The sequence below is a fragment of the Methylopila capsulata genome, assembly GCF_016907975.1.
In the GTDB taxonomy this organism is placed as follows: domain Bacteria; phylum Pseudomonadota; class Alphaproteobacteria; order Rhizobiales; family Methylopilaceae; genus Methylopila; species Methylopila capsulata.
Genome location: NZ_JAFBCY010000003.1, coordinates 276,996 through 332,377 on the forward strand (window position 1 = coordinate 276,996; position 55,382 = coordinate 332,377).

A 55,382-nucleotide genomic window follows, 5' to 3' on the forward strand; every position below is an offset into this window, starting at 1 on the left:
GCCTTGGTCGAGCCGCCGGTGGTCAGCGCGAGCGTCGCGAGGCTGCCGAGGGTGAGCGCCAGCGCGATTCCGACGAGCCACACCAGGGGAATGCCCCGCCAGCGCTCGGGCGCGCGCCAGCCGTGGCCGGCGAAGTGCAGCCATGCCGCGTAGGCCACGAAGGGCGAGAGAAACAGGGCTATCTGGAAAAGAATGCGCGTCATTCCGCGTAAAGCCGATCATAGAGGTTCCGCAGGACGCCCGCGGTGACCCCCCAGATATGGCGTTCCCGCCACGGCATGTGATGAACTTTTCGAAGGCCGCCCGCCCACTCCCGCATTTCGACGCCGTGGTTCTCCTCCTGCATGAGGAATCCAAGCGGAACCTCGAAGGCGTCGGCGACCTCGCCGGGCGACAGCGTGAGCGCGTAGGACGGCGCGATCTCGGCCACCACGCCCACGATCGCGAAGCCGGAGTTCGTGATGTAGAGATCGAGGTAGCCGAGCGGCCGCACCAGCGCGGCGTCGAGGCCGACCTCTTCCTGCGCCTCCCGCAGGGCGGTGGCGAGCGGGGACGCGTCCCCCGGATCGCGCTTGCCGCCGGGGAACGAGATCTGGCCGGCGTGGACGGGAAGGCCCGCGGCGCGCTGGGTGAACAGCAGTTGCGGCTCCTCCCGCGCCACGACGCCCACCAGCACCGCGGCCGCGCGCGGTATGCGGTCCGGCGGCAGCAGGTCGCGCTCGCCGACCACAACGGTCTCCGGGTCGTCGGGATCGGGCGCCGTCGCGTGCAGACGCCGCGCCGCGCGGGCGCGAAAGTCATCGAGGGTGAAGGCTGCGTCGGGAGCCACGTCGCTCGCCGCGGCGGAGGCGACGCCGTCACCCCTCATGCGCCCGCCTCGGCCATGGCGAAGAACGCGCCGCCGGCCCAGACGCCGAGCCGCCCGTCGCGCTCCTCGGCGAGGTCCACGAGATCGTAGACCGCGGAGCGCGCGACCAGCGCCCAGAGGTCGGAGCGCACGTGGACGTAGGGCTTGAAGCCGCCGTCCGGCGCCTCCTCGAAGCGCAGGGCGTGCTCGGGACTGACGTCGACCACCTCGTCCACGTTGGTGCGGAAGCGGATGCGGCGCTGTGGACCCTCGCCGTCGCTCGCCAGCTCCACCGCGAGGAAGGGCGCGTCCTCGACGGTGATGTCGAGCTTCTCGGCCGGCGTCACGAGGACGTAGCCTTCGGGATCCCGCCGCAGAACGGTCGAGAACAGTTTGACGAGCGCCGGGCGCCGGATGGCCGAGCCCTCGTAGATCCAGGAACCGTCCGCGCGGATGACGAGGTCCAGCCTTCCGCAGCGTTCCGGACGCCATTTGTGCACAGGCGCGACGCCGCGGGCGCAGGCCTCGCGCGCCGCCTCCGCCAGCGCGGTCATCCGGTCGGGAGCGGGCTCCTGGGGCGTTGCGCTCGGCGTGTGGTCGGACATCACGTTCAGTTGACGCTCCTGCATCTCCAGGCGGGGCCTTGGTGTCGCCCCTTTCCTGCCCTCTGCCTAAATGTAAGGCGGCGGACCGGCGAGGGTAACCCGCCTCAGCCCCGCGCGCCCGACCTTAGGCCCCGGCGCGAGGCTTGCATTGTGGGCCATACGGTCGTCCGATGCGTAACAGTCCGACGACACAGGATGCGAGGAGCGCTCCATGACGCAAGCGGCGACCGACGGCGCGACCGACCTCGACGCGGCCATCGTCCGCGGCGCGGAAGCGATCGGCGGCCATGTGGCCAGCGCCCGCGCCGCGATCGGCCAAGTCATCTTCGGCCAGGACAAGGTGGTCGACCAGGCGCTGCTGACCGTCCTGTGCGGCGGCCACGCGCTGCTGGTCGGCGTTCCCGGCCTCGCCAAGACGAAGCTCGTCGAGACGCTCGGCACGGTGCTCGGCCTCGACGCGCGACGGGTGCAGTTCACGCCGGACCTGATGCCCTCCGACATCCTCGGCTCCGAGGTGCTGGAGGAGGACGCCCACGGCCGCCGGTCGTTCCGCTTCGTCTCCGGGCCGATCTTCGCGCAGCTGCTGATGGCCGACGAGATCAACCGCGCGAGCCCGCGCACGCAGTCCGCGCTGCTGCAGGCGATGCAGGAGTACCACGTCACCGTCGCCGGCCAGCGCTACGACCTGCCGCGGCCCTTCCACGTGCTCGCGACCCAGAACCCGCTGGAGCAGGAAGGCACCTATCCCCTGCCCGAGGCGCAGCTCGACCGCTTTCTGATGCAGATCGACGTCGACTATCCCGACCGGGACGCCGAGCGTCGCATCCTGCTCGCCACCACGGGCGCGGAGGAAGCGAAACCGAAGGCGGCGATGACCACCGACGACCTGCTTCAGGCGCAGCGTCTCGTCCGCCGCCTGCCGGTGGGCGAATCCGTGGTCGAAGCCATTCTGGATCTCGTGCGCTCCGCCCGTCCGGAGACGGCGGAGAAGACCGTCGCCGACAAGATCGCCTGGGGCCCCGGCCCCCGCGCGAGCCAGTCGCTGATGCTGGGCGTGCGCGCCCGCGCCCTGCTCGACGGCCGCTTCGCGCCCTCGATCGACGACGTGGCGGCGCTGGCCGGGCCGATCCTGAAGCACCGCATGGCGTTGACCTTCTCCGCCCGCGCCGACGGCGACACGCTTCAGGGCGTGATCACGAAGCTCGTCGAGCGGCTCGGCTGACGCGGATGGCGGTGCGGGCCGGGCTGGTCGATCCCTCCGAGACGCGCGTCGCCCAGCGGCACGAGGAGGCGGCGCTCGGCCTCGCCGGCAGCCTGCCTCGGCTGGTCGTCGCGGCGCGCCGAGCCTCGGCGACCGTCGTCCACGGCCTGCACGGCCGCAGGCGGTCGGGCACGGGCGAGAACTTCTGGCAGTTCCGCCGCTTCACCGCAGGCGAACCCGCCGGCCGCATCGACTGGCGCCGCTCCGCCCGCGACGACAACGTCTACATCCGCGAGCAGGAGTGGGAGGCGGCGCACACCGTCTGGATCTGGATCGACCGCTCCCGCAGCATGGCCTTCCGCTCCAGCCTGTCCGAGACCTCCAAGGTCGAGCGCGCCGTCGTCCTCGGGCTCGCGCTGGCGGACGTTCTGGTGCGCGGCGGGGAGCGCGTCGGCCTTCTCGGCCTGACCCGGCCGACCGCGAGCCGCAACGCGATCGAGAACCTGGCGCAGGCCTTGATCGCCGCCGGAGACGACGACGCGCATCTGCCGCCCAAAGCCGCCCCCATCGCGCGGCTGTCGGAGGCGATCGTGATCGGCGACCTGCTCGCCCCGGAAGAGGAGATCGCGGCGACGGTCGCGAGCCTCGCGGCGCGCGGCGGACGCGGGCATCTGGTGGCGATCGTCGATCCCGTCGAGGAGACCTTCCCCTTCACCGGCCGCACCGAGTTTCTCGACCCGGACGTCGCGGGCCTGAAGCTCGTCGCCGGCCGCGCCGAGGAGTGGCGGCAGGGCTACGCCGAGCGGCTCGCCCGCCACCGCGCGGCGCTGGCCGACATCGTGCGTCGGCACGGCTGGGCGCTGCACATCCACCGCACCGACCGTCCCGCGACCGAGCCCCTGCTGGCGCTGCACGCGCGGTTGGCGGAGCCTGCCGCATGAGCGCGCTCCCCCTCGCCTTTCTCAGCCCCTGGCTGCTTGTCGGCCTGATCGCCCTGCCGGCGCTGTGGCTGCTGCTGCGCCTGACCCCGCCGCGTCCGCAGACGGTCGCCTTCCCGCCGATGCGCCTTTTGCTCGACGTGGTGGCCAAGCGCGAGACGCCGTCGCGCACGCCGTGGTGGCTGCTGCTGCTGCGGCTGGGGCTGGCGGCGCTGATCATCTTCGCCCTCGCCCGACCGATCTGGAACCCGCAGGCGGCCGCGACCGCAGGGTCCGGGCCGCTGCTCGTCGTGGTCGACAACGGCTGGGCCGCCGCGCCGGAATGGGACGCGCGAGTCGACGCGGCGAGCGCTGCGATCGCGGCGGCCGGCGACGACGGCCGCGCCGTGGCGCTGGTGGCGACCGCCGACGCCGCCCGCCGCGAGATCGGCCTCGAGACCGCCGACGAGGCCGCGAAACGCCTGAGGGTGCTCGCGCCGGAGCCGTTCTCCCCGGACCGCGCGCTGCTGCTGCCGACGCTCGGCGATTGGCTGAAGGCGAACCCTTCCGCCGACGCGCTCTGGATTTCCGACGGTCTCGCCGGGGGAAACGCCCGCGTTTTCGCGGACGGGCTCAAAGCCGCGCTCGGCTCCCGCGGGCTTGCGATCCGCATCGATCCCGCCCGCTCCGCCCGCGGCCTCGCCGCCGCCGACAATGCGCCGGGCGGCCTGACCGTGAAGGCGCTCCGCGCCGAGGCCGCAGGCCCCGAGACCGTCCGGGTCCGCGCCAGCGACCTGCGCGGCCGCGCGCTCGGCGAGACCGACGCGGCGTTCGGGGTCGGCGCCCGCGAGGCGACGGCGACCTTCGAGATGCCGGTCGAGCTCCGCAACGACATCGCCCGGCTGGAGATCGTCGGCGCCAAGACCGCCGGCGCCGTGCAACTGCTCGACCAGCGCTCTCGGCGCCGCACCGTCGGCGTCGTCACCGGCGCGACCGCCGACACCGCGCAGCCGCTGCTGTCGCCGACCTACTACGTCACCCAGGCGCTCAAGCCCTTCGCGGACGTGCGCGAGGCGCGCGGCCAGGGCGCAAGCGCGGCGGTGGAGAGCTTCGTGGAGCAGAAGCTGCCGGTGATCATGCTGGCCGACGTCGGCGCGCTGACCGAAGAGGCGCGCGCGCGTCTCGGCGCCTGGGTGCGGGACGGCGGCGTGCTGGTGCGCTTCGCCGGACCTCGCCTCGCCGGCGCCGCCGACGACGGGCTGAGCCCCGTGCGGCTGCGACAGGGCGGCCGCACGCTCGGCGGCGCCCTCGCCTGGGAGACGCCGCAGGCGCTCGCGAGCTTCGCCGGCTCCGGGCCCTTCGCGCCGCTTGCCGTTCCCGGCGACGTCACGGTGACGCGCCAGGTCCTGGCGGAGCCCGACGCCGACCTGCCCGACCGGGTGTGGGCGACCCTCGCCGACGGCACGCCGCTCGTCACCGGCGCGCGCGAGGCCAAGGGGATGAGCGTCTTGTTTCACGTCACCGCCGACACTCGCTGGTCGAACCTGCCGCTGTCCGGCGCCTTCGTCGACATGCTCCGGCGGATCGTCGACCTCGCCGGATCCGGCCCCGCTCCGACCGCCGCGGCGCCCGGCGCTCAGGGGGCGGCCGCCGCGCAGCCGCAGGGCGAGCCCGCGCAGGCCGCCGCGCCTCGCGCGACGCTGCCGCCAACCCGCACGCTCGACGGCTTCGGCGCCTTCCGCAGCCCGCCGGCGACGGCGAAGCCCGCGCCGGCCGACGGCCGCCCCGCGGCGACGCCCGACAACCCGCCCGGCTTCTACGGCCCGGTCGACGCCGGGATCGCGGTCAACGCGCTGGGCGCCGACGCGTCGCTGGCGCGGGTCGATCTCGCGGGCCTCGACGCGACGGTGTCCGACGTGGTCGCCGTCGAACCCACGCCGATCGCGCCCTGGCTGTTCACGCTGGCCGCGCTGTTCGCCATTCTCGACAGCCTCGTGGTGTTCCTGCTCGGCGGCGGCATGGCGCTCCTTGCCCGTCGCGGACCGAAGGCGGCGCTCGGGCTGGCCGTCGTCGGCCTCGCGCTCGTGGCCCACGCCACGCCCGGCTTCGCGCAGGCCGCGCCGCCGAAGGCCGCATACGACGAACGCTTCGCGCTGGAGGCGACGCTCGCGACCCGCCTCGCCTATGTCTCGACCGGCGATTTCGAGACCGACCGGATCGCCAAGGCCGGTCTCGAAGGCCTCACGCAGCAGATCGCGCTTCGCACCGCGCTGGAGCCGGGCGCGCCAATGGCGGTCGACCCCGCAAAGGACGAACTCGCGTTCTTCCCGCTGCTCTACTGGCCAGTCATCGAAGGCGCGCCTACGCCGTCCGCCGCCGCGCTCGCCCGCATCGACTCCTACATGAAGCAGGGCGGCACCATCCTGTTCGACACCCGCGACGCCCTGACGGGCGGGCGGGGCCCCGAAGGCGACAGCCTGAAGCGCATCCTGGCCGGCCTCGACGTGCCTTCGCTCGAGCCCGTGCCGCGCGACCACGTGCTGACCAAGGCGTTCTATCTGCTGGACGAGTTCCCCGGCCGCTACGCCGGCAGCCCGCTCTGGGTGGAGACGATCCCCGCCGCCGACGAGGGCGAGGAGCGCCCGGCGCGCGCCGGCGACGGCGTCTCCCCCATCCTCATCACCGGCGCGGACTTCGCGGGCGCCTGGGCGGTCGGCTCCGACGGGCTGCCGCTGTTCCCGACCTCCAGCGACGAACGCCAGCGCGAGATGGCGACGCGCGTCGGCATCAACATCGTGATGTACACGCTGACGGGGAACTACAAGGCGGACCAGGTCCACGTGCCGGCCCTGCTGGAAAGGCTGGGGCAGTGAACGGGCGACAAGCGAGCCAGTCCCCCTCCCCCTTGCGGGGAGGGGTTGGGGGTGGTTCCAAAGGAAGCGCTGCGGCCGTCGCATCTCTTCGGTCGACCGCCCCCCTCGTTCTGCGCCACCCCCAACCCCTCCCCGCAAGGGGGAGGTGGGCAGGCGGCGTCTGTGACAAGGCCTTCGCATGAACCTCGACGTCGCCTTCGCGCCGCTGCTGCCCCTCCCTGCGCTGATCGCCCTTGCGGCGGCGGGCGCGGTCGTGGCGGTGCTGTGCGTATTCGGGCGCACCCGCGGCGCGTGGCTGCGCGCCGGCGCCATCGCCTGCCTGCTGCTCGCGCTCGCGAACCCCTCCTTCACGCGCGAGGACCGCGAGACCCTGACCAACATCCTGCCGGTGGTCGTCGACCGCTCGGGGAGCCAGACGCTGGACGGCCGCAAGGAGCAGACCGACGCCGTGCGGCAGGCGGTCGAGGAGCGGCTGCGCGGCTTGCCGAACACGGAGGTTCGCTGGATCGAGGCGGGGCAGGACGGCACGGCCTCGGACGGCACCGAGCTGTTCTCGGCGCTGCGCAACGCGCTCGCCGACGTGCCGCCGGAACGGGTGGCCGGCGCGCTGTTCGTCACCGACGGCGTCGTCCACGACGTGCCGCCGGACGCGCGCGACCTCGGCTTCGCGGCGCCCCTGCACGCGCTGATCACCGGCCGGCCCGACGAGCGCGACCGCCGGGTGGCGCTGACGTTGTCTCCCCGCTTCGGCATCGTCGGCCAGACGCAGAAGGTCGGATTCCGGATCGATGAGGTCGGTCAGGGGCTCGGCCGACCCGTGCCGGTGGTGGTGCGGCGCGACGGCGAGGAGATCGCGAGGCTCGACGCGCTGCCGGGGCAGGTCACGACGTTCGACGCCCCGATCAGCCATGCGGGCGTAAATTTCATCGAGATCGAGGCGGAGCAGGTTCCGCAGGAGATCACCACGGTCAACAACCGCGTGGTGCTGCCGATCGACGGCGTGCGCGAGAAGCTCCGCGTGCTGCTGGTCTCCGGCGAGCCGCACGCCGGCGAACGCACCTGGCGCAACCTGCTGAAGGCCGACGCCAGCGTCGATCTCGTGCATTTCACCATCCTGCGCCCGCCGGACAAGCAGGACGGCACGCCGATCAACGAACTGTCGCTGATCGCCTTCCCGACGCGCGAGCTGTTCGCCCAGAAGATCGACGAGTTCGACCTCATCATCTTCGACCGCTACGCGCGCCAGGGCATCCTGCCGATCATCTACTTCGACAACATCGCCCGCTACGTGCGCGACGGCGGCGCCGTGCTGGTCGCCTCCGGTCCGGACTACGCCGAGCCCGGCTCGTTGTTCGAAACGCCCCTCGCCCAGGTGCTGCCCGCGGAGCCCATGGGCGGCGTGATCGAGCGCGCCTTCCGGGCGCAACTCTCCGACGTCGGCCGCAAGCACCCGGTCACCCGCGGGCTGCCCGGCTCCGAAACCAACCCGCCGACCTGGGCGCCATGGTTCCGGATGGTCGACAGCCGGCTGCGCGAGGGCGAAGCCGTGCTCAACGGCCCGGACGACCGGCCGCTGCTGGTGCTCGCCCGCGAGAACAAGGGCCGCGTCGCGCTGCTGCTCTCCGACCACGCCTGGCTTTGGGCCCGCGGCTTCGACGGCGGCGGCCCCCACGTGGACCTGCTGCGGCGGCTGTCGCACTGGCTGATGAAGGAGCCCGACCTCGACGAGGAGGCTCTGCGGTCGCGCGCGACGGGCAAGACCGTCACCTTCGAGCGGCAGACGCTGAAGGACGAGGTCCAGCCGGTGACGGTCACGCTGCCGGGCGGCGCCACGCGCGAGGTCACCTTGACCGAGGCGGAGCCCGGCCTGTGGCGTGGAACGCTGGAGACGCCGGAGCTCGGCCTGCACCGGGCGACCGACGGAACCTTCACCACGCTGGTCAACGTCGGCCCGCCGAACCCGCGGGAGTTCACGGAGGTCGCGAGCACGTCGAAACGCCTCGACGCTCTCGCCGGCGCGTCCGGCGGCTCCGTCCGCCGGGTGGTTGCGGAGCCGGGCGCGGACATCGAGGTCCCGCGCATCGTGCCGGTGGCCGCCGGCGCGCGGGCGTCGGGCTCCGACTGGATCGGCGTCCGCCAGGCGGACGTCTCGGTGGTGCGCGGCATCGGCATCCTGCCGGTCTTCGCGGGGATTCTCGGGCTGCTGCTGCTGATCGGCGCCTTCGCGGCGACCTGGGCGCGCGAGGGTCGGTGAGCCGCCCCCGCCGCCTCCGCCCGACCTGAGCTCCCGCGATGTCGTGGGGGCTCGATCTCGTCCAGCACTTCCTGCTCGCCTTTTCGGCGCTGTTCTCGATCGTGAACCCGATGGGCGGGGCGCTGATCTTCAGCCAGGTCACCTCGAACCGCACCCATCTGGAGCGGGTCGCGCTCGCCGGCCGCATCGGCGTCTACGCCGCCATGATCATGTTCGGCGCGCTGTGGGTCGGGGTCTATGTGCTGAACTTCTTTGGCGTGACGATCGAGGCGCTGCGGATCGCAGGCGGCCTGGTGGTGGCCGCCGCCGCCTGGCAGATGCTGAACGCGCCGGAGCACCGCGAGGCCCGCAAGCAGAGCCAGGCCGACGAGGCGATGGAGGGCTCGCCCGCCGACACCGCGTTCTTCCCGCTCACCATGCCGCTGACGACCGGCCCCGGCACCATCTCGGTCGCGATCGCGCTCGGCGCCAACAGACCGGCCGAGGGCGCGGCCTTCGTCACCTTCGCGGTCGGCGCCTCCGCGGGCGCGCTCGCGGTGGCGGGCTCCGTCTGGCTCGCCTACCGCTGGGCGGACGGCATCGTGAACCTGCTCGGGCCCGGGCGCGTGCAGATCGTGGCGCGCCTCGCCGCCTTCCTGCTGCTCTGCGTCGGCGTCCAGATCACGCTCAACGGCGCGATGGAGGCGCTGAAGCAGGTGCGGGCGGCGGAGGCGGCAGCGATCGTCGCCCCAGCGCGGTGATCTCCCGAACTGGATGCCGGCACAACAGGCGTCGTTCCGGGCGACGTCCCGGAACGCATAGCCACGCGGGTTTCGATGGCTCGGAAATGTCCGAGGCGTCGCACTGACTTAGCGGCAGGCTCGGTAACCGCTGAGCTACAAACGTGACACCGCTGAGTTTATGGGTCCCGGCACTTCGGCCGGGACGACGTGGAGCGTGGTCGAGGCCCTGATCAAAACACGGCGAACGTGCTGGAGCTCCGCCTCACAGCGGCTTCAGGCCCGCCTCGATCTCGGCCCGCCGCGGCTCGAGAAACGGCGGCAGCGCCAGCCGTTCGCCCAGCGTCTCCGCCGGCTCGTCGACCGCGAAGCCTGGGCCGTCGGTCGCGATCTCGAACAGCACGCCGCCGGGCTCGCGGAAGTAGAGCGAGCGGAAGTAGTAGCGCTCGACCTCGCCGCTGGAGCGCAGGCCGGCCTCCGTCACCCGCTCGGTCCAGGCGGTGAGGCCCGCCCGGTCGGGCGTACGGAACGCGACATGGTGCGCGCCGCCGGCGCCCTGCCCCGCAAAGCCGAGGCCCGGCTGCACCGCGACGTGCAGCTCCGTCTCCGGGCCGCCCCCCTCGCCCATGGCGAAGACATGGACGCGCCCGACGCCGTCGGGATCGGCGTGCTCGGCCACATGGCGCATGTTCATCACCTCGGTCAGCACCCGCGCGGTGCGTTCGAGCTTCGGCGCGCTGATGGTGATCGGCCCGAGCCCCCGGATCTGCCGTTCGGCCGGCACGGAGCTCGCCTCCCAAGGGCGCGCCTCGCCGACGCCGCCGTCGGCGACGAGCCGAAGCCGCTGGCCTTCCCCGTCCTCCACGTCCAGAGACGGCCGGCCGGCGCGTTCGGCGATGTCCGAGACCGTGACGCCCCTCGCGCTCAGCCGTTCGCGCCACCAGGCCAAGGCCGCCTCGTCGGCGACGCGCAGGCCGGTGCGCACGATGCTGTTCGAGCCCCGACGCTCGCGCGGCGCGGGCCAGTCAAAGAACGTCAGGTCCGTGCCCGGCGAGGCCTGCCCGTCGGCGTAGAACAGGTGGTAGGCGCTGACGTCGTCCTGGTTCACGGTCTTCTTGACCAGACGCAGGCCCATGGTCTCGACATAGAAGCGACGGTTCGCGGCGGCGTCGGCCGTGATCGCGGTGAGATGGTGGACGCCGGTGAGCGCGAGCGACATGGGGAGCGACCTCCTGGTTGACGGGGCTTGGCTCTCCATATCGGCGTGCGACGGTGCAACGTTAAGAGCGGACTTTTTGCGCTGATGCCAATCAATCACGCCATCGACGCAACCAGGAGCAGGCGATGACCGAGTTCGTGATCGTGACGACGACAGTGGACGACGCCGCGACGGCCGAGCGCATCGCCCGAAACGTCGTTGAGCGCCGCCTTGCGGCCTGCGCCGGCGTCGTGGCTCGGCGGAGCGTCTACCGCTGGAAGGGCGCTGTGGAGACGGCGGACGAGTTCGCGGTGGAGCTGAAGACGCTCGCCTCGGTCGCGCCGGCGTTGGAGGCCGCGATCCGCGAGCTGCACCCGTACGAGCTGCCGGAGGTGGTGGTCACGCCGATCGTCGGTGGATCGGCGGCCTATCTGGCGTGGATGCGGGAGGGCGTGGGGTAAACAGCCCAGCGCATGCTTCGAGACGCCTCCCTCCGGGAGGCTCCTCAGCATGAGGGCGTCAGTGATGCGAGACAAAACCTGCTCTCGCTTTCTCCCACCCTCCTCATGGCTCAGGAGCCCGCGTCGGTGGGCGTCTCGGAGCACGCACTCTGGCTCTCTTGCGAAGGGGGCGCTTAGGTCCTTACGCCCGCTCGGCCGCCCCACGGGGATCGAGCGACAGCGTCGGATCGATCGCCGGCGCCGTCTTCGGCTCGGCCTCGGCGCGCACCCGCGACTTCGTCGGGTCGTAGTGCGGGAACGCCACCACCGTCGCCGGGATGCGCTTCTGCTGGCCGTCGAGCTTGCCGATCTCGACCGCCGTGCCGAGCTCGGCGTAGGTCACGTCGAGCCTCGCGAGCGCGATGGTCTTGCCGAGGATCGGCGAGCGGATCGCGCTGGTGACGACGCCGATCTGGGCGCGGCCCACATGCACGCAGTCGCCGTGGCCGATGTGCTCGGCGCCGGTAACGTCCAGGCCGACCAGCTTCTTCGACGGCGTCTCCCGGCGGCGCTTCAGCGCCTCCGCCCCGACGTAGGAGTCGATCTTCTCCTTCGGCACGGCGAAGCCGATGCCGGCCTCGAACGGGTCGGTCTGGTCGCAGAACTCGTAGCCGGCGAAGGCGAGCCCCGCTTCGATACGGAGCATGTCGAGCGCCTTGAGGCCAAGCGGCTTCATCCCGCGCGGCTCGCCCGCAGCCATGATGGCGTCCCATACCTCCGGGGCCTTGTCCGGGTGGCAGAACACCTCATAGCCAAGCTCGCCGGTGTAGCCGGTGCGCGAGACCACGACCGGGATGCCGGTGATCTTGCCGACGGTGAAGCGGAACCACTTCAGCTCGGTCACCGTCGGCTGATGCGCCGGCGTGACGACAAGGGTCTCGAGGATCTCGCGCGACAGAGGGCCCTGGACGCCGACGTTGTGGAGCTGGTCGGTGGAGGTCTTCACCCACGCCTTGAGGCCGTGCTTGGCGGCGAGCTCGCGCAGGTGCACGCCGCAGTAGTCCTCGCCGCAGATCCAGCGGAAGTTGTCCTGGCCGAGACGGAACACCGTGCCGTCGTCGATCATGCCGCCGTGATCGTAGCACATGGCGGTGTAGACGACCTGGCCCACCGCCAGCTTCTTCATGTTACGGGTGACGGCGAGCTGCATCAGCGCCTCGGCGTCCGGGCCCAGCACCTCGAACTTGCGCAGCGGCGAGAGATCCATGATCGCGGCGCGCTCGCGAGCGGCCCAATACTCTGTGATCGGGCCCTCGTCGGAGTAGCAGTCCGCCAGCCAGAAGCCGCGGTACTCCACGAACTTGCGGGTGAGCGCGGAGGTGCGCGGGTGGAATCCGCTTTCGCGCGTCAGGCGCGGCTCGGCGTCGGGCGTCATGCGGTGGGCGATGCCTTTGGAGAAGGTTTCGGCGGCGTCGTAGACGCGCACGTGGATGTCGGTGGGCTCCCAGGCGTTGGCGACGTCGATGTCGTCCGCGCAGGAGGAGGAGGAGCAGACGAGGTCGGTCAGCGCCCGCAGCAGTACGTAGTCGCCCGGCCGGGACCACGGCTCGTCCATGGTGATGCCGTCGTCGGCGCCGACGACCGTGTTGAAGAAGAAGTTGATCGCCGGCCAGCCCGCCCGCGGCTCGATCCCGTAGGGCCGCAGCGCGCGGTTGAAATTGTCGGTGCAGTTGTCGTGGCCGGGGTAGCCCATGTCCTCGTAGTACTTGGCGGAGCACGCCAGCAGGAAGGCGTCGTGCCGGCCGACCGTGTCGCGCACGATCTCGACCAGCGGCGTCATGCGCGCGTCGAAGTACTTCGAGTGCAGGCCGGGTCCGGGGTTGGCGGTGCCCATCAGCGTGCGGGTGACCGTCGGGTCGAGGCCGAACTCCTTGCCGCGCTCCAGCGCCGCGGCGTCGAAGGCGAGGAAGTCGGAGCACTGCTTGCCGTCGACGTCGATGATCTGGATGTAGTCGCCGGCCTTGACGCGGTACGCCTCGGCGGTGGCCGCCTTCACCCGCAGGTCGAGCTTCGGCTCGGCCAACGGCTGAGGCGCCACGCCGCGGTTCGGGGCGTGGCTCGCGATCTCGAGCTTGAGGTCGGTCGGCGGCGTCTGCTCGTCGGGCGCCATGGCGCGACCGATCGGCGCCAGCGCCACGACGGCGTCCGCCGAGGCCTGGAAGGCCGCGACCGCGCCGGGCGCCGTGTCGGTCGACAGCAGCCGGAAGCCGGCGAAGCGCGAGACGTCGACCCCGCGCGCGGCGAGCGCGGCTTTGGCGGCGGCGGCGGCCTCCACGTCCTCGTCCGACACCTCCGCGAAATCGCCCGAGAGCGCGCCTTCGGCTGCGAAGATCAGGCCGGGCTGGCGCCCCTCCGGGTCCAGCACGCGGCAACGGTCGCCGGCCGCGAGATCGAACACCAGCGCCTCGCCGCCGCGGGCGACGAGCGTGGTGAGGCGGAGCGGAGCGGTGTCGGGCAGGGCGTCCATGGATACTTCTCCTCGGCCGTCGGCGAAGCTGCGGCCTTGAAACGAGACGTCATGGTCCGGCTTGACCGGACCATCCACCTCGAACGTCGAGACCGACGTCGAAGGTGGGTCCTCCGGTCAAGCCGGAGGACGACGGCTGAGGGTGGCCCTACGACTGAGGGTTGACCATTGCTGCAGATCATCCCGGCCCTCAGTTCACGCTACGGCCGGGAAGGCGCGCCGGCCGCCGCTTACTCCGCCGCCTGGCTCGCGGGCTGGTTCAGGAACGCCTCCAGCGAGTCGTCCAGCGCCTTCATCCAGGTGGTGTGATGCACCGGCGCGACGTTGCCGGTGATGACCGAGGGGTAGGCGCGGTCGCGGTAGGTGAGGATGCCCTCGACCTTGTGGTGCTCCCACTCCTTGAACAGCCGCGCGACGGTGTCGACGTCGAGACGCGGGTAGTCGGTCGGCTCCAGCAGCTCGCGCACGTAGTCGGTCTGGAAGTCGATCATCTGGTCGGCGTTCTCGAGCGTGCCGAGCCGGGCGACCCACGCCTCGCTGTCCGCGTGCATCGTCGCGTAATCCGGGAGATCGATGCGGCCGAGCACCACGTCGCGGGCGTACCACGCCTGCGCGTCGAACATGTTGAAGGTGTAGAACTGGTCCTGCGCGCCGATGTGCATCAGCTTCGGGTTCTTCTCCCAGAAGATCCCCTTGTAGAGGTTCGCCGGGTAGAGGCTGGTCCGGGTCTCGAGCCGAAGGTCGTCCGGCAGGAAGGGGTAGTGGTTGAGGTAGCCGGTGCAGAAGATGATCGCGTCGACGTCTTCCGCGGTCGAGCCGTCCTTGAAGTGGCAGGTCTTGCCGACGACCTTGGTCAGCAGCGGCTTCTCCGAGAAGCTCTCCGGCCAGTCGAAGCCCATGGGGCGGGTGCGATAGCTGAAGGTGATCTGCTTCGCGCCGTACTTGTGGCACTGGGTCGCGATGTCTTCCGCCGAATAGCTCGAGCCGATCAGCAGCACGTGCTTGCCGGCGAACTCGTCGGCGCAGCGGAAGTCGTGGGCGTGCAGCACGCGGCCCAGGAATTTCTCGACGCCCTCGAAGCTCGGGACGTTCGGGGTGGAGAAGTGGCCGTTGCAGACGAAGACGTAGTCGAACTCCTCCGACACGCGCTTCTTGGCGACGAGATCGGAGACCGTGACGGTGAATTTCTCCGTCGTCTCGTCCCACTCCACGTCGCGCACGGCGTGGTTGAACTTGCAGTACTTGCGGACGCCGCTGCGCTCGACGCGGCCGGCGATGTAGTCGTGCAGGACGGCGCGCGGCGGGTAGGACGGGATCGGCCGGCCGAAGTGCTCCTCGAAGGAGTAGTCGGCGAACTCCAGGCACTCCTTCGGGCCGTTCGACCAGAGGTAGCGGTACATGGAGCCGTGGACCGGCTCGCCGAATTCGTCGAGACCGGTGCGCCAAGTGTAGTTCCAGAGCCCGCCCCAATTGGACTGCTTCTCGTAGCAGACCATCTCGGGAACCTCGACGCCCGCAGCCTTCGCGGACTCGAAGGCGCGGAGCACGGCGAGCCCGCTGGGCCCGGCTCCGATGACGGCGACACGCTTGGGCAATGACCCCTCCTCGAACTCGTTCATGAGCGTCGTTCGCGGCCGGTCGCGTCGTGCGCGCCGGCTTGTTCCCCTGCAATTCGACGGCCGAGACGATCCTTCATGTTTTCGTGACTGTCAACGTTTTTGCTTTTGAGGAATTAGAGCGCGGCAAAGCCGCAAACCTCCGCGGGCCTGCCGGACGTCGAAAAAAGTCGCCTTCGCGGCCCGCCCCTGCTAGAGGCGCGGGCGACCCCGCAACGTGCCCGCCGACGCCAGACCCGATGTCCCCGCTCGCGCCCCTTCCGCCGACCCTGCTCGAACGCTTCGAAGCCGCTGGCTTCGCGCGCGCCGAGCCCCAGATTCTGCAGCCGGCGGAACCGTTCCTCCACGTCATGGGCGAGGAGCTGCGCACCCGCATGTTCCTGACCGCAGACGCGGACGGCCGCGACCTTTGCCTCCGGCCGGACTTTACCATTCCCGTGGCGCTTCAGCACATCGCCGGCGGCGACGCCGGCCGCGCCCAGTCCTATTTCTACGCCGGCCCGATTTTCCGCCAGACGCGCGCGGGGCCGAGCGAGATCGCCCAGGCCGGCGTCGAAAGCTTCGGCCGCTCCGACGCGCTCGCCGCCGAGACCGAGATCCTGGCGCTGGCGCTCGAGGCCGCGGCGGCGCTGGGCGCGCCCGAGCCCTCGATCCAGCTCGGCGACCTCGCCCTGCTCGACGCCGCGGTCGAGGCGCTCGAGGCGCCGTCCGCGCTGCGGCGCCGCCTGAAGCGCGAGATCGCCTATGGCGAGACGCTGGACGCCCTCAACGCGCCGCCGCCGGCCCGCGCGGCGCACGCCGGCCTCTTCGGCGCGCTCGACGCCGCCGGCCCCGACGCCGCCCGCGCCGTGGTGGAGGATCTGCTCTCGCTCGCCGGCATCGCGACCGTCGGCGGACGCACGCCGGGCGAGATCGCCGAGCGTTTCATCGAGCAGAACGCCGCCCGCTCCGCGGCCCGCCTGCCGGCCGCCCAGCGCAAGGCGCTGCAGGACTTCCTCGCGGTGGACGACCTCGCCCGCGCGGCCGAGGCGCGCCTCGGCGCGCTCGCCCGCGAGGGTCTCGCCATCGGGCCCGCCGTCGAGGCGCTGGGCCGGCGGCTCGACGCCTTCGCCGACGCGGGGCTGCCCGTCGACCGCATGCGGTTCTCGACCCGGTTCGGCCGCAGGCTGGACTACTACACCGGCCTCGTGTTCGAGCTCGGCCGCCCCGGCGCGCCCGGCCCGCTCGCGGGCGGCGGCCGCTACGACGGCCTGCTCACCGCGCTGGGCGCCACGCGCCCCGCCCCCGGCGTCGGCTTCGCCCTGTGGCTCGACCGCTTCCCCGGAGCCTGACGTCCATGTCCGGACCGCTGATCCTCGCCGTTCCCTCCAAGGGCCGCCTGCAGGAGAACGCGCACGCCTTCTTCGCGCGGGCGGGCCTCAACTTCGTGCAGCCCGGCGGCGCGCGCGACTACCGCGGCGCCATCGCGGACGTGCCGAACGTCGAGATCGCCTACCTCTCCGCCTCCGACATCGCCGGCCAGCTCGCGAGCGGCGCGGCGCATCTCGGCGTCACCGGCGAGGACCTCGTCCGCGAGGAGATCCCGGACGCGGCGACGCGGGTGAAGCTGCTGCAGCCGCTCGGCTTCGGCTACGCCAATGTGGTCGTGGCCGTCCCGAAGGCGTGGATCGACGTCGCCACCATGGCGGACCTCGACGACGTCGCGGCGGACATGCAGCGCCGCCACGGCCGGCGGCTGCGGGTCGCGACCAAATACGTGAACCTGGTGCGCAACTTCTTCGCCTGGACGGAGCCCGGCGACCGCCGGGGCGCGCGCACCAGCGTCTCGAACTACCGGATCGTGGAAAGCCTCGGCGCGACCGAGGGCGCGCCCGCCGCCGGCGTCGCCGACATCGTGGTCGACATCACCACCACGGGCGCCACGCTGGAGGCCAACGCGCTCAAGGTGCTGGAGGACGGCGTCATGCTGCGCAGCCAGGCGCAGCTGGTCGCGAGCCTCGGCGCGGACTGGAACGACGGCGCGCGCGCCGCGGTGCGCACCATCCTCACGCGGATCGCGGCGGAGGTGCGCGCCCGCGAAGTCCGCGAGATCCGATGCCGCTTCGACGAGGGCGTGGGCCGGACGCTGGTCGATCTCGCCGCCCGCTACGACGCGCGCGCGCCGTTCGGCCCGCCGCCGCCGGGAACGCCTCTGGTGCTGCACGCCCCGAAGAAAGCGGTGTTCGCGCTCGTCGAAGCGCTCGCGGCCGCGGGCGCCGGCACGATCACCGTCGCGACGCTCGAAGACGTGTTCGAACCCAATCCGCGACTGGTGGCGGATCTGTTCGGCGCTCTCGGCTGAAAATATGAAGGGCGGAACCGCTTCGGGGGTAGCGGTTCCGCCCTCTAAAGGCCTGCCGGTCGGGGGAGCCAGCGGCCAGTCGAAAAGCTCGGGGGGAGCTTTCGTGGACATAACGTGGGACTCAGCGGCTGGTTCCACCGTCCGCGAATTTTTTTGATTTGTTGGATCTCCGGCCCTCAAAACATCACCGCGGCGTTCGGCGAGGCCGATCGGCCGGTCGCCGAACGGTCGTGATCAACGGACCGCCGGCGGTTCCGTCACGCGCCGCGGAAAGGGCCGCCGCCAGCCCTCATGTCGGCGGGACGGCCGCCCCAAGATGGCTTTCGAGAAAAGCGATCGTGCGGTCCCAGGCGAGGTTGGCGGCCTTCCGCTCGTAACGCGCGGGGTTGGCGTCGTTGTTGAAGGCGTGGTTCGCGCCCTCGTACATGTAGAGTTCGAACTCTTTTTCGTTCGCCTGCAGCGCCTTCTGGAGCGCGGGCACGCCGGCGTTGATGCGCTCGTCGAGCCCGGCGTAGTGGAGTTGCAGCGCGGCCTTGATCTGCGGCACCCGGTCGTCGGCCAGCGGCTGCCCGTAGTAGGCGACGGCGGCCTTGAGGTCGGGCGCGGCGGCGGCGAGGCGGTTCGCCATGCCCCCGCCCCAGCAGAAGCCGACCGCGCCCACCGCGCCGTTCGAATCCGGCCGCGCCGCAAGGACCGGCAGCGCGGCGGCCAGGGTCGCGGCCGTCTTGTCGAGGTCGAGCTTGCCGATCATCTCGCGCGCGGCGTCCTCGTCCGCGGGCGTGCCGCCGAGCGGCGACAGCAGATCGACGCCGTAGGCGAGGAAGCCCGACACCGCGAGCCGTCGCGTGACGTCCTGGATGTGCGGGTTGAGGCCGCGGTTCTCGTGGATGACGATCACCGTCGGACGCTTGGCCTCGCGCCGTCCCTTGGCGAGGAGGCCGGAGACCGGACCGTCGGGTCCCGGAAAGGACACGGTCTCCGTCACGATCCGCTTGTCGTCCGGCGCGACGATCTGGGCCTGGGCGTAGTCGTTCGACATGGCGCCGAGGAGCGCCTGGGCCGCCGCGGTCGAGCCCGCGAGCAGCGCCAGCCTCTCCATGAAGCCCCGCCGGTCGAGATCGCCATGGGTGTAGCGGTCGTAGAGGGCGATGGCCTTCTGATCGGGGCGCAGGGGCATGGCGTCGCTCACGGCTTGGAGGCCGCGAAGGGCGCGGCGGACGAATCCCGAAGGACTTTAGACGAGAACCGGCGCGGTTCGCGTCTCACGTCGCCGTCACCGCGGAGGCTGGACCGAGCGCGCGACCGCCTCGAACTCGGCGCGGCGGGCGTCGAACGCCGCCTTGTCGGCGACGCAGACCACCGTGGTGCGGCCCTTCGGCGTATCGACCAGTACGAAATAGGAGCGCGCGTCCGGCGCGGGCTGGCCGTCCGTGGCCTTCACGTCGCCGACGACGGCCGAGCCTGCGAGGCCGCCCTGCTCGAACGGCGCCACGCTGACGACGTCGTAATAGAGCGCGAGCGTCGCCTTGATCAGATCGCTCCACTCGGACTTCGCGGTGAAGGCGTTGATCTCGGCCTGCGACAGGCCGGCGTTCTGCGGCGCGGCCTGGAAGCCGACGCGGCAGCCGGGCTCCGCGCCGTCGCCCTTCCGGATCGCGAAGGAGGCGGCGTAGCGGGCGCCGCCGTCGATCTTCTCCGCAACGTAGCCCGCCGGCGCGTCGATCGCGAGACCTGTGGCCTCGTCGCGCACGGGATCGGCCGCGGCCGCGGTCGCCACGAGCAGGCCCGAGATCGCTGTGGCCGTTCCGAGCTTCATGAGAGGCTTCCTGCGACGCATACCCCTGCACATAGCGCGCGTGGCGGCGGGTGAGGAGAAAACGTTCGTTTGACCGCGGTCGAAGGGCCCCCGGCGCGATGGAGCGATGCGACGGCTCGCGCGTTGTCGCTTCGCATCCCTCTGCGAAGGTCGGTTCCATGGGCGTCGTTTCGAAGTGCGCGGCCGTCGCGCTCGGTCTTCTGGTGTCATGGAGCGCCGCGGCGGCGGAGCCGCGTCCCGCGCCCCCTCCCCCCGCGGAACTGACGAGCCAGGCGGTCGACTCCGCCGATTTCGACGGCTGGCGGGCGCGCTCGGACACGCGCGCCAAGGCCGACGCAGAGCGCAAGGCCGCCGAGGAGGCCGTCGCCAAGGCCCGCAAAAAGAAGGACAAGGCCGCCGCCCGTGAGCGCCTCGCCAGGCTGCCGAAGCCGGAGGACGGCCCCGACCCGTTCCTGGTGCGCACGCAGGTGCTGCTCGACCGCGCCCACGCCTCGCCCGGCGTCATCGACGGGCGCGACGGCGACAACTTCAAGAAGGCGGTGCGGGCGTTCCGCGAGATGCGCGGGATGGCGATCGAGGGCGGGCTTGACCCGGAGGTCTGGGCCGCGCTGTCCGCCGACAAGGCCCCGGCGCTGAAGCCCTACGTCATCTATTCTGAGGACGTGAACGGCCGCTATGAGGACAAGCTGCCGGCCGACTACGCCAAGCTCGCGAAGCTCAAGTGGCTGGGATATCGCGACGCGGTCGAGATGCTGTCGGAGCGCTTCCACATGGATCCGCCGCTGCTCCGCGCCCTCAATCCCGGGGTCGACTTCAAGACCGCGGGCGTCACGATCCAGGTAACGGACGTCGGCGGCTTCGCCGAGGGGACGGTGCGACGCATCACCGTCGACAAGAAGCTCGGCGAACTCCGCGCCTACGACGACGCCGGCAAGATCCTGATGATCGCGCCGGCGACGATCGGCTCGCCGGACACGCCCTCGCCGGAGGGCGAGATGACGATCAACGGCGCGTTCCCCGATCCGCACTACATCTACGACCCGAAGAAGAACTTCCAGCAGGGCAAGAACCGGCGAAAGCTGACGCTGCCGCCCGGCCCCAACGGCCCGGTGGGTTCGATGTGGATCGACCTGTCGAAGCCGACCTACGGCATCCATGGCACGCCCGAGCCCTCGCAGATCAGCAAGACCGCGAGCCACGGCTGCGTGCGGCTCACCAATTGGGACGCGGCGGAGCTCGCCCGGATGATCGAGCCGAAGGTCACCGAGGTGGAGTTCGTCGACTAAGCTCAGCGCCTCCCCGGGATATGGCGGCGTTGAACCGCGAGATAACACGCGTCGACATCGCTGTTTGCATTCGTTCGTCGGCGGTCGATCGGTGACGGCCGCGCCGCGCCAAGCGGAAGATCGCGCCGCGCGGCGCCTCGGCGGCGGGCCTCGCTAACCCGAGCGATGACGCGCCGGCGCGCGGCGGGAGACGCGGGCCGATGTCCGCACGCGATCGTGATCATGACGACGCGACGCCGACCGCGAGGCGCGCAAACGCAAAAAACGCTTTTCCGGAAAGCGGTTAACCGGCCGCGGCGCGCGACCATCGAACGTTCGCGACCGACAGCCGGGCCACGCTGTCACGCAGCTTACGCACGCGATGGCGAGGAGCGGCGTCCTGGGCACAATCCGTGCTCTGGCCGGCGTGCGGCGCCCTGCGCCGCGATCGCCCGCGACCTACACGTCCTCACGCCATCGAGCCCGCCATGATCAGACACATCGCCGCCGCCCTTGGCCTCCTCGCCGCCGCGACGGCCGCGCCCGCCGCCGAGATCGACAATTCTTCGATCGGCCAGGCCGAGTTTCGACCGCACAAGACGACCTACGGCCTCGTCTATGTCCTGCCTCAGGACGCCAACGATCTCCTCGACTCCAAGATCCGCGGTCCGTTGAAGGACAAGCTCGTCGCGCTGGACCTGACGGCGGAAGCCGAGCTTCCGAACATCCCGCACATCACAGTCGTGCACATACACAACGCCGACCCCGCGACGCCGGCGGCGATGCTGAAGGCGCTGCCGAAGCCGCCGGCGCCGCTCGAGATCACCATGAAGAAATTCTACACGACCGAGGCCGCGAAGGGCGCGGGCCGGCCGTGGTGGCTCGATCTCGGCGTCGTCAAGGAGGGCAAGGGCTACGACGACATGATGGCCTACAACGTCGTCGCCACGGCGGCCCTCGCCCCCTTGCGCGACGGCCCGCTGCCGCGCGTCACGGGACCGGTCTACGCCGCCATGGGCGACGCCGGGAAGGAGTTGGTGAAGACGGTCGGCGTCAGCGGCGTCAACGTCATGAAGGACGGCAAGGCGACAGCGTCCCACAACCCGCACAACACGCTCGTCTACAGCATGGAGCCCTTCTCCAGGTTCCAGGCGCCGATGGACGCGCTGGCCTCGGAGTTCAACACGGTCCTTCCCGACGGGTTTCCCGTCATGCTGAAGACGGTGTCGATCGTGGAGCTGCAGTTCTCCGGCAACGTCGTCAGGGAGATCTACCGCGTCAGCCTCGAAGACGGGTCGATCACCAACGTCGCCACCGGCAAGGCCGCCTCGGCCCGTTGAGTCTGTGGGTTAGGAGCGTCGCCGCGGCGCCCGCCGTCGATCCCGTCATCCGCTCAAACGAAAAAGGCCCCGGATCACTCCGGGGCCTTTCTCAGTTCAAGCGTTCAGAAGAAGGCGTGGATCAGAAGTCCATGCCGCATGCCAAGTCGGGAACACCCGACTTGGCCACCCTTGATGGATGGGCGGCTTTTATGGACTTCTTCAGAAGTCCATGCCGCCCATGCCGCCGCCCATGCCGCCCGGCATGCCGCCGCCGGCGCTGTCCTTCTTCGGCAGCTCGGCGATCATCGCCTCGGTGGTGATGAGCAGCGCCGCGACCGACGCCGCGTCCTGGAGCGCGGTGCGCACGACCTTGGTCGGGTCGACGATGCCGGCCTGGATCATGTCGACATACTCTTCCGTCTGGGCGTTGAAGCCCGACGTGGCGTTGTCGGTCTCGAGCAGTTTGCCGACGACGATCGAGCCCTCGACGCCCGCGTTGGCGGCGATCTGACGGATCGGAGCCTCGAGCGCCTTCAGAACGATGTTGAAGCCGGCCTGGATGTCCGGGTTGTCGTTCTTGATGTCGCGGATCGAGGTCTTGGCGCGGAGCAGAGCGACGCCGCCGCCCGGCACGATGCCTTCCTCGACGGCAGCGCGCGTCGCGTTGAGCGCGTCGTCGATGCGATCCTTCTTCTCCTTGACTTCGATCTCGGTCGCGCCGCCGACGCGGATGACCGCGACGCCGCCAGCGAGCTTGGCGAGACGCTCCTGGAGCTTCTCACGGTCGTAGTCGGAGGTGGTCTCTTCGATCTGAGCCTTGATCTGGGCCACGCGGCCTTCGATCGCTTCCTTGTCGCCGGCGCCGTCGACGATCGTGGTCTTCTCCTTCTCGAGCGTCACCTTCTTGGCGCGGCCGAGCATGTCGAGGGTCACGTTCTCGAGCTTGATGCCGAGGTCCTCGGAGATGACCTGACCGTTGGTCAGGATCGCGATGTCCTCAAGCATCGCCTTGCGGCGATCGCCGAAGCCCGGAGCCTTGACGGCCGCGACCTTCAGGCCGCCGCGGAGCTTGTTGACGACGAGGGTCGCGAGAGCCTCGCCCTCGATGTCCTCGGCGATGATGACGAGCGGCTTGCCCGACTGCACGACCGACTCGAGCACCGGCAGGATCGCCTGCAGGCCGGAGAGCTTCTTCTCGTGGATGAGGATGTAGGGGTCCTCGAGGTCCGCGATCATCTTCTCGGCGTTGGTGATGAAGTACGGGCTGAGGTAGCCGCGGTCGAACTGCATGCCCTCGACCACTTCGAGCTCGGTCTCGAAGCTCTTGGCTTCCTCGACCGTGATGACGCCCTCGTTGCCGACCTTCTGCATGGCGTGGGCGATCATCTCGCCCACTTCCTTGTCGCCGTTCGCGGAGATCGTGCCGACCTGCGCGACCTCAGCGGAGGTGGCGATCTTCTTGGACGAGGCCTTGAGGTGCTCGATGACCTTGGAGACGGCGAGGTCGACGCCGCGCTTCAGGTCCATCGGGTTCATGCCGGCGGCCACCGACTTGGCGCCCTCGCGGACGATCGCCTGGGCGAGCACGGTCGCGGTCGTGGTGCCGTCGCCGGCGAGGTCGTTGGTCTTCGAGGCCACTTCGCGCACCATCTGGGCGCCCATGTTCTCGAACTTGTCCTCGAGCTCGATCTCCTTGGCGACGGTGACGCCGTCCTTGGTGATGCGCGGCGCGCCGAAGGACTTCTCGATCACGACGTTGCGGCCCTTGGGGCCGAGCGTGACCTTCACCGCGTTGGCGAGGATGTCGACGCCGCGCAGCATCTTGTCGCGAGCGTCAGCAGAAAAACGTACGTCTTTCGCAGCCATGTGAGTGCTCCTTTGAGCAGTGTGTCAGGACAACCCGGCTCGCCGCGGCGCGCGAATGCGCGTCGGGCCTCGCCGGGGAATAGAAAAGCCGGTCAATCTCAGGCGATGACGCCGAGGATGTCCGACTCCTTCATGATCAGCAGGTCTTCGCCGTCGATCTTGACCTCGGTGCCCGACCACTTGCCGAACAGGATCTTGTCGCCGGACTTCACGTCGAGCGTAACGACCTTGCCGGCCTCGTCACGGGCGCCGGGGCCCACGGCGACGACTTCGCCTTCCTGCGGCTTTTCCTTGGCGGTATCCGGGATGATGATGCCGCCCTTGCTCTTCTCTTCGGCGGTCAGGCGGCGGACGACCACGCGGTCGTGCAGCGGACGAAATGCCATGGGTGAATATCCTCTCGAGCGCGTGCGTTGACGCTTCGCGATCCATAAAAACAGACACGGGAAACCGTGAGGCCCCGTTGTTAGCACTCTTAAACCGAGAGTGCCAACGCGATGGCGAGATACGAACGAGCCCGTGGAGTGTCAAGGCCGAGGCGCACGGCGGCTATGCAAAAAAAATGACGCCCGCCTTCCGGAGCGGCGGCCGCGTCACGCCAGAGCCCTCGACGCAGGGCCGGCGACGGGCGGCGACAGCGTCGTCGATCCTCGCCCGCGGCGCTCTCGACGCTTGATTCCCAAGGACTTTCGGACGATCCTCGCGGCATGGCGACACGCGAACAGATCCTCGACATCCACAATCTCTGCGCCTGTTCCCACACGCGCATGGCCGCGCGGGCGGTGACGCGGTTCTACGACGACGCCCTGCGCCCGGCGGGCCTGAAGGGCACGCAGTTCGTGCTGCTCGCCGCGATCGAGGCCGACGAAGCCGGATCGATCACCGATCTCGCCGACCGCCTCGAAATCGAGCGCACCACGCTCGTGCGAAACCTGCAGCTGCTGCGCAAGGACGGTTTCGTGGCCCCGCTGAAGGGCGCGAACGGCCGCCGGAAGCCGACGCTGACGCCGCAGGGGCGCGAGGCGCTCGACGCCGCGTTGCCGCTCTGGCGCGCCGCCCAGGACCAGATGGAGTCCCGGCTCGGCTTCGGCTCCTGGCAGGTGACGCGGCGGCGCCTCGGCGAGCTCCGCCGCGCGGTGAGCTGACGGCGGGCCGATCCGGCCTCCGCTCAAACCTCTGCGACGTCACGCGCGTAATGATGCTGAAGCGTGCCGTTCGCGTCGTGCAGCGCCCGCACGCCCGGAAGCCGCAGGAAGCCGTGACGTTCACAGAAGGCGCGGCCTTCCTCGAAGCGCGAGTCCATCCACAGCGACAGCCGTCCCCCGCCGGACGCGGCGGCGAAGGCCTCCGCGCCCGCGAGCAGCGCGGCGGCGAATCCCTGGCCGCGCGTCTCCTTCGCGAAATACAGCTTGTCGATCTCGAACTCGTTCGGCCGGTGGTGCGCCTCGAGCGCCAGAGCGCCGAGGATCGCCTCCCCTGAGGCCATGACCCACATCCGGCCGCCGCGCTCGGCGTAGTGGCTCGCCGGCCGGTCGAGTCCGGGTATCGCCTCGGCCTCGAAGGCCTTGCCCTCGAGCTCGGCGAAGACGCTCGCGATCAGCTCGCCGAGCGCCGGCCCGTCGGCGTCGGTCGCCTCGCGGATCAGCACGTCCGTCATCGGCCCTCGTCGTTCCCTGCGTTCGGCCGCGGATCGGCCCCGCGGCCGTTCTGTCATGGGGCGGCGGCGCTCACAAGGCGAGCCGCAGGGCGAGCGCGATCGGCGCGTGTTGGTCTTCAGCCGCGCACATTTGTGCGAGGCAGAGGAAGCTGGGGCTGGTTTCGCCTTGGTTCGGCCCGAAGTCTCACGGACTCGTTCACGTCGCGTAAGGCGGTTTGTGCGTGTAATGACCGTCGAAGGCGGGCCGGCAGAAGGCCGCCGCCATCTTTCGAGGAGTAGAAGTCCCGTGTTCTCCCGCACAGCAGCGTCGCTCGCCGTCGCTTTCGGGGTGCTCGGCGTGGCTCCCGCCGCCCCGGCCCTCGCGCAGTCCCGCGTGATCGAAGCCCCGGACTACGTTCCCCGCGGCGAGCGCCGCGTGGTCGAGCGCCGCTACTACGACGATGAAGCCCCGCGCTACGTCCGTCCGATGGAGTCGCGCCGCAACCTCGGCGGCGGTTTCATCGAGGAGATCTTCGGCGACGACGACGCGCCGTCCTACCGCGTCCGCCGGGTTCCGACGCAGCGCGAGCGGCAGGCCGAAACCCGCCGCGGCCGCATGGCGCTCGACGGCGGCTACGATCGCTACGGCGAACGCCGGGCCGTCCGCGCGCCCACATATCAGCGCTACGACTACCTCGACGACGACTTCAACGACCCCTATGCGCAGGACAATCCGCGCTATCTGGCTCCCCGCCAGCGGCTGGCCGGGCCGCCTTCGGCCGCCGGCGCCGGAAGCCCGGTTCGCCGCAGCGTCGACCCGAAGTTCGCCCGAACGACGGTGCCGTTCAACGGGCCGGAGCCGGCGGGCACGATCCTGATCGACACCAAGACGCGCTACCTCTACCTCGTGCAGGCCGACGGCACGGCGATCCGCTACGGCGTCGGCGTGGGCAAGGAAGGCTTCGGCTGGAAGGGCACGGAGACGATCTCGCAGAAGAAGGAATGGCCGGACTGGCGTCCGCCGGCGGAGATGCGCCAGCGGCGGCCGGAGCTGCCGGTGTTCATGGCCGGCGGCCCGAACAACCCGCTCGGCGCCCGCGCGCTGTACCTCGGCTCGACGCTCTACCGGATCCACGGCTCCAACGAGCCCTGGACGATCGGCCGCGCGGTCTCCTCCGGGTGCATCCGGATGACCAACGAAGACGTCACGGACCTGTATGAGCGGGTCGGCGTCGGCACCACCGTCAAGGTGATCTGACGGCGCTTAAAAACGTTTCAGAAACATTAAGTTACAGCCGACGTCGAAAAAAGCGACGTCGGCTGTTTACGTTCGGTCGACCATGAAACCGAATGGCCCGTCGCGCGTTGGGTGCTCGAGCTTTGTACCGCCGGAGTACCTGTCATGGCGCCCTTCCGTGTTCTCATCCTTGAAGACGACGCTATCCTGGCCCTCGATCTCGAGACGATCGTGTGCTGCTGGACCGACGCCGAAGTGACGGCCTGCCGCTCGATCGCGCAGGCCCGCAAGGCGCTGTCCGGCGGCTTCGACCTCGCGCTGCTCGACATCGACGTGGTGGACGGCAAGTCCTACGAGTTCGCGGAGAGCCTCCGCAGCAGCAAGCTGCCCTTCGCCTTCGTCTCCGGCGCGATGCAGGACGACTGCCCGGAGACGCTGCGCGACGCCGCGTTCATCCCGAAGCCCTACACCCAGCGCGCGATCGAGAGCATCGTCGCCTCGGCCGCGGGCGGCCGTCGCCACCCCTGACGGGGGGATCGCCAACCGCATGAAAAAAACCCCGCGCGGTTCGCCGCGCGGGGTTTTTTTGTCCGGCCGCCGTCTGCGCGGCGGGCAAGGTCAGCGACGGCTCGACGCCGGCGGCACGAAGCGGTCGAGGAACGAGCCCGCTCCGGAATCCTCGACCTCCGTCTCGCCGTCGTCGAGATCGCTTTCCGGCGACGCCGCAGCGGCCCGGACGGCGCCGGCGTCGAGGTGGGACGGGCGGATGATGGTCAGGGTGTCGAAATCACGTTCAGCGGCCATGGCTGAACTCCTGTAACAGCGACCGGCGGCGCCGGTCGCGGGTGATGCCCCTCAGAAAAATCGGTCCTTCTCAGGCCCAGTCGTCGTCCGAAAAATCGTCGCCGCCGCCGGCGTCCTCCGCTCCGGTCAGCCCGGAGAACCAGCCTCCGCCGTCGGCGTTCGAAGCGTGGTCGTCCGCTGCGCCGTCCGACGCCGGCGTCTCGGCGACCTTGGCGGGCTCGGCGGCGGAGGCCTGCGCCTCATGGCCCCCGAACATCGACTGGATCCCTGAGAACAGCAGCGCGCCGCCGGCGACGCCGGCCGCCGTCTGCAGCGCCCCGCTCAGGAAGCCGCCGCCGCGCGACGGCTGAGGCTGCTGCTGACCGGGGACCTGCTGCGCATAGGGATCGCGGCCATAGCCCGGCTGGGCGTAGGGCTGGCGGTCGTAGGCGGGCCGCTGGCCATAGGCGAGCGGCTCCGGCTCGCGCGGACGTTCTCCGCCGCCGAACAGGCCGCCAAGGAAGCCTCCGCCGCCGCCGGTGGCGGCCGCCGCGCGCGGTCCCCAGGGCGACGGCTGGGCGCGCTCTGGTCCGGCCTGGACATCCTCGAGCGCCCGCTCCAGCTCATCGATCCGCCGCTGGGCGGCGTCGAGCCCCTGGTTCTGCATCACGATGGTCTGCGCCATCGCATAGGGCGCGTGCGGCTGTCGCTCGATCTGCTCGGCGATGAAGGCCTCCGCCTCCGGATCGCGGTAGGCGGTCTCCGCGCCGCGCACCCGCTCGAACAGGTCGGCGATCAGCTTGCGTTCTTCGGCGTTCATGGCGGAACCCTCCCCAGATCCCAAACCTCAACAACGCCGAAGCTGGTGATTGGTTGTGGCGGGTTCCAGTTTTCGCCGTGTCGATTGTTTGACGAAGCGTCGATCTTTGGCGGCGGCTTGTCGCAGGCCCCTCTGCGGACCGATCCCCCGAGCGAAACGCCGGCGTCAGGAGCGAGACGAGCGAGGCTCGGAGCGCGCCTAAGCCGCGGCCTCCGGCCGCCGCTCGAACCCGCCGCCCTGCAGGGGCGCCGGCAGCGGGCCGCCGGTCGCCCAGTCCGCGAGCTCCACCGTGTGGACGCACGGCGTCGGGAGGCCGGAGCGGATTTGGGTGAGGCAGCCGATGTTGCCGGCGGCGATCACATCCGCCCCGGTCTTCGCGAGGTTCGCGGCCTTCCGGTCGCGCAGGCGCGTCGCGATCTCGGGCTGGAGAATGTTGTAGGTGCCGGCCGAGCCGCAGCAGAGGTGCCCTTCCGCCGGCTCCTTCACCACGAAGCCGAGAGCACGGAGCACGTCCTTGGGCTCCTCCTTGATCTGCTGGCCGTGCTGGATCGAGCAGGCCGCGTGGTAGGCGACCGTCTGGCCCGTCTCACGCGTCGGCCTCAGCGGCAGCGTGGCGAGGACCTCCGAGACGTCCCTGGCCAACGCCGACACCCGCGCGGCCTTCTCGGCGTAGGCCGGATCCTCGCGCAGCATGAAGCCGTAGTCCTTGATGGTGGTGCCGCAGCCCGAGGTCGTCACCACGATCGCGTCGAGCCCGCCGGCGTCGATCGCCTTGGTCCAGGCGTCGACGTTGCGCCGGGCGCTGGCGAGGCTCTCCTCCTCGCGCCCCATGTGATGCACCAGCGAGCCGCAGCACCCCTCGCCTTCGGCATGCACCACCTCGACGCCGAAGCGGGTGAGCAGGCGGATCGTCGCGTCGTTGATCGAGGGCTCCAGCACCTGCTGGGCGCAGCCCTGCAGCAGGGCCACGCGCGCCGTGCGCTCGCCCGCCGCCGGGAACACGCCGGGGCCCTCGTGCGCCGACCGCGGCTCGGACTTCGCCGGCGCCAGCGCCAGCATCGCGCTGACGCTTTTAAGGCCGGGGACCCGCCCGAGCAGGGCCGCGAAGGGCTTGGCGAAGACCGCGCCCGCGAGCGCCAGCCGGAACCGGCCGGGATAGGGCAGCACGGCCGCCAGCACCGCGCGCATGACGCGGTCGGGCAAGGGGCGCCGGTAGGTCTTCTCGATGTGCGCGCGAGCGTGGTCGACGAGGTGCATGTAGTTCACGCCGGAGGGGCACGTCGTCATGCAGGAGAGGCACGAGAGACAGCGGTCGACGTGGCGCACGACCTCTTCCGTCGCCGGCTTGTCCGCCTCGAGCATCTCCTTGATGAGGTAGATCCGGCCACGTGGGCTGTCGAGCTCGTCGCCCAGCAGCACGTAGGTCGGGCAGGTCGCGGTGCAGAACCCGCAATGCACGCAGGTGCGCAGGATCTTTTCGGAAGAGGCGAGCTGCGGGTCCGCGGCCAGGCGCTCGGGGGCGAAGGAGGTTTGCATGCGTGTGGGCCTTAACCGCGCATCGCCTGCCAGTCCCGGATCGCGTCGAGCGGGTGCAGGATCATGATGACGTTCAGAGTGAGGTTGTCGCGGATCACATAGAGCGCGATCAGCTCCATCGCGATGGCGGCGACGACGATGGTCCAGGTCGGCGCGAGCCGCGCGATGGTGAAGCCGAGCGCCATGAAACCGATGTCGGCGACCGAGTTCAGCACGCTGTCGCCCGCGAAGGCGTTGGAGACGGTGCCCTCGCGGTAGCGCTCGATGATGATCGGCGAGTTCTCCAGCAACTCCCAAAGGCCTTCGATCGCGACGGCCGCGACCAGCGCCGTCATCAGGGCGAGAGGCCGTCCGCGGAGACGCCCGACGAGGACCGCGAGCCCGTAAAACAGAAAGCCGTGGATGACGTGGCTGAGCGAGTACCAGTCGGAGACGTGCTGGGAGGTGCCGGCGTCGTTCGCGGCGCCGTGCCAGAGCTCGACCGTCCCGCAGGGGCAGATCGCGGGCCGGCCCATGGCGAGCAGCGTCGCCGCGAAACCCGCGACCAGCGCGAGCGCGACCCCGGCCCGCACCGCGCTGAAGGCCGCCGGGCGCGCGGACAGGCTGGCTTCAGCGGGCATGCATGCGCCCCAGGTTCAGCACGCCGGCGGGATCGAAGCTCGCCCGGAGGCCGGCGGTGAGGCGCGCGAGCGCCGGCGCCTCAGGCTCGAACACGTCGACCGCGGCCCGCACCGCGTCCGGCGCCCGCATCAGCGTGGCGTGGCCGCGCGCCTCGCGCACGATCGGACGCAGCGTCGACGCGCCGGCGTCGCCCTCGGCGGAGGTCGCGACCCAGATCAGCCCGCCGCTCCAGTCGTAGATGTGCGCTTCCGCGAGCGGCCCCAGCCGCGCGACCACGCCCGGCCCCCGCGTGGGAGCGACCGAGACGCGCCACACCGCCCGCTCGGGCGCCCCCAGCAGCGACGCAGCTGCTCCGATCTCGCGCCACAGCGTCCGGGAGGCCTCTGCGTCCAGCCGCGACGCCGTTCCGAAACCCTTGAGCCGCGCGGCGAGTTGGCCCGCGCGGTAGGCGACCTGGCTCTCGAAGTTCTCGAGCCTGAGGCAGGTGCGCGACGGCGCGCCGTTCAGCGCCGGCAGATGCGCCGCCCCGGAGACCTCGAACGGCGTCCCCATGCCTGCGCACAGCGCCGCGACGCCGTGGGCGTCGTCGAGGCCTTCGAGCACCAGCGTCGCCTCGGTCTCGGCGATCGGCAGCGTCTTGAAGGTCGCCTCGGTGACGACGCCCAGCACGCCGTGAGAGCCGCAGGCGAACTTCACGAGGTCGTAGCCCGTGACGTTCTTCATCACCCGGCCGCCGGAGCGGATGGTCTCGGCGCGCCCCGTCGTCAGCCGGACGCCGATCAGCGCGTCGCGCGCCGCGCCGGCGATGACGCGCCGCGGGCCCGACGCGTTGGTGGCGACCAGCCCGCCGACGGTGGGCTCGGCCGTCGTTCCATAGAGCGCGCGGTGGTCCAGGGGCTCGAACGCCAGCCGCTGCCCAACGCGGGCGAGCTCCGCCTCCACCTCCGCCACGGTCGTGCCGGCCTTCGCGGACACCACAAGCTCGGACGGCTCCAGCAGGGTGACGCCGGTCAGGCGCTCCGTGGACAAGGTGATCGCAGCCTGTACGGGACGGCCCAGCCCCGAACGGCTGCCGGCGCCGCGGACGACGATCGGCGTCCCGGCCTCCGCCGCCTCGCGAATGGTCGCCTCGATCCCGGCTTCGTCAAAGGGGGAGACGGTTTCCATGTGGTCGTCGCGGATCATTCGGCGCCACCCCCACCCCGTACCCCTCCCCGCAAGGGGGAGGGAGGACCCTGACGTTTCAGATCATTCTCAACAGCTGAGCCAAGCTCCACCGGTCCCCCTCCCCCCTGCGGGGAGGGGTTAGGGGTGGGGGTGGCGCAGGATCGAGCGCCGCGGACTGAAACCGCCTTCACTCTCACGCCGCGGCCTTCGCGATGCGGTTCTCCAGCGGGAACACCTTGGCGGGGTTCAGCAGCCAGGCCGGGTCGAACACCGACTTCACGCGCATCTGCTGCATCAGCTCGATGCGGGTGAACTGGGCCGTCATCAGGTCGCGCTTCTCGATGCCGACGCCGTGCTCGCCGGTGAGGCAGCCGCCGGCCTCGACGCAGGCGAGCAGGATGTCCTCGCCGGCCCTCTCGGCCTTCGCGAGCGAGACAGGGTCGTTCATGTCGTAGAGCACCAGCGGGTGCAGGTTGCCGTCGCCGGCGTGGAAGATGTTCGCGACCTTGAGCCCCTGCGCCTCGCAGATCTCGCCGATGCGGGTCAACACCTCGGGCAGCTTGCCGGTCGGGATGGTGCCGTCCATGCAGATGTAGTCGGACACGCGGCCCATGGCGCCGAAGGCGGACTTGCGGCCCTTCCAGATCGCGGCGGCTTCGGCGAGCGTCTTGGCCTGCCGGGCGTAGGTCGCGCCATGCGCCTCGGCGATCGCGCCGATGCGGGCGAGTTGCTCGTCGATCTCGGCGGCGGAGCCCTCCACCTCGACGATCAGCATGGCGCCGACGTCGCGGGGATAGCCCGCCTTGGCGAAGTCCTCGCAGATGTCGATCGCGAGCTTGTCCATGTATTCGATCGCGACCGGCACGATGCCGGCGCCGAGCACCGCCGCGACGCAGGCGCCGGCGGCCTCGGGCGACGGGAAGCCGAACAGGATCGGCCGGGCGCCCTCCGCCAGCGGCAGAATGCGGAGCGTCGCCTCGGTGACGACGCCGAACTGGCCCTCGGAGCCGCAGATCAGGCCGAGCATGTCGAGGCCCGGCGCGTCGAGCGCGTCGCCGCCGATCTCGACGATCTCGCCCTTGAGCGTGACGAAGGTGACGCCGAGCAGGTTGTTGGTGGTCACGCCGTACTTCAGGCAGTGCGCGCCGCCCGAGTTCATCGCGACGTTGCCGGCGATGGTGCAGGCGAGCTGCGAGGAGGGGTCGGGGGCGTAGAAGAAGCCCTCGTGGGCGATGGCGGCCGAGACGCCGAGGTTGGTGACGCCGGTCTGCACCCGCACGGTGCGGTTCGCGAGATCGACGTCCAGCACCTTCGACATCTTGGCGACGCCGAGCACCACCGCGTCCTCTTGCGGCAGCGCGCCGCCCGCGAGCGAGGTTCCAGCGCCGCGCGGGATCACCGGCACGCCCTCGCGGCTGCAGAAGGCCAGCACCTCGGCCACCTGCTCGGTGGTCGAGGGCAGCACGACCACCATGGGCACGCGGCGGTAGGCGGTGAGAGCGTCGCTCTCAAAAGCGCGGCGCTCGTCCTCGGAGACGATGACGCCCTCCCCCGGCACGATCGCCCGCAGCCCCGCGACGATGGCGTCGCGCCGGGCGAGGATCGTGGGATCGGGGGCGAGCAATGCGATGCCGCTCATGGACGTTCGGTCTCCCTCGCCGCTTTTTGGTCTCGCGCGTCCCGCTGCGGCGGCGGAACGCGCTGTCTTTCATATGCGCCCAGACGACGGATTGGGTCGTTCGACTTTCGGAGGCGCGTCGGACGCCCTTGCGCCGGCCGCCGCCGATGGCCCATGGTCGCCATCCGGTTCGTCCGCTTTACATTTGTTCGCGTCCCTGGAGTCGTTTCAAGTGGCGACGATGATTGATACGAAGCCCCGCGTCGGCCTGTTCGCGACCTGTCTCGTCGATCTCATCCGCCCGTCCGTCGGTTTCGCCGCGGCGAAGCTGATCGAGGACGCCGGCTGCGAGGTGGTCGTGCCGTCGCAGACCTGCTGCGGCCAGCCGGCCTTCAACTCCGGCGACCGGGCGACCTCGCGGGCGATCGCGCTTCAGGTCATGGACGCGTTCCAGGGCGTCGACTACGTCGTCGCGCCGTCCGGCTCCTGCGCCGGCATGCTGAAGAAGCACGTTCCCGAGCTGTTCGAGGGCGAGCCCGACCTCGCCCGCCGCGCCGCGGCGTTCTCCGCGAAGGTCCACGAGCTGGTCTCGTTTCTGGTGGACGTGCGCGGCGTGACCTCGGTCGAGGCGCGGTTCGACGGCTCCGTCACCTACCACGACAGCTGCTCCGGCCTGCGCGAGCTCGGCGTGAAGACCCAGCCGCGGAAGCTGCTGGAGAGCGTCGACGGCCTGTCCATCTCCGAGATGCGCGATCCCGACGTGTGCTGCGGCTTCGGCGGCACCTTCGCGGTGAAGTACGGCGAGATCTCCGACGCGATCGTCGCCAAGAAGGCCGAGAACGTCTGGGCTTCCGAGGCCGGAACCCTGCTCGCGGGCGACCTCGGCTGCCTCATGAACATGGCCGGCAAACTGCAGCGCCAGGGCCGCGAGGTGAAGGCGCGGCACGTCGCCGAGGTGCTCGCGGGGATGACGGACGAGCCGGCGATCGGCGAGCCGGCGGAGAAGGTGTGATCCGATGACCCTCCACGTCACCTCCCCCGCCTTCAAGGCCAACGCCCACGAAGCGCTCTCCGACGAGGCGCTGCAGCGCGCGCTGACGAACGTCGAGAAGGGCTTCATCGGCAAGCGCAAGAAGGTCGCCGACAAGCTGCCGGAGTTCGAGGCGCTTCGGGATTCGGCGCGCGACATCAAGAACCACACGCTCGCCCACCTCGACCTCTACCTCGAGGCCTACGAGGCGAAGGTCACCGCGGCCGGCGGCCACGTGCACTTCGCGCCCACCGCCGCGGACGCCTCGAAGATCGTGCTCGACATCTGCCGCCGGGTCGGCGCGAAGGTCGTGACCAAGGGCAAGTCGATGATCTCCGAGGAGATCGACCTCAACACCCACATCGAGGCGGCGGGGATGGCCGCGGTCGAGACCGATCTCGGCGAGTACATCATCCAGCTGCGCGGCGAGACGCCGAGCCACATCATCGCGCCCGCCGTCCACCTCAACCGCGACCAGGTCGAGGCCGATTTCCGCCGCGTCCACACCGACCTGCCGGACGACCGCGACCTCCAGGCGCCGGAATCGCTGCTGGCCGAGGCCCGCGGCGTGCTGCGCAAGCGCTTCCTCGCGGCCGACGTCGGCATCACCGGCGCGAACTTCCTGGTGGCGGAGACCGGCACCTCCATCATCGTCACCAACGAGGGCAACGGCGACCTGACGCAGACCCTGCCGAAGGTCCACATCGTGCTGGCCTCGCTCGAAAAGCTGGTGCCGACGCTGGACGACGTGTCCCAGATGCTTCGGGTGCTGGCGCGCTCCGCCACGGGCCAGGAGATGTCGGTCTACACCACCTTCTCCACCGGCCCGCGCCGCCCGGACGACGTTGACGGGCCGGGCGAGTACCACGTGGTGCTGCTCGACAACGGCCGCTCGTCCATGCTCGGCGGCGAGTTCCAGGACATGCTCCGCTGCATCCGCTGCGGCGCCTGCATGAACCACTGCCCGGTCTACCATGCGGTCGGCGGCCACGCGTATGGCTGGGTCTACCCCGGCCCGATGGGCGCCGTGCTGTCGCCGTCGCTGATCGGCGTGGACAAGGCCGGCCACCTCCCCAACGCCTCCACCTTCTGCGGCCGCTGCGAGAGCGTGTGCCCGGTCCGCATCCCGCTGCCGAAGCTGATGCGGCACTGGCGTGAGCGCGAGTTCGAGCGGAACCTCTCCCCCGCCCCGGTGCGCTACGGCCTGAAAGCCTGGGGCTTCTTCGCGCGTCGGCCGGCGCTCTACCGGCTGGCGACCCGCGCGGCGATGACGACGCTGTCGCTGCTCGGCCGCAACAAGGGCCGCTTCGCCAAGCTGCCGCTGGCCGGCGGCTGGACCGCCTACCGCGACTTCCCCGCGCCGGAGGGCAAGACCTTCCAGGCCCGCTGGAAGGCGCAGCAGGACAAGCGCGCATGACCGAGACCCCGACCTTGAGCGCCCGCGATCAGGTGCTGGGCACCATCCGCCGCTCGCTCGGCGTCACCGGTCAGGAGGCCCCGCGGCGGTTCGCGGTCGCCGATCGGCTGAAGACGCATCCCTCCGGCGTGCTGCCCGCGCGCGCGACGTCGAAGTCGCCGGCCGAGCGCGTCCGGCTGTTCGTGGAGATGGCGGAGGCTTCGGCCGCAACCGTTTCGACGGTCTCCTCGAGCGCCGAGGCGCCCGCCGCGATCGCAGCCTTCCTGCGCGCCCACAACCTCGCGCCCGAGGTCCGGCGCGGCGCGGATCCTCGCCTCGCCGACCTGCCGTGGGCCGAGACCACGCTCACGGTGACCGAGGGCCGCTCCTTCGGCGACGACGCCGCCGGCGTCAGCGCCGCCTTCGCAGGCGTCGCCGAGACCGGCACGCTGATCCTGGCGTCGGGCCCCGACAATCCGACCACGCTGAACTTCCTGCCGGACAACCACATCGTGCTGCTCGACGCCGCCGACGTGGCCGCGACCTACGAGGACGTCTGGGGACAGGTGCGGCAGCGCTACGGCGCGGGCGTCATGCCGCGCACCGTCAACTGGATCACAGGCCCCTCGCGCTCCGCCGACATCGAGCAGATCCTGCTCATGGGGGCGCACGGGCCGCGGCGGCTGCACATCGTTCTGGTCGACCCGGCCCACGTGGCCGACGAGGCCAAGCTCGACGCGGAGACCGTCCCCGCGGGCTCGACGCCCGCGGAGCCGCGCGTCGGCGACACGCTCGCGCTCGATCCCGAGGCCCCGGAGGGCGGCGCGCCGACGCCGGCGGCGGAGACGCCCGCCCCCGCGATGTCGAAGCGGGTCCACGAGCCGAAGCACACGCCGGCTGAAGAAGACGCCGAACTCGACGAGGCGCTGGACGAGAGTTTCCCGGCGAGCGATCCGCCGTCGCAGACTCAGCCTTGAAAGCTGGATATCAGGCGCCGGCCCATTCGACGTCCAGGCGGAGGTCCGCGGCGCCGACGCTGCGCTTGAAGGTGGTCAAGGCGTCAAGCGCGGCCGCCTTATGCGCGAATGTCACGGATGCGTACAACACCTCGCCGTTCGGCGCCCGAAGCTGGAACCGAAAGGCGCCGCTGCTGTCCTTTTGGATCACGAACGACAACGGCCCAGCGAGGGCCGCCCGCTCGGCGTCTTCTTCCATCGCCAACGTGGCCTCAAGGACACTGGTGTCGTCCATGAGCGATCGCGACCGCCGCAAAATGCGCTCCTGACGATCGGCTGGCAATTCAGCGAGAATGTCTTCGAAAGAGGTCGCCATCATTGCTTCTCCCGCATCGCTTTGAGATGGGCGTCGAAACGACGATCCGCGAGGGCGATGAGCGCGGCGTAGAAGCGGCGCTGGCCGACGCCGGACTTTACGCCTCCACAGAGTATCACAGCCTGCCGCGCGGGGTCGAAGGCGAACGCGACGCGCCAGACCTGGCGGTCGACAGCGAACCGAAGCTCTTTCATGTTGGCGTGCTTCGAGCCGCTTAAGGCGTCGGCGATCGGCCGTTTCAGGTTGGGGCCGAACTCACGGAGCACAGCGACGGTCGCCAGCAGTTCGTCGCGGACCGCAATGTCGAAAGCCGCGAATTCCTTCATGAACGGGTCGCAGAAAAGCACTGTCCAAGCCATCCCGCGCGCCCTCCTGATCCCGTCTATCAACAAGATAGAAACGTAAGATGTCGACCCGCAACCTCGACGCCGTGTTCGCCCCCCGCTCCGTCGTGCTCGTCGGCGGCAGTCCGCGGCCGGGCAGCGTCGGGCGGGCGGTGCTGCAGAACCTGCGGAACGGCGGCTTCAAAGGCCCGCTCCGGCTGGTCAATCCGGACTACCCCGACCTCGACGGCGTCCCCGCCTCTCCCGATTTCGCGAGCCTGCCCGAACCGCCGGACCTGATCGTCGTCACCACGCCGCCGCACACGATCGCGGGCGTGATCGACGCGGCGGGCGCGGCCGGCGCGCGGGCGGCCGCCGTCATCACCAAGGGCCTCGGCCGCGGGCCGGGCTCGCTCAGGGACCAGGCCGAGCAGGCGTCGCGCAAGCACGGCATGCGGTTGATCGGGCCGGGGTGTCTCGGCGTGCTCAGCCCGCATGTGAAGCTCAACGCCAGTTTCGCGCCGCAGGCGCTCGCCGGCGACCTCGCGCTGCTCTCGCAGTCCGGCGGCTTCGTCTCGTCCACCATCGAGTGGGCCACCGCCCGTGAGATCGGCTTCTCGGGGATCGTATCGTTCGGCGACATGGCCGACGTCGACGTCGACGACCTGCTCGACCATTTCGCGATCGACCGCCGCACGCGGGCGATCGTGATGTACCTGAACGCGGTGTCCGACGCGCCGCGCTTCCTCTCGGCCGCCCGCGCCGCCGCCCGCGCCAAGCCCGTGGTCGTGATCAAGGGCGGCCGTCACGCGGCCGGCGCCCGAGCGGCCGCCACCCACAGCGGGGCGCTCGCGACCTCCGACGCGGTCTACGACGCCGCCTTCCGCCGGGCAGGCCTTCTGCGCGTGGCGGACCTCGCCGACCTCTTCGCCGCGATCGAAACCCTCGCCCATGTGGCGCCGACGTCGGGCAAGAGGATCGCGATCGTCACCAACGGCGGCGGCCTCGGCGTGCTGGCGGTCGACCGGCTGATCGACCTCGGCGGCCGCCCGGCGGAGCTGTCCGACGCGACCATCGACGCGCTCGACGCGGCGCTGCCCTGCGACTGGTCGCGCGCCAACCCGATCGACATCGCCGGCGACGCCACGCCCGAGCGCTACGAGGCCGCGGTGACGGCGGCGCTTGCGGACAAGGGTGTCGACGCGGTGCTCGCCATCCACGCGCCGACCATGCTGTCGGAGGCCGCACCCTGCGCCCACGCCATCGCCGCGGCCTCAGGCCGCGCGCGGGGCCGCACCTATCCGCCGAAGCCGGTGTTCGCGGCCTTCATGGGCTCGGAGACCGCGCCGCGACGGATTCTGGAGGCGGCGCACGCGCCGTTCTTCCGCACGCCGGAAAGCGCGCTCGCGGGCCTGATGCACCTCGTGCGGCATGTGGAGGCGCAGGCGGCGCTGGTGGAGACCCCGCCCTCCGCGCCCGAGAGCTTCACGCCGGACCCGGCCCGCGCCCGCGCCGCCATGGACGACGCGCTGAACACGGCGCGGGAGTGGCTGTCGCCGACCGACGTCGCGGAGGTGCTGCGGGCCTACGAGATCCCCGTGCTGCCGCACGCGGTGGTGGACACGCCCGAGGCTGCGGCCGAGGTGGCGCGCGGCTTCATCCGCGCGGGAAGCGCGGCGGTGATCAAGATCGTCTCGCCGGACCTCTCGCACAAGTCGGCCGTGGGCGGCGTGAGGCTCGCGCTCGACACCGCGGAGGCGGTCGAGGAGGCCGCTCGGGCCATGCTCGCCCGCGTCGCCGCGCGCGCGCCGCAGGCCCGCATCGAGGGGCTTCTGGTGCAGCCGCACGTGCGGCCCGACGACGGCGTCGAGACCTTCGCCGGCCTGTTCGACGACCCGACCTTCGGCCCGGTGGTGGCCTTCGGCGCGGGCGGCGGCGCGGTGGAGATCGTCCGCGACGTCGCGCTCGCCCTGCCCCCGCTGCACCATGGGCTCGCGCGCGAGCTCATCGGCCGCACCCGGGTCGGGACAGTGCTCGCCGGCTACGACGGCGCGCCCGCCGCGAACGTCGACGCCGTGGCGCAGACGCTGGTGAAGCTCGCGCAGCTCGCCGCCGACATGCCGGAGATCGCCGAGCTCGACGTCAACCCGCTGATGGTGACGCCGCAGGGCGCGGTCGCGCTCGACGCCCGCATCCGCGTCCGCCTCGCGCCGCGCAACCGGCGCGCGGGGCCGGCGAACCTGCGCCTCGCCATCCGCCCCTACCCCAAGGAGTTCGAGACCGGCCTCACCCTCGCCGACGGCTCCGAGGTGCTGGTGCGCCCCGTGCGGCCGGAAGACGAGCCCCAGGTCGCAGCCTTCTTCCGCGCGGTGGCGCCGGACGACCTCCGCCAGCGCTTCTTCACGCCGGTGAAGGAGGTGCCGCGGCCCTTCATCGCCCGCCTGACGCAGATCGACTACGCGCGGACCATGGTGCTGCTCGCGATCGACCAGCGGCAGCGCATCCTCGGCCTCGCCCAGATCCACGCCGACGCCGACGGCGTCGAGGGCGAATACGCCATCCTGCTGCGCTCCGACCTCAAGGGCCGCGGCCTCGGCTGGCGGCTAATGCGGACGCTGATCCGCCTCGCCGAGACCGAGCGGCTGCGGCGGATCACCGGTCAGGTGCTGGCCGAGAACTCGACCATGCTGTCGATGTGCCGCGCGCTCGGCTTCGCGGTGAAGGTCGACCCCGACGACGTCGGCGTGCGGCTCGTGACGCTGGAGCTGGGCCGCGGCGAGGGCGCGCGGGCGGTCGCGGAGTGAGGCGGGAGGCCGCGCGGGTCCTCGGGCTCCGCGGTCGCCTCGGGCTTGTCCCGGGGCCCATAAGCCCGCCGCTTGCGCAGACACTGAGCCGAAGGGGTGATGGATTCCGGCGCTTCGGCCGGAATGACGGCGTGGTTCACTGCGTCGGAACAAGCCGACACCGCTCTGCCCAGACCACGACGCGCGTCGCCGCCGGTGTCAGCCGCGGCTCAAAACGCCTTGAACGTGATCAGCGTGTGGGTGTCGCGCACGCCCGGCGCGGTCTGCACGTGGGCGCCGACGAAGTGGCCCACGTCGACGCCGTCGTCGACGTGGTACTTTACGATCAGGTCGTAGTCGCCCGCCGTCGAATAGATCTCGGAGTGCAGCTCGAGGTCGGCCAGATGCTCCGCCGTCTCGTAGGTGCGGCCGAGCTCGCATTTGATCTGCACGTAGAAGGTCTGCATCCGCCTCACGCTCCGTGGCCGCCGGGGGCCGGACCATACGGCGCGCGCGGGCGGATCGGCAACGGATGGCGCGCACCGCCCTTCGCTTGCTATGACGGCGGGCCCTGATCGCCTCGACCCGAGGTCCGCGCATGCCCGCTCTCGACATCCTCTGCCTCGGCGAACCCCTGGCGGAACTGAACGAAACCGAGGCCGGCCGCTTCACCCTCGGCTGCGGGGGCGACGTCTCGAACGTCGCGATCGCCGCCGCCCGGCTCGGCGCGCGTTCCGGCGTCCTCGGCGCGATCGGCGACGACGCCTTCGGCGAGGCGCTGACCGCGCTTTGGGACGCGGAGGGCGTGGACCGCGCCCATATGAGCGTCGATCGCGACGCGCCGACCGGCATCTATTTCGTGACGCACGGTCCCGACGGCCACCGCTTCAGCTACCGCCGCGCAGGCTCCGCCGCGAGCCTCGTCGGGCCGGACCGGATCCTGGCGGAGGCGATCGCCGCGACCCGTATCCTGCACGCCTCCGGCATCAGCCAGGCGATCTCGACCACCGCCGCCGACGGCGTGTTCGCGGCGCTGGCCAAGGCGCGCGACGCGGGCGTCGTCGTGTCCTACGACACCAACCTCAGGCTGAAGCTCTGGCCGCTCGCCCGAGCGCGCGCGACGATCCGAGAGGCGCTGACGCTGACGGACGTCGCGCTGCCGGGTCTCGACGACGCGGCCCTGCTGTTCGGCGTCGAGGATCCGGACGCGATCTGCGACGCCGTCCTCGCGCTCGGCCCCAAGGTGGTGGCGCTGACGCTCGGCGCCCATGGCTGCCTGGTCGCGACGCCGGAGCGGCGGGAGCGGATCGCAGCGCACCCGGTGCGGGCGGTGGACGCGACCGGCGCCGGCGACGCCTTCGACGGCGCCTTCCTGACGAGCTACCTCGAGGGGCGCGACCCGTTCGCGGCGGCGCGACGCGCCAACGTGTCGGCTGCGCTGTCGACCCGCGGCTACGGCGCGATCCCCCCGCTGCCGCGGCGGACGGAACTGGACGCGGAAATCACGCGCGATGCGGCTTCAGGTTAACCTCCGGTTAACCCTGCGCGCCGTCCGGCGGCGCCGTCGTTTCAGGCCGTGGCCGACGACGACGAGCCCCATGCCCGTTCTGGGCGGGACAGCGCGGGGGCCAGCGCGCGCGCGGAGCCCGGGGCGTATTCGATGACGCCGAACCACCCCATGCCGCGGTAGGTTTCGTAGCCCGGCGTCTTGTGGAAGGCGATCAGACGCCCGGAGGCGTCCGCGTAGAGGCCGGAGTCGCGCCCGCCCGTCGCGAGCGGAACCGCCTCTCCGAGAGCGGCGCCGCGGGTGCCGGCGATCACGCGATGGTCGGCGTCGAGCAGCAGCACGCGGCTCTGCGCCGCCTCGTCGGCGGTGAGCCGCACGCCTTCCACGACGGAGCGCGCTTGCGGCTCCCAATCGAAATGGACGGCGAGGAAGCCGAGCGGCCTGCCATGCGCCGCGCCGGCTTCGCGCACCGAGGCGACATAGGTCGCGACCTGTGCGCCCCCGAGCTCCGCGCAGCGGTCGATCTCGGCGACCGCGAAATCGTCGCCCGAGGCGAGGCTCTTCGCCTTGGCGAACCACCTCGCCCGGCTCGAGTCGACGCCGCGGGCGGCGAAGCGCTGCGGCCGACCGTTGGCGATCACCCGACCGTTCAGGTCGCAGAGCCAGAGATCCAGGTAGACCGTGTAAGCCGACAGGATCACGCCGAGCCGGCGCTCGGCGTGCGCGACGGTCTCCGGGCGCGGCGTCGCGGCGCAGTCCACCACCGCGCTGTCGGTGGCCCACCAGCGCACGTCGCATGTGCGCTCGTAGAGATTGCGATCGATGATCTCCACCGCGTTCAGAGCGAGGTCGACGAAGCGGTCGCCCCGCGCGGCGGAGGCGAGACCTGCGACCGCGTCGCGGAGATCGTCGACGCGGGCGCCCACGTCGCCGCCGAGGCTCGCCGCACGCGCTTCGATCTCCCCCGCGACCGCCTTCACCTCCTCCGCGACCACCGCGAATCCGGTCTGGCCGGCGTGGGCCGCCTCGATCTGGGCGTTCAGCGCCAGCAGCCGCATCCGCCGGGTGATGTTCTGGATCGCCGCGATGTTGGAGCGGGCCGCCTCCTTCAGGCTTTCCGCGGCCTGGTCCACTACGGCCCCCAAGGATTCCCCAGCCTGCGTAGCCATCACGTCAAGGTCCCCGACTAAGTACAATCACCGAGGCGAATGAGGTGATCGTGCGGGTTAGTCGGGGGTTAACCGCACCATGGCCTCCCCCCGCACCGGCTGCGACAAAAACGACCTTGCACAGATGATGGGCAGGGAGACGCGTCCGGGGCGGGCGGAGCGTCAGTCCGGCCGACGTTGAACCGCCGCGGGCGCTACGGCGTGAACCAGTAGCGCGTGAGGTGGAAGAACATCGGCGCGGCGAAGATGATCGAGTCCACCCGGTCCAGCACACCGCCATGGCCGGCGATGACGTAGCCCCAGTCCTTGGCGCCGAGGTCCCGCTTCACGGCCGACAGCACGAAGCCGCCGAAGAAGCCCGCGACGACGATGACGAGGCTCATCCCCGCGGCCTGCAGCGGCGAGAATGGGGTGAGCCCGTGGAGCGCGACGCCGATCAAGACCGCCGTCGCCCAGCCGCCGAGCAGGCCCTCGACCGTCTTCGACGGGCTGACGTTGGGCGAGAATCGCGTGCGGCCGATCATCTTGCCGAAGACGTACTGCGCGACGTCGGAGAGCTGCGTCACCACGACGAGGTAGAGCACCAGCATCGCCGGGTCGGTCCCGGTGTCGAGCATCATCAGCGCCGGGGCGTGGCTGAGCATGTAGACGGTGAGCATCAGCCCCCACTGCACCTTGGCCTGGCGCGCGAGGAAGTCGGTGACGTCGCCGGCGAGCGTCGAGATCGCCGGTAGGATCAGGAAGGCGTAGACCGGGATGAACACGGCGAAGAAGCCGTACCAGCCCGTGCCGAGCAGCAGGTAGTGGATCGGCAACGCCACGAAGAACGACAGGAACAGCGCCCGGTGGTCGCCGGCGCGCGAGGGCGCGAGCGACCAGAACTCCCGCAGCGCCATGAAGGACAGGCCGGCGAACAGCAGCGTGGTCGCCGCAGGCCCGAGCGCCAGCGCGCCGCCGAAGACGATCGCCATCACCCACCACGAGCGGGTGCGGGCGTTGAGGTTCTGGATGGTGGCGCGGCCCTCCGGCGTCGTCGCGCGCCGCTCCAGCGCGCCGCCGACGATGGTGGCGGCCGCGAGGATCGCGATCACGCCGACGAGCACCCAGCCGAAGGCCGCACTCACGCGGACGCTCCCTTGCGGCGCGGCGCGAGATTTTCGACCGCCGCGCGGGCGCGGGCGAGAAACTCCGCCTTGGGCTCGCCCGGCACGGCGTTCAGCGGCGCGCCGAAGCGGGCGGTGCAGGTGAGCGGCACGATCAGGAACGAGCCCTTCGGCATGACGCGGGCGAGATTGTCGAGATGCACGGGGATCAGTTCGGCCTCCGGATGCCGCTCGGCCAGGCGATGCAGCCCGCTCTTGAAGGCCGCGACCTCCTCGCCGGCGCCGCGCGTGCCCTCGGGGAAGATCAGCACCGACTCGCGCCGGGCGAGCGCCTCGTCCACCGGCGCCAGCGGGTCGCCCTCGCCGCGTCCGTCGCGGTCGATCAGCACGGCGCGCAGGCACTTCTCGGCGACGAAGCGCTTGAGCGCCGAGCCGCCCCAGTAGTCGCGCGCCGCCACCGGCCGCGTCCGCCGACGCAGCTCCGGCGGCAGCGCCGAGATCACGGCGAGCGTGTCGAAGTGGCTGGTGTGGTTGGCGAAATAGATCCGCGAGCGGGTCTCGGGCGTCGAGCCCACCCATTCGCCGCGCGCGCCGACGAGGATGCGCACGAGCACGATCAGGATCTGGCGGGCGAGAGCGGTGGCGCTCATGTCGCGCGGAGCTTCGTCGCGATGGCGGCGGTGCGCGTCACGCATGTGACGAGGCTGCCCGCGGCGATGAGCGCCACGGCGACCAACAGCGACCAGCGCGTGTCGCTGAACGTCCACTCCACGCTCTGAGCGACCAGCGCCGCGGTCAGCGCCGCCATGCGCCGCTGCTTCGCCATGACGCCGGAGAAATCCTGCGGCAGTCCCAGCGAGCCGCCGAAGACGCGGACATAGGCGGTGAGCGCCGCAGCCAGCGCCGCCGCCCAGCCGAGCCAGGGGACGCCCGCGGCGTAGCCCACGGCCACGAGCAGAAGCGTGTCGGCGATCCGGTCGGGAAACTCGTTGTAGATCGCGCCAACCGCCGACTTCTTGCCGCCCTCGACCGCGACCATGCCGTCGAGCAGGTTGCAGACCAGCCTGAGCTGGACGCAGGCCGCGGCCGCGAGCCAGGCGAGCGGCGTATGGCCGACGGCGATCAGCGCGCAGCCGACGCCCGCGAACAGGACGGAGGCGACCGAGATCTGGTTGGGCGTGACGTCGGTGCGCGCGAGGCCGCCTGCGAGCCGTATCGCCCAGCCCGACGAGCGGCTCGCGATCGGCCGGCGCCCCGGACCGTCTCCGTCGTTCAGCGCCCCCGGCTGCACGCGCGCATATCTCCTCTAGCAGGCCCCCCGCGAGGCTGAGGCTGCGAGTTACATCAAATTGAGCGCCGGCTGTCGACCCGAGGCGCGTGGGCCGGATCCGGATCGTCGGCAGGGACCCCGGGGCGTCGCCGCCCCGTTCCCGCGTCGTCGAAGCGCGCGCCGCTCAGCACCTCCTCCTCGATCCAACAGCGGAGCGCCGCGACCGCGGGCCTGTTCTCCGCCCCCTCAGGGCAGACGAAGTCGTAGCGCCAGCCCGGCAGCACCGGCCCGAAGGGCTGCGTGAGAAGGCCGGAGGCGAGCTCCGCGGCGACGAGAGCGAGGCTGAGCAATGCGACGCCCTGCCCTGCGACCGCAGCCTGGATCACGCTCGCTTCGTCGTTGAAGGCGACGCCCGCCTCCCAGTCGACGCCCCGGAGGCCGGCGGCCTCGCCCCAACTGCGCCACGTCGGAACCGAGGTCGCTCCGCTCGCCCCCCAGTCGAAATGGATCAGCGGCGCCATGGCGAGCTCCGCCGGAGACCTTGGCGCCATGCGCGGGCACGCAACCGGCGCGAATGCGTCGATCATCAGCGGCGCGCTCGCGAGGCCGGGACGCGGCCCGAGCCCGTAGCGGATCGCGGCGTCCGCCTCGCCAGCGGACAGGTCGACCGCGGCGTCGGAGGCGTGCAGGCGCAGATCCCACTCCGGGTGCATCTCGCGGAAGCGGGCGGCCTTTGGCACCAGCAGCTTGGCGGTGAAGGCGACGGTCGCGGTCAGGGTCGCGACACGGCGCGTGGGCCGGCGCCGGGCGGCCGCCACCGCCTCGTCCATGTCGTCGAACGCGCGCCGCAGCGCGGGGTAGAGCGCCTCGCCCACGGCCGTCAGCCCGACCCTGCGAGGGGCGCGTTCGAACAGCGCGACGCCCAAACCCTCCTCGAGCTGGCGGATCTGGTGGCTGACGGCCGTTGGCGTCACGCCGAGCTCCGCCGCGGCGTCCTTGAAGCTGAGGCGACGGGCGGCGGCCTCGAAGGCGCGCAGCGCGCCCAGCGGCGGCAGGCGGCGCATCGCGATTCCTCACACAGATGAATCCAACTCATTTATAGGCTGAAGATTCTGAGTTTGTCGCCTCTTGTTCAAGGGCCTAGCTATCCCGGAACGAAAAACGACGGAGTTCTACTCAGTCGTATCCGACGGAGTCCGCACCATGGCCTGGGGCTTTCTCGCCATAGCCGCCATCTTCGAAGTCATCTTCGCCCTCAGCATGAAATACGCGGATGGGTTCACCCGGCTGGGCCCGACGCTCGTCACCGTCGTCGCCGTGATCGGCGGCATCGGCTTCCTGACGCTCGCGCTCAAGACGCTTCCCGTCGGCGTCGCCTACCCGATCTGGACGGCGGTCGGCACGCTTGGCACGGTGCTGTTCGGGATCGTTCTGCTGGGCGAGGCGATGACGGCGGTGAAGATCGTCTCGGCGCTCGCCATCGTCGCGGGCGTCGCGGGCCTCAAGCTCGCCTCCGCCTGACTCCGACGGCGGGACCCGCTAAAGGTAACGCCATGGACACCGCCCCATCCCCCGACGACGCCCGCGCGCTGCTCGACTGGTACGCCGCCATGGGCGTCGACGCCGCGCTCGAGGATGTCGGGCAGGATCGGTTTGCGGAGAGCGCCGCGAGGCTGAGGCCGTCGCCGGCGGCGGAGCCCCTGCCCGCGCAGCCCGCGGCGCGGGCGCCCGCTTCGGCGGCGGCGCTGGCGGCGGCGCCCGACGAGACCGCCGCCGCGGCGCGGCAGGCGGCGGCCAGCGCCGCGACGCTCGACGACCTGCGCGCGATCCTCGAGCGCTTCGAAGGCTGCGCGCTGAAGGCGACCGCGAGCCGCACCGTCTTCGCCGACGGCGCGCCGGGCGCCAGGCTGATGCTGGTGGGCGAGGCTCCGGGCCGGGAGGAAGACCTTTCGGGCCTTCCCTTCGTCGGCCGGTCCGGCCAGTTGCTGGACCGCATGCTGGCCGCGATCGGGCTGGAGCGTTCGGAGGTCTACATCGCGAACGTCATTCCGTGGCGGCCGCCCGGCAACCGCACGCCGACGCCGCAGGAGACGGAGACCTGCCTGCCCTTCATCCGCCGGCAGATCGAGCTGGCGCAGCCCGACGTGCTCGTCGCCCTCGGCGGCTCCGCGGCGCAGAGCCTGTTCCGCGCCAAGGACGGGATCCTGAAGCTGCGCGGCAAATGGCTGGACTACGACGCCGGCGGCCGTTCGATCCGCGCCATGGCGACGCTGCATCCGGCCTATCTGCTGCGCAGCCCGGGGCAGAAGAAGTTCGCCTGGCGCGACCTCAAGGCGATCCGCCGCGTGCTCGACGGCGCATGAGGCGAAGCCGGCCGGCGCTCAGTGGTAGCCCTCGCCCTCGCGGACCTTGCCGCGGAACAGCCAGTACACGAACACGGTGTAGCCGACGATGATCGGGAACAGCACGATCGTGCCGGCCCCGAGGAAGATCTGCGAGGCCGGCGCGGCGGCCGCGTCCCAGAAGGTGATGGTCGGCGGCACCAGATAGGGCCAGGTCGAGATCGCGAGGCCGACAAAGCCGAGCAGGAACAGGGCGATCGAGCCCAGGAACGGCGGGATTTCACGGCCCGCGGCGAGCCCGCGCCACACCCCGAAGGCGACGAGCGCGGTCAGCACGGGCGCCGGCCAGAGATAGAGAATGTTCGGGAACGAGAACCAGCGGTCCCAGATCCGGTCGATCGCGAGCGGCGTCCAGAGGCTGACGAGCGCCATCGCCGCCAGCATGGCGAGCAGCAGGCCGGGCGCCTGCGCGCGGGAGCGGCGGGCGACCTCGCCGTCGGTCTTCATGTTGAGCCAGGTCGCGCCGAGCAGCGCGTAGCCGAGCACCACGCCGACGCCGCAGACCAGCGAGAACGGCGTGAGCCAATCGAGCGGACCGCCGGCGAACTGCAGCCCGTTGGTCGCGGTCGGCCGTACGTCGATCCCCTGCAGCAGGCCGCCGAGGATCAGGCCCTGGCAGAAGGCGGCGACGATCGACCCGCCGGCGAAGGCGACGTTCCAGACGCCCTTGTTGGGCTTCGCGACCCAGCGGAACTCGAACGAGACGCCGCGGAAGATCAGCGCCAGCAGCATGACGATGACCGGCAGGTAGAGCGCCGGCATGATGACCGCGTAGGCCTTGGGGAACGCCACCCACAGGCCGCCGCCGCCCAGCACCAGCCAGGTCTCGTTGCCGTCCCAGAACGGCGCGACCGTGTTCATCATCTGGTCGCGCTCGCGCTCGGTCTTGGTGAAGGGGAACAGGATCCCGATCCCGAGGTCGAAGCCGTCGAGCACCACGTACATCGCGACGGCGCCGCCGATGATCAGCCCCCAGGCGAGCGGCAGATACCATTCCATGGACGTGACGCTCCCTAATCGCTCGCCAAGCCGCCTGCGCGTCCACGCCACTTGATGACAAGCGGAGAGCTTACGCTGCAGACGTGGTCTGTCATGAGATGAATGATCTCACTGCCATGTACGGTTCTAATGTTTGAATCGAAGCGATCGAAAAATGATTTCAATTCTTCTATTCGCTGATCTCTAATAGGATTAGACGACGTCTCGCCATACGCCACTTCGATCATCGCCACACGCCGCTCCTCGATGAGGAGTCGCTTCGCCTGAGGTGAAATCCAGTGATTGAATGCGTCCAGCATCGCCCTGGTGACGACGCAAACCGATTCCTGCCGAGACTCCCCGTGATCCTCATCGACAAGACGGGGTACGAGCCCCAGGCGATCTTCTCGTCTTCCGCGAGCGCCCTCATCGCGCGGGCTCCATCGCGCCGTCGTGGACGACCTCTCCCACCGCCTCGGCCGCGCCCGACAGCGGGCGGCCGGGCTGGCCGTGGCGCGGCGGTGCGGTGACGGTCGCGTCGGGGCCGCGGTTGATGAGGCGGTTCACGTAGTAGACGCCCATCGAGAATACGACGCAGTAGACCAGCACGAACAGCGCGAGCGAAGTCCAGAGGGCGCTGGCCGCCACCGGCGAGGCGGCGTCGGCGGTACGCAGCACACCATGCACCACCCAGGGCTGGCGGCCGGTCTCGGTGGTGATCCACCCCGACAGGATCGCGATGAAGCCGAGCGGCCACATGCAGGAGGCCGGCCACTGGAACCAGGTCGCCTCCCAGAGCGTCCCCCGCCGCCACAGCCAGGCGCCGACGAGGCCGGTCGCGATGAACAGCATCCCGATCGCGACCATCAGCCGGAAGCCGAAGTAGGTGGTGATCAGCGGCGGCCGCTCATTGGCCGGGAAGTCCTTCAGCCCCTTGATGCGGCCGTCCCAGCTGTGGGTGAGAATCAGGCTGGAGAGATTCGGGATCGCGAGTTCGAAGTCGGTGCGTTCCTGCTGGGCGTTCGGCCAGCCGAACAGCGACAGCGCGACCGGCTCGGAGCCGTCCCAGTGCGCCTCCATCGCGGCGATCTTCGCCGGCTGGTGCTCCAGCGTGTTGAGGCCGTGCGCGTCGCCGACGAAGAGCTGCAGCGGGGCGACGACCGCGATCATGCCGACCGCCATGCGCACCATGGTGCGCGCGTCCTCGCCGAAGCGCTTCTGCAGGAGGTAGCGGCACCCGACCGCCAGCACGACCACCGCGGTGGTGAGGTAGGCCGCGATCATCATGTGCGCGAAGCGGTAGGGAAACGACGGGTTGAAGATGATCTTCACCCAGTCGGTCGGATAGGCGATCCCGTCCTTCATCTCGAAGCCGGCCGGGGTGTGCATCCAGCTGTTGGCGGACAGGATCCAGAAACCGGAGATCGCGGTGCCGAAGGCGACCACGCAGGCCGAGAGCACGTGCAGCCACGGCGGCACCCGCGTCCAGCCGAACAGCATGATCCCGAGGAAGGTCGCCTCCAGGAAGAAGGCGGTGAGCACCTCGTAGCCGATCAGCGGGCCGATGACGTTGCCGACGACCTCGGAGAACCGGCTCCAGTTGGTGCCGAACTGGTAGCTGAGCACGATGCCGGAGACGACGCCCATGGCGAAGGAGACGGCGAAGATCTTGGTCCAGAACCGGGCGAGCCGATGGTAGCGCTCCGCGCCGGTCTTCGACCACAGCAGCAGCAGCGTCGCGATGTAGGCCGAAGTGCCGATCGAGAACGCCGGGAACACGATGTGGAAGGAGACCGTGAAGGCGAACTGCAGCCGCGCGAGGAAGGTGGGGTCGAAGTCCATCCGGCGTCTCCCGTCCAGGCGCCGGACGCGTCGCGTCGCCAGCGTCCGCTTGGTCGCTGACCATAGGCGCCGCGGCCCAGCTTGCACAGACCGTCTTTTGAACTGTTCGAAGCGATCACGATCGCGCGTACCAAGCGGAAAAAAGGGCGCTAGATACGCGCCAGGACGGGCGATGATTTGCGAGGGAACGGCCATGCGCTGGGAGGATTTCCGCCGGAGCGAGAACGTCGACGACGAGCGTGGCGGCGGGGGCGGCGGCGGTTTCCGCTTTCCCGGCGGCGGCGGCGGCGTCGGGATCGGCGGCCTGATCGTGGTGGGGCTCGTCTCGTGGGCGTTGGGCGTCGACCCGCGGGTCATCCTCGCCGGCCTCGAGACCGTCCAGGGCGGCGGCTCGGGCTATTCGCAGCAGGAGCGGCCGACGGGCGACCCCAGCCAGCTCTCCGAGGACGAGAAGAAGCAGGGCGAGTTCGTGCGCGCCGTGCTGGCCCAGACCGAGGATGTCTGGACGCCGTTGTTCAAGGACAGCGGCAAAGCCTACGACAAGCCGCGGCTGACGCTGTTCTCCGGCCGCACCAGCACCGCTTGCGGCATGGGCGCCTCCGCCATGGGGCCGTTCTACTGCCCCGGCGACCAGCGTGTGTATCTCGACACCGAGTTCTTCGACGAGCTCGCCCGCAAGTTCAAATCGCCCGGCGAGTTCGCCCGCGCCTACGTGATCGCGCACGAGGTCGGGCACCACGTGCAGAATGAGCTCGGCATCATGCGCTGGGCGAACGAGCAGCGGCAGCGCGCCCGTTCGGAGGAGCAGGCGAACGCCATCTCGGTGCGGATCGAGCTGCAGGCGGACTGCTTCGCCGGCGTCTGGGGCTATTGGGCCAACAAGCGCTTCAACATCCTCGAGGATGGCGACGTGGAGCAGGCGCTGACCGCCGCCACCCAGATCGGCGACGACACCCTGCAGAAGCGCTCCGGCGGCGAGGTGGTGCCGGACAGCTTCACCCACGGCTCCTCCGCGCAGCGGGTGAAGTGGTTCCGCACCGGTCTCGCCTCCGGCGATCCGAAGACCTGCGACACCTTCAACCAGCGCCAGCTCTGACGGGCGGCGCGACCAAGGGACGCGCCGAAGGCGCGCTGCCGCGGTCGCGCCCCGAACGCCGGGCGTCCGGGGCGGACTGGATCGTCGGCCCCAACGTCACGCGGGACCGGCGCTTTCGTGCGCCGCTTTGGCTCGTTCAAACCTGATCACGTCGCCGTGCAGCGAACAGTATCGAATTAGACTACTTCCTAAGTAATGCTCCGTCCTAGAAAGCCCTTTCCGAGCCAGACATCCTTCCTTTACTTATCGCGCCGCCGGTCGGACGCCGTCGGCGACGCGATATTAGGGAGAAGACGACATGTGGAGAGGCTTTGTGCTGGCCGCGGCCGCGTTGATGACGCTGGTCGCAGGCGTGGAAGCCGCCGAAGTCGAAGTCAAGATGCTCAACCAGGGCGCCGAAGGGCGGATGGTGTTCGAGCCCAACTTCGTGAAGATCAACCCCGGCGACACGGTGAAGTTCGTGGCCGCGGACCCCAGCCACAACGCCGAGACCATTCCCGGCATGCTCCCGGACGGAGCCCAGCCCTTCAAGGGCGAGTTCAACAAGGACATCTCGGTCACCTTCGACAAGGAAGGCGTCTACGGCGTCAAGTGCCTGCCGCACGCCGGCATGGGCATGGTGGCGCTGGTCGCCGTCGGTGCGAGCTATCCGAACCTCGAGGCCGCCAAGGGCGTGAAGCAGACCGGCGTCGCCAAGAAGAAGTTCGAGGCGCTGTTCAAGAAGCTCGACGAGACCAAGGGCGCCGCCGCGCAGTGACGGCCTGACCGCTTCGGCCGACGCGCGATACGGGCGTCGGGCTCTCGGACAGTTCGGCGTTCCGTCGAACCTGCCACACCGTCATGCCCGGCGGAGCCGGGAATCCACTACGTTCCGGGACCGTCGAGATCGACGCCCAAGGCGTGGATGCCCGCGCGAAGGCGCGGGCATGACGGGTTGGGTCGGCCGTCTTCGGCTGCCCCGCTCTCGATCATCCTTCGCCGCCGCGCCGAAACGCCTCAGGCGTCAGCCCGCGCGGCGGGACGGCGCGCCGATGCGGGCCTCGACGATGGCGAGCGCCGCCGCGAAGGCCTGATCAGCGTTAAGCGTCGTGGTGTCGAGCAGCACCGCGTCCGCCGCCTGCGCCAGCGGCGCCACCGCGCGGCCCATGTCGCGCGCGTCGCGGGCCAGGATGTCGGCGAGGATCGACGCCTCGTCCGCGGGCTCGCCGCGGCCGGCGAACTCCAGCGCGCGGCGCCGCGCGCGCTCCTCAGGCGCGGCGGTCACGAAGATCTTCGCCTCGGCGTGCGGGCAGATGACGGTGCCGATGTCGCGGCCGTCGATCACGGCGCCGGGCGGCTCGGCGGCGAACCGCCGCTGGAAATCCAGCAGCGCCGCGCGCACCTCCGGGACCGCCGACACCACGGAGGCGCCTGCGCCGGCCGCCGGACCGCGCAGCGCCGGATCGCCCAGCATCTGCGGATCGAGCGCCTGCGCGACCGCCGTCGCCGCAGAGGCGTCATGCACGTCGCCGCCGCGGGCGATCAGCGCCAGCGCCACAGCCCGGTACAGCAGGCCGGAATCGAGGTGCGGCAGGCCATAGTGGGCGGCGATGCGCCGACCCAGCGTGCCCTTGCCGGACGCGGCCGGCCCGTCGATCGCGACGATCATGCTCCGGCCTCCAGCGAGATGTCCGCGCCAAGGCCGCGCATGAGGTCCACGAACGCGGGGAAGCTCGTCGCGATCATGGCGGCGTCGTCGATCGCGACGGGCGCGTCGGCTGCGAAGCCGAGCACCAGGAAGCTCATGGCGATGCGGTGGTCGAGATGGGTCTTCACGGCCTCGCCGCCGCCAGGTGCCCGCCCTTGCCCCACGACGATCAGGTCCTCGCCCTCGATCCGCGCCTCGACGCCGCAGGCGATCAGGCCCGCATGCACCGCGGCCAGGCGGTCGCTTTCCTTGACGGTCAGTTCGTGCAGGCCGCGCATGCGCGTCTCGCCCTGCGCGAAGGCGGCCGCCACCGCGAGCACCGGGTATTCGTCGATCATCGTCGGCGCGCGCGCCGCAGGCACGTCGACGCCCTTCAGCGGGCTCGCCCGCGCCACGAGATCCGCGACCTCCTCGCCGCCCTCCTCGCGCAGGTTCGTCAGCTCGATGTCGGCGCCCATCTCAATCAGCGTCGCCACGAGGCCGGTGCGGAGCGGATTTGTCATCACGCCCTCGAGCGTGACCTCGGAGCCGGGCGCGATCAGCGCCGCCACCAGCGGAAAGGCCGCCGAGGACGGGTCGGCCGGCACAACGACATGGGCGGGCTTGAGCTCCGGCTGGCCGACGAGCCGCACAAGCCGCCCGTGCGCGCCGTGGGGCTCGACCGTCACCTCGGCGCCGAAGGCCTTCAGCATGCGCTCGGTGTGGTCGCGCGTCGCCTCGCGCTCGATCACCACGGTCTCGCCCAGCGCATTGAGGCCGGCGAGCAGCACCGCCGACTTCACCTGCGCGGAGGGGACCGGCGTCTCGTAGGTCAGCGGCAGCGCCGTCTCGGGGCCCTTGAGCGTGAGCGGCAGGCGGCCGCCCTCGGCGGCGGAGACCACCGTCGCGCCCATCAGGGCGAGCGGATCGAGGATGCGGCGCATGGGCCGCGAGCGCAGCGAGGCGTCGCCGTCGAATGTCGCCTGGATGGGATGGCCTCCGACGACGCCCATCATCAGGCGCGACCCGGTGCCGGCGTTGCCGAAGTCGAGCGGCGCGTCGGGGCTCTTCAGCCCGCCGACGCCGACGCCCTGCACGCGCCAGCGGCCTGCGCCGAGGCGCTCGACCGTCGCCCCCAGCGCCGCGCACGCCCGGCCGGTGGCGAGCACGTCGTCGCCCTCGAGCAGGCCCTCGATGCGGGTCTCGCCGACGGCGAGCAGGCCGAGCAGCAGGGAGCGATGCGAGATCGACTTGTCGCCGGGAACCCGGACGCGGCCCCGGAGCGGACCGTTCGAACGGGAGACGGCGGGCTGTGCGGCGACGGCGGACGACACGGGGGCTCGGGCTTTCGCAGGCTGCGCAAGGAACTTTCACGGCGGGGCGACGCTTGATGCGTCGGGATGGGCCGCGGCGGCGCATTGGCTCTTGACAGCCCGGTCCCGCCACGTCAATCCACCGCCTCGTTTCTCGACAGCAGGGATCCATCCCCTTGGCTAAGCCCGAACTCGGCGTCAAACGGACCTGCCAGGCCTGCGGCGCAAAATACTACGACCTGGCGCGCGATCCGATCATCTGCCCGAAATGCGGGACGCAGTACGTTGCGACCGTTCTCGTCTCCAGCGCGGCCGCGGTGCGCGCCGCCAAGGCCGAATCGGCCCGGGCGAAGGCCACGGCGGCGGCCGCCGACGAAGACGAGGTCGAGACCGACGAGGAGGCCGACGTCGAGGCGATCTCGCTGGAGGACGCCGACGAGGAGGCGACGCCCGCGAAGAAGGTCGTGGGCGCTGACGACGACGACGTCGATGTGGACATCGACGAGGTCGATGCGGACGACGACGACGACGCGGACGACGAAACTTTCCTTGAGCCTGATGAGGATTCCGACGACGACATGACGGAAATCATCGGCGACCGGGAAAAAGACGAAGAGACTTGAACCGGCCTGCGAAACATGGTTTGAGATGCGCCGCTTCGGGTCGCCGAGGCGGCGGCGCCAGCCGGGGATGACCCGGACGGCGGCCTCCCCGGACGGGGCGGCGAGCCAGAACTGCCCGGTCCGGCGGATGCGTTTCCCAACGCCGCCAACCAAGGACCGACAGCCCGGTGGGGCCATAGCTCAGTTGGGAGAGCGCTTGAATGGCATTCAAGAGGTCGGCGGTTCGATTCCGCCTGGCTCCACCAATCACTCTCTGAAAACTCCCCCTTTTGACGTCTGCGGCAATGTCTTCGGACTGTCCGCGACTTAGCTCGGCCCGCCTGG

General features: G+C 70.8%; 51 protein-coding genes, 1 tRNA gene and 1 pseudogene (1 of these 53 only partly in view). 24 read left to right on the top strand and 29 right to left on the bottom strand.

Going from position 1 to position 55,382, the window contains the following annotated elements:
* The 3 genes in view from JOD31_RS12590 to JOD31_RS12600 are tightly spaced (each overlapping or abutting the next) and all read right to left on the bottom strand, a layout consistent with a single transcriptional unit that may run on beyond the window.
* Positions 1–203, bottom strand: the 5' portion of a protein-coding gene (locus JOD31_RS12590) for a DUF6111 family protein (protein ID WP_204950700.1). 73 nt of this gene lie to the left of the window's left edge; 203 of the gene's 276 nt are visible here — the first part of the coding sequence; the start codon lies at positions 201–203; the stop codon falls past the left edge of the window.
* Positions 200–868, bottom strand: coding sequence for an NUDIX hydrolase (locus JOD31_RS12595; RefSeq protein ID WP_210341489.1), 669 nt, complete (start codon positions 866–868; stop codon positions 200–202). Before JOD31_RS12595 ends, JOD31_RS12590 begins: the two co-directional genes overlap by 4 nt.
* On the bottom strand, positions 865–1,476 hold the full coding sequence (locus tag JOD31_RS12600) for a DUF1285 domain-containing protein (RefSeq protein ID WP_246482490.1): 612 nt from the start codon (positions 1,474–1,476) through the stop codon (positions 865–867). Before JOD31_RS12600 ends, JOD31_RS12595 begins: the two co-directional genes overlap by 4 nt.
* A gap of 187 nt (positions 1,477–1,663) precedes the next feature.
* Between JOD31_RS12600 and JOD31_RS12605 the strand changes: the two genes are divergently transcribed.
* The 5 genes from JOD31_RS12605 to JOD31_RS12625 all read left to right on the top strand — a co-directional run bounded on the left by JOD31_RS12605 (position 1,664) and on the right by JOD31_RS12625 (position 9,437).
* Positions 1,664–2,674, top strand: coding sequence for an AAA family ATPase (locus JOD31_RS12605; protein WP_204950701.1), 1,011 nt, complete (start codon positions 1,664–1,666; stop codon positions 2,672–2,674).
* A gap of 5 nt (positions 2,675–2,679) precedes the next feature.
* Complete coding sequence (locus tag JOD31_RS12610; protein WP_204950702.1) at positions 2,680–3,594, top strand: DUF58 domain-containing protein; 915 nt, start codon at positions 2,680–2,682, stop codon at positions 3,592–3,594.
* Complete coding sequence (locus JOD31_RS12615) at positions 3,591–6,443, top strand: DUF4159 domain-containing protein (RefSeq protein ID WP_204950703.1); 2,853 nt, start codon at positions 3,591–3,593, stop codon at positions 6,441–6,443. Before JOD31_RS12610 ends, JOD31_RS12615 begins: the two co-directional genes overlap by 4 nt.
* A gap of 178 nt (positions 6,444–6,621) precedes the next feature.
* Complete coding sequence (locus tag JOD31_RS12620; RefSeq protein WP_204950704.1) at positions 6,622–8,697, top strand: hypothetical protein; 2,076 nt, start codon at positions 6,622–6,624, stop codon at positions 8,695–8,697.
* 38 nt (positions 8,698–8,735) lie between these two features.
* The gene (locus JOD31_RS12625; protein ID WP_204950705.1) at positions 8,736–9,437 is read left to right on the top strand and encodes a MarC family protein; all 702 of its coding nucleotides are present in this window, start codon (positions 8,736–8,738) and stop codon (positions 9,435–9,437) included.
* A 244-nt stretch (positions 9,438–9,681) separates the two neighbouring features.
* Here the strand turns inward: JOD31_RS12625 and JOD31_RS12630 are convergent, their stop codons facing one another.
* A complete protein-coding gene (locus JOD31_RS12630) occupies positions 9,682–10,635 on the bottom strand; it encodes a ring-cleaving dioxygenase (protein WP_204950706.1) in 954 nt (317 codons plus the stop codon).
* Positions 10,636–10,760: 125 nt separating this feature from the next.
* Between JOD31_RS12630 and cutA the strand changes: the two genes are divergently transcribed.
* Positions 10,761–11,075 carry a divalent-cation tolerance protein CutA gene (gene cutA, locus JOD31_RS12635; RefSeq protein ID WP_204950707.1) on the top strand — a complete coding sequence of 105 codons (315 nt, stop codon included), beginning with the start codon at positions 10,761–10,763 and terminating at the stop codon, positions 11,073–11,075.
* 259 nt (positions 11,076–11,334) lie between these two features.
* Here the strand turns inward: cutA and JOD31_RS12640 are convergent.
* A pseudogene (locus JOD31_RS12640) lies at positions 11,335–13,581 on the bottom strand (trimethylamine N-oxide demethylase); the annotation flags it as partial.
* 230 nt (positions 13,582–13,811) lie between these two features.
* On the bottom strand, positions 13,812–15,200 hold the full coding sequence (locus JOD31_RS12645; protein ID WP_204950709.1) for an NAD(P)-binding domain-containing protein: 1,389 nt from the start codon (positions 15,198–15,200) through the stop codon (positions 13,812–13,814).
* A gap of 236 nt (positions 15,201–15,436) precedes the next feature.
* On the opposite strand from JOD31_RS12645, the gene JOD31_RS12650 reads away from it, so the two are divergent.
* On the top strand, positions 15,437–16,528 hold the full coding sequence (locus tag JOD31_RS12650; protein WP_204950710.1) for an ATP phosphoribosyltransferase regulatory subunit: 1,092 nt from the start codon (positions 15,437–15,439) through the stop codon (positions 16,526–16,528).
* A 5-nt stretch (positions 16,529–16,533) separates the two neighbouring features.
* Positions 16,534–17,538, top strand: a complete 1,005-nt coding sequence (hisG, locus tag JOD31_RS12655; protein WP_204950711.1) for an ATP phosphoribosyltransferase — start codon at positions 16,534–16,536, stop codon at positions 17,536–17,538.
* Positions 17,539–17,827: 289 nt separating this feature from the next.
* On the opposite strand, the gene JOD31_RS12660 is transcribed toward hisG, so the two are convergent.
* Entirely contained in the window at positions 17,828–18,715 is an 888-nt protein-coding gene (locus tag JOD31_RS12660) for a dienelactone hydrolase family protein (protein WP_204950712.1), read from the bottom strand.
* Between the two features lie 96 nt (positions 18,716–18,811).
* Positions 18,812–19,354: a hypothetical protein gene (locus JOD31_RS12665; RefSeq protein WP_204950713.1), complete on the bottom strand. Its 543-nt coding sequence runs from the start codon at positions 19,352–19,354 to the stop codon at positions 18,812–18,814.
* Positions 19,355–19,512: 158 nt separating this feature from the next.
* Here JOD31_RS12665 and JOD31_RS12670 point away from each other — a divergent pair, with 158 nt between their 5' ends.
* A complete protein-coding gene (locus JOD31_RS12670; RefSeq protein WP_204950714.1) occupies positions 19,513–20,640 on the top strand; it encodes a L,D-transpeptidase family protein in 1,128 nt (375 codons plus the stop codon).
* Between the two features lie 467 nt (positions 20,641–21,107).
* Positions 21,108–21,959, top strand: a complete 852-nt coding sequence (locus JOD31_RS12675; RefSeq protein WP_204950715.1) for a hypothetical protein — start codon at positions 21,108–21,110, stop codon at positions 21,957–21,959.
* 201 nt (positions 21,960–22,160) lie between these two features.
* Here the strand turns inward: JOD31_RS12675 and groL are convergent, their stop codons facing one another.
* Both groL and groES read right to left on the bottom strand, forming a co-directional pair.
* Positions 22,161–23,807 carry a chaperonin GroEL gene (gene groL / locus JOD31_RS12680; protein ID WP_204950716.1) on the bottom strand — a complete coding sequence of 549 codons (1,647 nt, stop codon included), beginning with the start codon at positions 23,805–23,807 and terminating at the stop codon, positions 22,161–22,163.
* Between the two features lie 98 nt (positions 23,808–23,905).
* On the bottom strand, positions 23,906–24,193 hold the full coding sequence (groES, locus tag JOD31_RS12685; RefSeq protein ID WP_020186120.1) for a co-chaperone GroES: 288 nt from the start codon (positions 24,191–24,193) through the stop codon (positions 23,906–23,908).
* Between the two features lie 321 nt (positions 24,194–24,514).
* Here groES and JOD31_RS12690 point away from each other — a divergent pair, with 321 nt between their 5' ends.
* Positions 24,515–24,952, top strand: a complete 438-nt coding sequence (locus tag JOD31_RS12690) for a MarR family winged helix-turn-helix transcriptional regulator (RefSeq protein WP_204950717.1) — start codon at positions 24,515–24,517, stop codon at positions 24,950–24,952.
* Positions 24,953–24,975: 23 nt separating this feature from the next.
* Here JOD31_RS12690 and JOD31_RS12695 read toward each other — a convergent pair whose 3' ends face one another.
* Complete coding sequence (locus tag JOD31_RS12695) at positions 24,976–25,464, bottom strand: GNAT family N-acetyltransferase (RefSeq protein WP_204950718.1); 489 nt, start codon at positions 25,462–25,464, stop codon at positions 24,976–24,978.
* 286 nt (positions 25,465–25,750) lie between these two features.
* Between JOD31_RS12695 and JOD31_RS12700 the strand changes: the two genes are divergently transcribed.
* Both JOD31_RS12700 and JOD31_RS12705 read left to right on the top strand, forming a co-directional pair.
* On the top strand, positions 25,751–26,701 hold the full coding sequence (locus tag JOD31_RS12700; protein ID WP_204950719.1) for a L,D-transpeptidase: 951 nt from the start codon (positions 25,751–25,753) through the stop codon (positions 26,699–26,701).
* Between the two features lie 144 nt (positions 26,702–26,845).
* Entirely contained in the window at positions 26,846–27,208 is a 363-nt protein-coding gene (locus JOD31_RS12705) for a response regulator (protein ID WP_204950720.1), read from the top strand.
* A gap of 90 nt (positions 27,209–27,298) precedes the next feature.
* Here the strand turns inward: JOD31_RS12705 and JOD31_RS12710 are convergent, their stop codons facing one another.
* From JOD31_RS12710 to JOD31_RS12735, 6 genes are all read right to left on the bottom strand, one after another.
* Positions 27,299–27,484: a hypothetical protein gene (locus tag JOD31_RS12710; RefSeq protein WP_204950721.1), complete on the bottom strand. Its 186-nt coding sequence runs from the start codon at positions 27,482–27,484 to the stop codon at positions 27,299–27,301.
* Between the two features lie 70 nt (positions 27,485–27,554).
* Entirely contained in the window at positions 27,555–28,283 is a 729-nt protein-coding gene (locus JOD31_RS12715) for a DUF2076 domain-containing protein (protein WP_204950722.1), read from the bottom strand.
* A gap of 198 nt (positions 28,284–28,481) precedes the next feature.
* Entirely contained in the window at positions 28,482–29,819 is a 1,338-nt protein-coding gene (gene glcF / locus JOD31_RS12720; protein WP_204950723.1) for a glycolate oxidase subunit GlcF, read from the bottom strand.
* Positions 29,820–29,830: 11 nt separating this feature from the next.
* Positions 29,831–30,439 (bottom strand): DUF2585 family protein, encoded by a 609-nt coding sequence (locus JOD31_RS12725; protein ID WP_204950724.1) that lies wholly within the window; start codon positions 30,437–30,439, stop codon positions 29,831–29,833.
* Positions 30,429–31,607 (bottom strand): FAD-binding protein, encoded by a 1,179-nt coding sequence (locus JOD31_RS12730; protein ID WP_204951403.1) that lies wholly within the window; start codon positions 31,605–31,607, stop codon positions 30,429–30,431. The genes JOD31_RS12725 and JOD31_RS12730 overlap by 11 nt, the downstream gene beginning before the upstream one ends.
* A 193-nt stretch (positions 31,608–31,800) precedes the next feature.
* On the bottom strand, positions 31,801–33,246 hold the full coding sequence (locus JOD31_RS12735) for an FAD-linked oxidase C-terminal domain-containing protein (RefSeq protein WP_204950725.1): 1,446 nt from the start codon (positions 33,244–33,246) through the stop codon (positions 31,801–31,803).
* Positions 33,247–33,466: 220 nt separating this feature from the next.
* On the opposite strand from JOD31_RS12735, the gene JOD31_RS12740 reads away from it, so the two are divergent.
* The 3 genes from JOD31_RS12740 to JOD31_RS12750 are packed head-to-tail and all read left to right on the top strand — an operon-like array spanning position 33,467 to position 36,628.
* Positions 33,467–34,237, top strand: coding sequence for a (Fe-S)-binding protein (locus tag JOD31_RS12740; protein WP_204950726.1), 771 nt, complete (start codon positions 33,467–33,469; stop codon positions 34,235–34,237).
* 4 nt (positions 34,238–34,241) lie between these two features.
* Positions 34,242–35,672, top strand: a complete 1,431-nt coding sequence (locus tag JOD31_RS12745) for a LutB/LldF family L-lactate oxidation iron-sulfur protein (RefSeq protein WP_204950727.1) — start codon at positions 34,242–34,244, stop codon at positions 35,670–35,672.
* Positions 35,669–36,628: a LutC/YkgG family protein gene (locus JOD31_RS12750; RefSeq protein WP_204950728.1), complete on the top strand. Its 960-nt coding sequence runs from the start codon at positions 35,669–35,671 to the stop codon at positions 36,626–36,628. The genes JOD31_RS12745 and JOD31_RS12750 overlap by 4 nt, the downstream gene beginning before the upstream one ends.
* 10 nt (positions 36,629–36,638) lie before the next feature.
* On the opposite strand, the gene JOD31_RS12755 is transcribed toward JOD31_RS12750, so the two are convergent.
* Together JOD31_RS12755 and JOD31_RS12760 are read right to left on the bottom strand one after the other, a co-directional pair.
* Positions 36,639–36,983, bottom strand: coding sequence for a YegP family protein (locus JOD31_RS12755; protein ID WP_204950729.1), 345 nt, complete (start codon positions 36,981–36,983; stop codon positions 36,639–36,641).
* Positions 36,983–37,372 (bottom strand): type II toxin-antitoxin system RelE/ParE family toxin, encoded by a 390-nt coding sequence (locus tag JOD31_RS12760; protein WP_246482491.1) that lies wholly within the window; start codon positions 37,370–37,372, stop codon positions 36,983–36,985. Before JOD31_RS12760 ends, JOD31_RS12755 begins: the two co-directional genes overlap by 1 nt.
* Positions 37,373–37,389: 17 nt before the next feature.
* Here JOD31_RS12760 and JOD31_RS12765 point away from each other — a divergent pair, with 17 nt between their 5' ends.
* Positions 37,390–40,110 (top strand): bifunctional acetate--CoA ligase family protein/GNAT family N-acetyltransferase, encoded by a 2,721-nt coding sequence (locus JOD31_RS12765; protein WP_204950730.1) that lies wholly within the window; start codon positions 37,390–37,392, stop codon positions 40,108–40,110.
* A 209-nt stretch (positions 40,111–40,319) separates the two neighbouring features.
* Here JOD31_RS12765 and JOD31_RS12770 read toward each other — a convergent pair whose 3' ends face one another.
* Positions 40,320–40,556 (bottom strand): Lrp/AsnC ligand binding domain-containing protein, encoded by a 237-nt coding sequence (locus JOD31_RS12770; protein WP_020186136.1) that lies wholly within the window; start codon positions 40,554–40,556, stop codon positions 40,320–40,322.
* Positions 40,557–40,687: 131 nt separating this feature from the next.
* On the opposite strand from JOD31_RS12770, the gene JOD31_RS12775 reads away from it, so the two are divergent.
* Positions 40,688–41,617: a sugar kinase gene (locus tag JOD31_RS12775; RefSeq protein WP_204950731.1), complete on the top strand. Its 930-nt coding sequence runs from the start codon at positions 40,688–40,690 to the stop codon at positions 41,615–41,617.
* 41 nt (positions 41,618–41,658) lie between these two features.
* On the opposite strand, the gene JOD31_RS12780 is transcribed toward JOD31_RS12775, so the two are convergent.
* From JOD31_RS12780 to JOD31_RS12800, 5 genes are all read right to left on the bottom strand, one after another.
* Positions 41,659–42,765, bottom strand: coding sequence for a methyl-accepting chemotaxis protein (locus tag JOD31_RS12780; RefSeq protein WP_246482492.1), 1,107 nt, complete (start codon positions 42,763–42,765; stop codon positions 41,659–41,661).
* A 194-nt stretch (positions 42,766–42,959) separates the two neighbouring features.
* The gene (locus JOD31_RS12785; RefSeq protein ID WP_428980912.1) at positions 42,960–43,868 is read right to left on the bottom strand and encodes a phosphatidate cytidylyltransferase; all 909 of its coding nucleotides are present in this window, start codon (positions 43,866–43,868) and stop codon (positions 42,960–42,962) included.
* A 17-nt stretch (positions 43,869–43,885) separates the two neighbouring features.
* Positions 43,886–44,518 carry a lysophospholipid acyltransferase family protein gene (locus JOD31_RS12790; protein WP_204950733.1) on the bottom strand — a complete coding sequence of 211 codons (633 nt, stop codon included), beginning with the start codon at positions 44,516–44,518 and terminating at the stop codon, positions 43,886–43,888.
* Positions 44,515–45,144, bottom strand: coding sequence for a CDP-alcohol phosphatidyltransferase family protein (locus JOD31_RS12795; protein ID WP_210341528.1), 630 nt, complete (start codon positions 45,142–45,144; stop codon positions 44,515–44,517). The genes JOD31_RS12790 and JOD31_RS12795 overlap by 4 nt, the downstream gene beginning before the upstream one ends.
* A gap of 68 nt (positions 45,145–45,212) precedes the next feature.
* Positions 45,213–46,202 carry a LysR substrate-binding domain-containing protein gene (locus JOD31_RS12800; protein ID WP_204950735.1) on the bottom strand — a complete coding sequence of 330 codons (990 nt, stop codon included), beginning with the start codon at positions 46,200–46,202 and terminating at the stop codon, positions 45,213–45,215.
* 139 nt (positions 46,203–46,341) lie between these two features.
* Between JOD31_RS12800 and JOD31_RS12805 the strand changes: the two genes are divergently transcribed.
* Together JOD31_RS12805 and JOD31_RS12810 are read left to right on the top strand one after the other, a co-directional pair.
* A complete protein-coding gene (locus tag JOD31_RS12805; protein WP_204950736.1) occupies positions 46,342–46,659 on the top strand; it encodes a DMT family transporter in 318 nt (105 codons plus the stop codon).
* 32 nt (positions 46,660–46,691) lie between these two features.
* Complete coding sequence (locus JOD31_RS12810; RefSeq protein WP_204950737.1) at positions 46,692–47,501, top strand: uracil-DNA glycosylase; 810 nt, start codon at positions 46,692–46,694, stop codon at positions 47,499–47,501.
* Between the two features lie 18 nt (positions 47,502–47,519).
* On the opposite strand, the gene cydB is transcribed toward JOD31_RS12810, so the two are convergent.
* The gene (gene cydB / locus JOD31_RS12815; protein ID WP_204950738.1) at positions 47,520–48,539 is read right to left on the bottom strand and encodes a cytochrome d ubiquinol oxidase subunit II; all 1,020 of its coding nucleotides are present in this window, start codon (positions 48,537–48,539) and stop codon (positions 47,520–47,522) included.
* Positions 48,540–48,944: 405 nt separating this feature from the next.
* On the bottom strand, positions 48,945–50,360 hold the full coding sequence (locus tag JOD31_RS12820; protein ID WP_204950739.1) for a cytochrome ubiquinol oxidase subunit I: 1,416 nt from the start codon (positions 50,358–50,360) through the stop codon (positions 48,945–48,947).
* Positions 50,361–50,553: 193 nt separating this feature from the next.
* Here JOD31_RS12820 and ypfJ point away from each other — a divergent pair, with 193 nt between their 5' ends.
* The gene (gene ypfJ, locus JOD31_RS12825) at positions 50,554–51,456 is read left to right on the top strand and encodes a KPN_02809 family neutral zinc metallopeptidase (RefSeq protein WP_204950740.1); all 903 of its coding nucleotides are present in this window, start codon (positions 50,554–50,556) and stop codon (positions 51,454–51,456) included.
* A gap of 298 nt (positions 51,457–51,754) precedes the next feature.
* Positions 51,755–52,213, top strand: a complete 459-nt coding sequence (locus JOD31_RS12830) for a pseudoazurin (protein WP_204950741.1) — start codon at positions 51,755–51,757, stop codon at positions 52,211–52,213.
* Between the two features lie 246 nt (positions 52,214–52,459).
* Here JOD31_RS12830 and cmk read toward each other — a convergent pair whose 3' ends face one another.
* Complete coding sequence (cmk, locus tag JOD31_RS12835; RefSeq protein WP_204950742.1) at positions 52,460–53,104, bottom strand: (d)CMP kinase; 645 nt, start codon at positions 53,102–53,104, stop codon at positions 52,460–52,462.
* Positions 53,101–54,456: a 3-phosphoshikimate 1-carboxyvinyltransferase gene (aroA, locus tag JOD31_RS12840; RefSeq protein ID WP_204950743.1), complete on the bottom strand. Its 1,356-nt coding sequence runs from the start codon at positions 54,454–54,456 to the stop codon at positions 53,101–53,103. Before aroA ends, cmk begins: the two co-directional genes overlap by 4 nt.
* Before the next feature lie 155 nt (positions 54,457–54,611).
* Here aroA and JOD31_RS12845 point away from each other — a divergent pair, with 155 nt between their 5' ends.
* On the top strand, positions 54,612–55,058 hold the full coding sequence (locus JOD31_RS12845; RefSeq protein WP_204950744.1) for a TIGR02300 family protein: 447 nt from the start codon (positions 54,612–54,614) through the stop codon (positions 55,056–55,058).
* Positions 55,059–55,227: 169 nt separating this feature from the next.
* Positions 55,228–55,303: transfer RNA gene (locus JOD31_RS12850), tRNA-Ala, on the top strand.
* The last annotated feature ends 79 nt before the right edge of the window (positions 55,304–55,382 follow it).

Coding starts and splice junctions, on each gene's coding strand:
- JOD31_RS12675 (WP_204950715.1), top strand. CDS start 21,108: ATGATCAGACACATCGCCGCCGCCCTTGGCCTCCTCGCCGCCGCGACG.
- JOD31_RS12750 (WP_204950728.1), top strand. CDS start 35,669: ATGACCGAGACCCCGACCTTGAGCGCCCGCGATCAGGTGCTGGGCACC.
- groES (WP_020186120.1), bottom strand. CDS start 24,193: ATGGCATTTCGTCCGCTGCACGACCGCGTGGTCGTCCGCCGCCTGACC.
- cydB (WP_204950738.1), bottom strand. CDS start 48,539: ATGGAATGGTATCTGCCGCTCGCCTGGGGGCTGATCATCGGCGGCGCC.
- JOD31_RS12600 (WP_246482490.1), bottom strand. CDS start 1,476: ATGCAGGAGCGTCAACTGAACGTGATGTCCGACCACACGCCGAGCGCA.
- cutA (WP_204950707.1), top strand. CDS start 10,761: ATGACCGAGTTCGTGATCGTGACGACGACAGTGGACGACGCCGCGACG.
- JOD31_RS12735 (WP_204950725.1), bottom strand. CDS start 33,246: ATGAGCGGCATCGCATTGCTCGCCCCCGATCCCACGATCCTCGCCCGG.
- JOD31_RS12770 (WP_020186136.1), bottom strand. CDS start 40,556: ATGCAGACCTTCTACGTGCAGATCAAATGCGAGCTCGGCCGCACCTAC.
- JOD31_RS12775 (WP_204950731.1), top strand. CDS start 40,688: ATGCCCGCTCTCGACATCCTCTGCCTCGGCGAACCCCTGGCGGAACTG.
- JOD31_RS12710 (WP_204950721.1), bottom strand. CDS start 27,484: ATGGCCGCTGAACGTGATTTCGACACCCTGACCATCATCCGCCCGTCC.
- JOD31_RS12650 (WP_204950710.1), top strand. CDS start 15,437: ATGTCCCCGCTCGCGCCCCTTCCGCCGACCCTGCTCGAACGCTTCGAA.
- groL (WP_204950716.1), bottom strand. CDS start 23,807: ATGGCTGCGAAAGACGTACGTTTTTCTGCTGACGCTCGCGACAAGATG.
- JOD31_RS12620 (WP_204950704.1), top strand. CDS start 6,622: ATGAACCTCGACGTCGCCTTCGCGCCGCTGCTGCCCCTCCCTGCGCTG.
- JOD31_RS12725 (WP_204950724.1), bottom strand. CDS start 30,439: ATGCCCGCTGAAGCCAGCCTGTCCGCGCGCCCGGCGGCCTTCAGCGCG.
- JOD31_RS12810 (WP_204950737.1), top strand. CDS start 46,692: ATGGACACCGCCCCATCCCCCGACGACGCCCGCGCGCTGCTCGACTGG.
- JOD31_RS12645 (WP_204950709.1), bottom strand. CDS start 15,200: ATGAACGAGTTCGAGGAGGGGTCATTGCCCAAGCGTGTCGCCGTCATC.
- JOD31_RS12660 (WP_204950712.1), bottom strand. CDS start 18,715: ATGCCCCTGCGCCCCGATCAGAAGGCCATCGCCCTCTACGACCGCTAC.
- JOD31_RS12745 (WP_204950727.1), top strand. CDS start 34,242: ATGACCCTCCACGTCACCTCCCCCGCCTTCAAGGCCAACGCCCACGAA.
- JOD31_RS12690 (WP_204950717.1), top strand. CDS start 24,515: ATGGCGACACGCGAACAGATCCTCGACATCCACAATCTCTGCGCCTGT.
- JOD31_RS12605 (WP_204950701.1), top strand. CDS start 1,664: ATGACGCAAGCGGCGACCGACGGCGCGACCGACCTCGACGCGGCCATC.
- JOD31_RS12820 (WP_204950739.1), bottom strand. CDS start 50,360: ATGGACTTCGACCCCACCTTCCTCGCGCGGCTGCAGTTCGCCTTCACG.
- hisG (WP_204950711.1), top strand. CDS start 16,534: ATGTCCGGACCGCTGATCCTCGCCGTTCCCTCCAAGGGCCGCCTGCAG.
- JOD31_RS12780 (WP_246482492.1), bottom strand. CDS start 42,765: ATGGCTACGCAGGCTGGGGAATCCTTGGGGGCCGTAGTGGACCAGGCC.
- JOD31_RS12790 (WP_204950733.1), bottom strand. CDS start 44,518: ATGAGCGCCACCGCTCTCGCCCGCCAGATCCTGATCGTGCTCGTGCGC.
- ypfJ (WP_204950740.1), top strand. CDS start 50,554: ATGCGCTGGGAGGATTTCCGCCGGAGCGAGAACGTCGACGACGAGCGT.
- JOD31_RS12695 (WP_204950718.1), bottom strand. CDS start 25,464: ATGACGGACGTGCTGATCCGCGAGGCGACCGACGCCGACGGGCCGGCG.
- JOD31_RS12765 (WP_204950730.1), top strand. CDS start 37,390: ATGTCGACCCGCAACCTCGACGCCGTGTTCGCCCCCCGCTCCGTCGTG.
- JOD31_RS12625 (WP_204950705.1), top strand. CDS start 8,736: ATGTCGTGGGGGCTCGATCTCGTCCAGCACTTCCTGCTCGCCTTTTCG.
- cmk (WP_204950742.1), bottom strand. CDS start 53,104: ATGATCGTCGCGATCGACGGGCCGGCCGCGTCCGGCAAGGGCACGCTG.
- JOD31_RS12630 (WP_204950706.1), bottom strand. CDS start 10,635: ATGTCGCTCGCGCTCACCGGCGTCCACCATCTCACCGCGATCACGGCC.
- glcF (WP_204950723.1), bottom strand. CDS start 29,819: ATGCAAACCTCCTTCGCCCCCGAGCGCCTGGCCGCGGACCCGCAGCTC.
- JOD31_RS12670 (WP_204950714.1), top strand. CDS start 19,513: ATGGGCGTCGTTTCGAAGTGCGCGGCCGTCGCGCTCGGTCTTCTGGTG.
- JOD31_RS12755 (WP_204950729.1), bottom strand. CDS start 36,983: ATGGCGACCTCTTTCGAAGACATTCTCGCTGAATTGCCAGCCGATCGT.
- JOD31_RS12740 (WP_204950726.1), top strand. CDS start 33,467: ATGATTGATACGAAGCCCCGCGTCGGCCTGTTCGCGACCTGTCTCGTC.
- JOD31_RS12715 (WP_204950722.1), bottom strand. CDS start 28,283: ATGAACGCCGAAGAACGCAAGCTGATCGCCGACCTGTTCGAGCGGGTG.
- JOD31_RS12610 (WP_204950702.1), top strand. CDS start 2,680: ATGGCGGTGCGGGCCGGGCTGGTCGATCCCTCCGAGACGCGCGTCGCC.
- JOD31_RS12805 (WP_204950736.1), top strand. CDS start 46,342: ATGGCCTGGGGCTTTCTCGCCATAGCCGCCATCTTCGAAGTCATCTTC.
- JOD31_RS12800 (WP_204950735.1), bottom strand. CDS start 46,202: ATGCGCCGCCTGCCGCCGCTGGGCGCGCTGCGCGCCTTCGAGGCCGCC.
- JOD31_RS12730 (WP_204951403.1), bottom strand. CDS start 31,607: ATGGAAACCGTCTCCCCCTTTGACGAAGCCGGGATCGAGGCGACCATT.
- JOD31_RS12615 (WP_204950703.1), top strand. CDS start 3,591: ATGAGCGCGCTCCCCCTCGCCTTTCTCAGCCCCTGGCTGCTTGTCGGC.
- JOD31_RS12595 (WP_210341489.1), bottom strand. CDS start 868: ATGAGGGGTGACGGCGTCGCCTCCGCCGCGGCGAGCGACGTGGCTCCC.
- JOD31_RS12830 (WP_204950741.1), top strand. CDS start 51,755: ATGTGGAGAGGCTTTGTGCTGGCCGCGGCCGCGTTGATGACGCTGGTC.
- JOD31_RS12705 (WP_204950720.1), top strand. CDS start 26,846: ATGGCGCCCTTCCGTGTTCTCATCCTTGAAGACGACGCTATCCTGGCC.
- JOD31_RS12665 (WP_204950713.1), bottom strand. CDS start 19,354: ATGAAGCTCGGAACGGCCACAGCGATCTCGGGCCTGCTCGTGGCGACC.